Origin of the sequence: Pseudonocardia acidicola (genome assembly GCF_012911935.1) — a bacterium.
Taxonomy (GTDB): Bacteria; Actinomycetota; Actinomycetes; order Mycobacteriales; family Pseudonocardiaceae; genus Pseudonocardia; species Pseudonocardia acidicola.
Map to the genome: position 1 here is coordinate 1 of NZ_JAAXLA010000054.1, position 46,700 is coordinate 46,700.

General features: G+C 73.0%; 44 protein-coding genes and 1 pseudogene. 14 read left to right on the forward strand and 31 right to left on the reverse strand.

Going from position 1 to position 46,700, the window contains the following annotated elements; genetic code table 11:
* A partial coding sequence (locus HF526_RS23860; RefSeq protein WP_169383802.1) for a DUF4389 domain-containing protein occupies positions 1-750 on the reverse strand: 750 nt, incomplete at its 3' end.
* A gap of 304 nt (positions 751-1,054) precedes the next feature.
* Here HF526_RS23860 and HF526_RS23865 point away from each other — a divergent pair.
* Together HF526_RS23865 and HF526_RS23870 are read left to right on the forward strand one after the other, a co-directional pair.
* Complete coding sequence (locus HF526_RS23865) at positions 1,055-1,804, forward strand: sensor histidine kinase (protein WP_169383803.1); 750 nt, start codon at positions 1,055-1,057, stop codon at positions 1,802-1,804.
* A 97-nt stretch (positions 1,805-1,901) separates the two neighbouring features.
* Positions 1,902-2,888, forward strand: a complete 987-nt coding sequence (locus HF526_RS23870; protein WP_169383804.1) for an Acg family FMN-binding oxidoreductase — start codon at positions 1,902-1,904, stop codon at positions 2,886-2,888.
* A gap of 186 nt (positions 2,889-3,074) precedes the next feature.
* Here HF526_RS23870 and HF526_RS23875 read toward each other — a convergent pair whose 3' ends face one another.
* The 4 genes from HF526_RS23875 to HF526_RS23890 form a co-directional block, all read right to left on the reverse strand.
* A complete protein-coding gene (locus HF526_RS23875) occupies positions 3,075-4,076 on the reverse strand; it encodes a zinc-dependent alcohol dehydrogenase family protein (RefSeq protein ID WP_169383805.1) in 1,002 nt (333 codons plus the stop codon).
* Positions 4,077-4,157: 81 nt separating this feature from the next.
* On the reverse strand, positions 4,158-5,348 hold the full coding sequence (locus tag HF526_RS23880) for a site-2 protease family protein (RefSeq protein WP_169383806.1): 1,191 nt from the start codon (positions 5,346-5,348) through the stop codon (positions 4,158-4,160).
* Between the two features lie 75 nt (positions 5,349-5,423).
* On the reverse strand, positions 5,424-7,115 hold the full coding sequence (locus HF526_RS23885) for an ABC transporter permease (RefSeq protein ID WP_338051700.1): 1,692 nt from the start codon (positions 7,113-7,115) through the stop codon (positions 5,424-5,426).
* Positions 7,112-8,038 carry an ABC transporter ATP-binding protein gene (locus tag HF526_RS23890; protein ID WP_211177715.1) on the reverse strand — a complete coding sequence of 309 codons (927 nt, stop codon included), beginning with the start codon at positions 8,036-8,038 and terminating at the stop codon, positions 7,112-7,114. Before HF526_RS23890 ends, HF526_RS23885 begins: the two co-directional genes overlap by 4 nt.
* Positions 8,039-8,215: 177 nt before the next feature.
* On the opposite strand from HF526_RS23890, the gene HF526_RS23895 reads away from it, so the two are divergent.
* From HF526_RS23895 to HF526_RS23905, 3 genes are all read left to right on the forward strand, one after another.
* Positions 8,216-8,887, forward strand: a complete 672-nt coding sequence (locus HF526_RS23895; RefSeq protein WP_169383807.1) for a CBS domain-containing protein — start codon at positions 8,216-8,218, stop codon at positions 8,885-8,887.
* A gap of 76 nt (positions 8,888-8,963) precedes the next feature.
* Positions 8,964-10,685: an aa3-type cytochrome oxidase subunit I gene (ctaD, locus tag HF526_RS23900; RefSeq protein WP_169383808.1), complete on the forward strand. Its 1,722-nt coding sequence runs from the start codon at positions 8,964-8,966 to the stop codon at positions 10,683-10,685.
* Between the two features lie 91 nt (positions 10,686-10,776).
* On the forward strand, positions 10,777-11,247 hold the full coding sequence (locus HF526_RS23905; protein WP_169383809.1) for an Hsp20/alpha crystallin family protein: 471 nt from the start codon (positions 10,777-10,779) through the stop codon (positions 11,245-11,247).
* Positions 11,248-11,306: 59 nt separating this feature from the next.
* Here HF526_RS23905 and HF526_RS23910 read toward each other — a convergent pair whose 3' ends face one another.
* Complete coding sequence (locus tag HF526_RS23910; protein WP_338051701.1) at positions 11,307-12,047, reverse strand: sigma 54 modulation/S30EA ribosomal C-terminal domain-containing protein; 741 nt, start codon at positions 12,045-12,047, stop codon at positions 11,307-11,309.
* Between the two features lie 35 nt (positions 12,048-12,082).
* On the reverse strand, positions 12,083-13,159 hold the full coding sequence (locus tag HF526_RS23915; RefSeq protein ID WP_169383811.1) for an Acg family FMN-binding oxidoreductase: 1,077 nt from the start codon (positions 13,157-13,159) through the stop codon (positions 12,083-12,085).
* A 249-nt stretch (positions 13,160-13,408) separates the two neighbouring features.
* On the opposite strand from HF526_RS23915, the gene HF526_RS23920 reads away from it, so the two are divergent.
* Positions 13,409-13,912 carry a flavodoxin domain-containing protein gene (locus HF526_RS23920; protein ID WP_169383812.1) on the forward strand — a complete coding sequence of 168 codons (504 nt, stop codon included), beginning with the start codon at positions 13,409-13,411 and terminating at the stop codon, positions 13,910-13,912.
* Positions 13,913-13,975: 63 nt separating this feature from the next.
* Here the strand turns inward: HF526_RS23920 and HF526_RS23925 are convergent, their stop codons facing one another.
* Positions 13,976-15,310 carry an alpha/beta hydrolase gene (locus HF526_RS23925; protein ID WP_211177716.1) on the reverse strand — a complete coding sequence of 445 codons (1,335 nt, stop codon included), beginning with the start codon at positions 15,308-15,310 and terminating at the stop codon, positions 13,976-13,978.
* A 103-nt stretch (positions 15,311-15,413) separates the two neighbouring features.
* Positions 15,414-16,607 carry an MFS transporter gene (locus tag HF526_RS23930; protein WP_211177717.1) on the reverse strand — a complete coding sequence of 398 codons (1,194 nt, stop codon included), beginning with the start codon at positions 16,605-16,607 and terminating at the stop codon, positions 15,414-15,416.
* A gap of 369 nt (positions 16,608-16,976) precedes the next feature.
* Here HF526_RS23930 and ctaD (HF526_RS23935) point away from each other — a divergent pair, with 369 nt between their 5' ends.
* Together ctaD (HF526_RS23935) and icmF are read left to right on the forward strand one after the other, a co-directional pair.
* The gene (ctaD, locus tag HF526_RS23935) at positions 16,977-18,740 is read left to right on the forward strand and encodes an aa3-type cytochrome oxidase subunit I (protein ID WP_169383813.1); all 1,764 of its coding nucleotides are present in this window, start codon (positions 16,977-16,979) and stop codon (positions 18,738-18,740) included.
* A 182-nt stretch (positions 18,741-18,922) separates the two neighbouring features.
* Complete coding sequence (icmF, locus tag HF526_RS23940; protein ID WP_169383814.1) at positions 18,923-22,159, forward strand: fused isobutyryl-CoA mutase/GTPase IcmF; 3,237 nt, start codon at positions 18,923-18,925, stop codon at positions 22,157-22,159.
* Positions 22,160-22,193: 34 nt separating this feature from the next.
* Here the strand turns inward: icmF and HF526_RS23945 are convergent, their stop codons facing one another.
* The 4 genes from HF526_RS23945 to HF526_RS23960 are packed head-to-tail and all read right to left on the reverse strand — an operon-like array spanning position 22,194 to position 25,094.
* Complete coding sequence (locus tag HF526_RS23945; RefSeq protein WP_169383815.1) at positions 22,194-23,195, reverse strand: metallophosphoesterase family protein; 1,002 nt, start codon at positions 23,193-23,195, stop codon at positions 22,194-22,196.
* A 2-nt stretch (positions 23,196-23,197) separates the two neighbouring features.
* The gene (locus HF526_RS23950) at positions 23,198-23,623 is read right to left on the reverse strand and encodes an arsenate reductase ArsC (RefSeq protein ID WP_169383816.1); all 426 of its coding nucleotides are present in this window, start codon (positions 23,621-23,623) and stop codon (positions 23,198-23,200) included.
* Positions 23,620-24,720, reverse strand: a complete 1,101-nt coding sequence (arsB, locus tag HF526_RS23955; protein WP_169383817.1) for an ACR3 family arsenite efflux transporter — start codon at positions 24,718-24,720, stop codon at positions 23,620-23,622. The genes HF526_RS23950 and arsB overlap by 4 nt, the downstream gene beginning before the upstream one ends.
* A complete protein-coding gene (locus HF526_RS23960) occupies positions 24,717-25,094 on the reverse strand; it encodes an ArsR/SmtB family transcription factor (protein ID WP_239029083.1) in 378 nt (125 codons plus the stop codon). Before HF526_RS23960 ends, arsB begins: the two co-directional genes overlap by 4 nt.
* Before the next feature lie 77 nt (positions 25,095-25,171).
* On the opposite strand from HF526_RS23960, the gene HF526_RS23965 reads away from it, so the two are divergent.
* On the forward strand, positions 25,172-25,642 hold the full coding sequence (locus HF526_RS23965; protein ID WP_169383818.1) for an ArsI/CadI family heavy metal resistance metalloenzyme: 471 nt from the start codon (positions 25,172-25,174) through the stop codon (positions 25,640-25,642).
* Positions 25,643-25,672: 30 nt separating this feature from the next.
* On the opposite strand, the gene HF526_RS23970 is transcribed toward HF526_RS23965, so the two are convergent.
* From HF526_RS23970 to HF526_RS23980, 3 genes are all read right to left on the reverse strand, one after another.
* A complete protein-coding gene (locus HF526_RS23970; protein ID WP_169383819.1) occupies positions 25,673-26,080 on the reverse strand; it encodes an anti-sigma factor antagonist in 408 nt (135 codons plus the stop codon).
* Between the two features lie 165 nt (positions 26,081-26,245).
* The gene (locus HF526_RS23975) at positions 26,246-27,250 is read right to left on the reverse strand and encodes a TIGR03557 family F420-dependent LLM class oxidoreductase (RefSeq protein WP_169383820.1); all 1,005 of its coding nucleotides are present in this window, start codon (positions 27,248-27,250) and stop codon (positions 26,246-26,248) included.
* An 81-nt stretch (positions 27,251-27,331) separates the two neighbouring features.
* The gene (locus HF526_RS23980; RefSeq protein ID WP_169383821.1) at positions 27,332-27,652 is read right to left on the reverse strand and encodes a hypothetical protein; all 321 of its coding nucleotides are present in this window, start codon (positions 27,650-27,652) and stop codon (positions 27,332-27,334) included.
* A gap of 188 nt (positions 27,653-27,840) precedes the next feature.
* On the opposite strand from HF526_RS23980, the gene HF526_RS23985 reads away from it, so the two are divergent.
* The gene (locus HF526_RS23985) at positions 27,841-28,197 is read left to right on the forward strand and encodes an STAS domain-containing protein (protein ID WP_169383822.1); all 357 of its coding nucleotides are present in this window, start codon (positions 27,841-27,843) and stop codon (positions 28,195-28,197) included.
* On the opposite strand, the gene HF526_RS23990 is transcribed toward HF526_RS23985, so the two are convergent.
* From HF526_RS23990 to HF526_RS37525, 8 genes and pseudogenes are all read right to left on the reverse strand, one after another.
* Positions 28,194-28,799: a UdgX family uracil-DNA binding protein gene (locus HF526_RS23990; RefSeq protein WP_169383823.1), complete on the reverse strand. Its 606-nt coding sequence runs from the start codon at positions 28,797-28,799 to the stop codon at positions 28,194-28,196. The genes HF526_RS23985 and HF526_RS23990 overlap by 4 nt on opposite strands.
* 65 nt (positions 28,800-28,864) lie before the next feature.
* On the reverse strand, positions 28,865-29,299 hold the full coding sequence (locus HF526_RS23995) for a MarR family transcriptional regulator (RefSeq protein ID WP_338051702.1): 435 nt from the start codon (positions 29,297-29,299) through the stop codon (positions 28,865-28,867).
* A complete protein-coding gene (locus tag HF526_RS24000) occupies positions 29,296-30,741 on the reverse strand; it encodes an MFS transporter (protein ID WP_169383824.1) in 1,446 nt (481 codons plus the stop codon). The genes HF526_RS23995 and HF526_RS24000 overlap by 4 nt, the downstream gene beginning before the upstream one ends.
* Positions 30,742-30,800: 59 nt before the next feature.
* Positions 30,801-32,756 (reverse strand): ABC transporter ATP-binding protein, encoded by a 1,956-nt coding sequence (locus HF526_RS24005; protein WP_169383825.1) that lies wholly within the window; start codon positions 32,754-32,756, stop codon positions 30,801-30,803.
* 164 nt (positions 32,757-32,920) lie between these two features.
* The gene (locus HF526_RS24010; protein WP_169383826.1) at positions 32,921-33,724 is read right to left on the reverse strand and encodes an enoyl-CoA hydratase-related protein; all 804 of its coding nucleotides are present in this window, start codon (positions 33,722-33,724) and stop codon (positions 32,921-32,923) included.
* Between the two features lie 110 nt (positions 33,725-33,834).
* Positions 33,835-34,044 (reverse strand): helix-turn-helix domain-containing protein, encoded by a 210-nt coding sequence (locus HF526_RS24015; RefSeq protein ID WP_169383827.1) that lies wholly within the window; start codon positions 34,042-34,044, stop codon positions 33,835-33,837.
* 599 nt (positions 34,045-34,643) lie between these two features.
* On the reverse strand, positions 34,644-35,618 hold the full coding sequence (locus HF526_RS37520) for an ABC-F family ATP-binding cassette domain-containing protein (protein ID WP_420821650.1): 975 nt from the start codon (positions 35,616-35,618) through the stop codon (positions 34,644-34,646).
* A 75-nt stretch (positions 35,619-35,693) separates the two neighbouring features.
* A pseudogene (locus tag HF526_RS37525) lies at positions 35,694-36,245 on the reverse strand (ATP-binding cassette domain-containing protein); the annotation flags it as partial.
* 164 nt (positions 36,246-36,409) lie between these two features.
* Here HF526_RS37525 and HF526_RS24025 point away from each other — a divergent pair.
* The 4 genes from HF526_RS24025 (at position 36,410) to HF526_RS24040 (ending at position 40,101) form a co-directional block, all read left to right on the forward strand.
* Positions 36,410-37,201, forward strand: coding sequence for an SDR family oxidoreductase (locus tag HF526_RS24025; protein ID WP_169383829.1), 792 nt, complete (start codon positions 36,410-36,412; stop codon positions 37,199-37,201).
* A 41-nt stretch (positions 37,202-37,242) separates the two neighbouring features.
* The gene (locus tag HF526_RS24030; RefSeq protein WP_169383830.1) at positions 37,243-38,454 is read left to right on the forward strand and encodes a lycopene cyclase family protein; all 1,212 of its coding nucleotides are present in this window, start codon (positions 37,243-37,245) and stop codon (positions 38,452-38,454) included.
* Between the two features lie 113 nt (positions 38,455-38,567).
* On the forward strand, positions 38,568-39,017 hold the full coding sequence (locus tag HF526_RS24035) for a universal stress protein (protein WP_169383831.1): 450 nt from the start codon (positions 38,568-38,570) through the stop codon (positions 39,015-39,017).
* A 22-nt stretch (positions 39,018-39,039) separates the two neighbouring features.
* Entirely contained in the window at positions 39,040-40,101 is a 1,062-nt protein-coding gene (locus HF526_RS24040) for an adenylate/guanylate cyclase domain-containing protein (RefSeq protein ID WP_338051704.1), read from the forward strand.
* Positions 40,102-40,155: 54 nt separating this feature from the next.
* On the opposite strand, the gene HF526_RS24045 is transcribed toward HF526_RS24040, so the two are convergent.
* From HF526_RS24045 to HF526_RS24075, 7 genes are read right to left on the reverse strand one after another with little or no spacing between them, the layout of a single operon-like run.
* A complete protein-coding gene (locus tag HF526_RS24045; RefSeq protein ID WP_169383832.1) occupies positions 40,156-40,599 on the reverse strand; it encodes a metal-sulfur cluster assembly factor in 444 nt (147 codons plus the stop codon).
* Positions 40,596-41,063, reverse strand: coding sequence for a Fe-S cluster assembly sulfur transfer protein SufU (gene sufU / locus HF526_RS24050; protein WP_169383833.1), 468 nt, complete (start codon positions 41,061-41,063; stop codon positions 40,596-40,598). Before sufU ends, HF526_RS24045 begins: the two co-directional genes overlap by 4 nt.
* 1 nt (position 41,064) lies before the next feature.
* Positions 41,065-42,357: a SufS family cysteine desulfurase gene (locus HF526_RS24055; RefSeq protein WP_169383834.1), complete on the reverse strand. Its 1,293-nt coding sequence runs from the start codon at positions 42,355-42,357 to the stop codon at positions 41,065-41,067.
* The gene (sufC, locus tag HF526_RS24060) at positions 42,354-43,121 is read right to left on the reverse strand and encodes a Fe-S cluster assembly ATPase SufC (RefSeq protein WP_169383835.1); all 768 of its coding nucleotides are present in this window, start codon (positions 43,119-43,121) and stop codon (positions 42,354-42,356) included. Before sufC ends, HF526_RS24055 begins: the two co-directional genes overlap by 4 nt.
* Before the next feature lie 41 nt (positions 43,122-43,162).
* Positions 43,163-44,353, reverse strand: a complete 1,191-nt coding sequence (gene sufD / locus HF526_RS24065; RefSeq protein WP_169383836.1) for a Fe-S cluster assembly protein SufD — start codon at positions 44,351-44,353, stop codon at positions 43,163-43,165.
* Positions 44,350-45,777 (reverse strand): Fe-S cluster assembly protein SufB, encoded by a 1,428-nt coding sequence (sufB, locus tag HF526_RS24070; RefSeq protein ID WP_169383837.1) that lies wholly within the window; start codon positions 45,775-45,777, stop codon positions 44,350-44,352. The genes sufD and sufB overlap by 4 nt, the downstream gene beginning before the upstream one ends.
* Positions 45,774-46,544 carry a helix-turn-helix transcriptional regulator gene (locus tag HF526_RS24075; protein ID WP_169383838.1) on the reverse strand — a complete coding sequence of 257 codons (771 nt, stop codon included), beginning with the start codon at positions 46,542-46,544 and terminating at the stop codon, positions 45,774-45,776. The genes sufB and HF526_RS24075 overlap by 4 nt, the downstream gene beginning before the upstream one ends.
* Between the last annotated feature and the right edge of the window lie 156 nt (positions 46,545-46,700).

The following is a 46,700-nucleotide window of genomic DNA, read 5'->3' on the forward strand; positions in this document are numbered from 1 at the left end:
GAGACAGGTCGCCGGTGCGGCACCGGGCGGCGCCGCGGCGGCCCGCGCCGTGTCCCCGGGCAGCGGCGCCGGCGACACCGGGGCCGGCTCGGGGCCGCCCTGGTCGAGCCGGAAGGGCGGGTAGCTGTCGGTCATCAACGCCGTGTAGGCCGTGACCCGCAGCGCCCACCGGTCCATCCCGGTCACCAGGTCGAAGATCCCGCCCGGGTAGCGACCCGCGAACAGCAGCACGATCCCCGCGAACAGGACCAGCAGGCCGACGAGACCACCGGCGAAGCTCACCCCGGTCGTCGAGCTGGTGCCGCTCGCGGTCGTGACCCAGCCGCCGACGAAGAAGCCGAGCACGAGGTAGTGCGGGATCGCCAGCAACCACCACTTGACCAGCACCAGGCCGCGGTCGAGCCGCTCGGGGTAGTCGATGTCGAGCCGGGCCGGGTAGTCCTCGACGTCGGCCAGAGTGAACGGTGGATAGCGGTCGGTGCCCAGCGCGCCGTAGCCGTAGAAGGCCACTCGCCACGACCAGCGCAGCACACCGAGGTTGAGCCCGAAGATCCCGCGCGGGTAGTGCGCGGTGAACAGGATCGCGAAGAACGCGACGATCGTGAGCACGCCGAACGCCAGCCACAGGAAGGCCAGCACGATCAGGTGCGGGATCAGCAACAACCACTTGATCAGCCACAGGCCCCGGGACAGGTCGGGTTCCAGGCGACCCTGCACGCGGACGGGGTACGGCGGCGGGTTCGGCGTCATGGCGGTCAGCGTCCGCTCGGTCGGATCCGCACGACAGGGGCTCCCGGCCCGCTGCCGGCTCGCCGAACGTCACCTCCCCGCAGGTGAGGGGCCGACGCAGGGCAGGCCCGCCGGCTGCGGGTCCGCCGGCATCCGCGTCCGCTGCCGGCGCCCGCAGATTGACCGGGTCGACGGGCGCCCGCGGGTCGTAGGCTCGCCCGATGGCCGACGGCCCTGCCGGTCGCGCCGCCGGGTGCACGACCGTGCTCGTCGTCGACGACCCGTCGCGGTGCTCCCGCGGTGCGGGAGCCTGGAGGTGGTCCGGATGGCGGACATCGCGCCCCTGCCCCTGGCGGTCGTGTTCGACGACGGCCGGCAACACGGCACCCCCGAGCGGGCCGGGCCGCGTGCGCGCCGGCCCGTGACCGCGGAGTCCATGCTGCTCGCCGCGGTCGCCCACGACCTGTACCCCGCGCTCGGCGCGATCACCGGGCTGTCGGGCCTGCTCGCCGATCCCGGCGTCGGGGGCGACGACCGCGCGCGGGCGCTGGCCGACATCCGCGCCGCGTCGGACGTGATGATCGGGCAGTGCCGCGATCTCGCCGAGGTGGCGCGGCTGCTCCGGACCGGCGAACCGCCGCGCGGTGACCGGGCGGACGTCGCCGTGCTGGTCCGCGACGCGCTGGCCGGAACCGATGTCGGTGGCCGCCGGGTGCTGACCGACCTGCCCTCGTTCGAGGTCACGCTGTCCGGCCCGACGGTGCAGCGGATCGTCGCGAACCTGCTGCTCGACGCCGCCGGGCACACGCGGGCCGGCACCACGATCCGGGTGTGGGCCCGGCCGCGGCGGCCGGGGATGCTCCTCGGGGTCGAGGACGACGATCCGGCGCGGCGGGCCGTCGTCGCCCCGCCGGGCGCCGCCTCGGCGGACCCCACCGGCCCGGAGCACCCGGGGCTGGCCGCGCTGCTGGCAGGGCAGTTCGTCCGGGCGCACGGTGGCGAGATGCGGCAGGTGGCGCGGCACGGGGGCGGGACCTCGGTGGAGGTGCTGCTCACCGAACTCGTCGCCGCCTGATCGGGCTGCGCCCGGACGGCGGGCCGGCCCGAGCGACCTGCTGCTGCGGGACCAACGGCCGGTGGTGCGGACCGGCGACACGATCCACGCTCGCGTCATGATCGTGGAGACCGTCGACCGGGACACCGTGCGCGCGGCGCTCGAGCTCGCCTGCCGGGCCCCGTCGGTGCACAACTCGCAGCCGTGGCGCTGGCGTCTGGGCGAGTCCCGGGTGGACCTGTACGCCGACCTGCGCCGCTGGCTCCCCGCCACCGACCCGGACGGCCGGGACCTGCTGCTCAGCTGCGGCGCGGTGCTGCACCACCTGCGGTTGGCGCTCGGGTCGCTCGGCGTCGGCGCGCAGGTGCACCGGTTTCCCGATCCGGTGGAACCCGACCTGCTCGCGACCGTGGAGCTGAGCATGACGCCGACGGACCCCGACGAACCCGAGCTGGTCCTGGCGATGAACACCCGGCGGACCGACCGGCGCCGGTTCGGCGCGTGGCCGGTGCCCGCGACCCATCTCGACCGGCTGGTGGCACGGGCCGCCGAGCAGGGAGCCGTGCTGCGCGTGGTGTCCGACGCCGCCGTGCACCATGCCCTGGTCGCGGCGATCGCGCAGGCCGCCGAGCTGCAGGCCGCGGTGCCCGGGTACGAGACCGAGATCGGCGTGTGGAGCGGCGCCCGTGCCGCCTCGGACGGGGTGCCGGCGGGCGCGGTACCCCGGGACCCGACACGGTCCGAGGGGCCGCCGATGCGCCGGTTCGCCGATGCCGACCTCGACGAGCCGCGCGGCGACGAGCGGGACGCCGCGGCACTGCTGGTGCTCGGCACGTCGTCGGACGACCGGCTGTCCCAGCTGCGCGCCGGTGAGGCGATGAGCGCCGTGCTGCTGGAGGCGACGGCGCTGGAGCTGGCGAGCAGTCCGCTGAGCCAGCCGCTCGAGATCACGGGCACCCGTGAGCGGCTGGGTGCGGAGGTACTGCGCGGCACGCTGTCCCCGCAGCTCGTGTTCCGGGTGGGCTGGCCGCCGGCGATCGGCCCGGCCCCGGCCCGCACCCCGCGCCGGCCGCTCTACGAGCTGCTCGAGCCGATTCCCGGCTGAACGCACGGCGGGCGGGGCCTGCTCAGCCCGCCCACATCGGATCGGAACGCACCACCGGGATCGGGCACGGCGCGGACTGCGCCAGCAGCCGGCTGGTCGACCCGAGACGGCCGCCGCGACCGGGCGGCGCGGCGTGCAGCGTCACCGGGCGCCTCCGGAAGGGACGGGGCCGAAGGTCCCGAATCGCTAGCCCACGGTGAGGACCGCGGCCCCGGTGATGCGGTCGGCGGCCAGGTCGGCCAGCGCCTGGTCCGCCTCGGCCAGCGGGCGCGGCGACACGGTGGGCCGGATCTGCAGCGCGGCGGCGAGCCGGAGGAACTCCTCGCCGTCGGCGCGGGTGTTCGCGGTGACGCTGCGCAGCTGCCGCTCCCGGAACAGCTCGTCGGCATAGACCAGCCGGGGTATGTCGGACAGGTGGATCCCGGCGACCGCGAGCGTCCCGCCGGAGTCCAGCGCCCGCATCGCCACCGGGACCAGCTCGCCGACGGGTGCGAACAGCACCGCGGAGTCCAGCGGCTCGGGCGGGGCACCCGCGGCGGGGCCTGCCGACGCCGCGCCCAGCTCCAGGGCGAGCGCCCGGGCCGCGGCCGAGCGGGTGAGAACGTGCACCGTGGCGCCCTGCGCGATCGCGACCTGTGCGATGACGTGCGCCGACGCGCCGAAGCCGTACAGCCCCAGCCGCCCGCCCGGGGGCAGCTCGGCCCGGCGCAACGCCCGATAGCCGACGATCCCGGCGCACAGCAACGGAGCGGCGGTGACGTCGTCCACACCGTCGGGCAACCGGTAGGCGTAGGCCTCCGGGGCGAGGGTGTACTCGGCGTAACCACCATCGGCGTCCCAGCCCGTGAAGGTGGCGTCGGGGCACAGGTTCTCCCGCCCGGAGCGGCAGAACCGGCAGCTGCCGTCGGTGCCCCGAAGCCACGCCACCCCGATCCGGTCGCCGACGGCGAAGCGCTGCGCGCCGGGCCCGAGCGCGTCGACGACCCCGACGACCTCGTGCCCGGGCACGGTGCGGGGGCGGTGCGGCGGCAGGTCACCCTCGGCGAGGTGCAGGTCGGTGCGGCACACCCCGCAGGCCCGCACCCGGACCCGCACCTCCCCCGGGCCGGGCTCGGGATCGGGGAGCTCCGCAGCCACCAGGGGCTGGTCCTTCATCGGCCCCGGATGGTCGACCACCCACGCGCGCATCGGCCCTCCCACTCACGATCCGGCCACCCCGTCGACGGCGTCGACAGCGTAGGGCGACGGCGTCCACCCGGCCGGCGGTGCTCACCCGGCGCCGGTCGCCCCGGGGCCCGCCCGCCCGAGCGGAGGGGTGCCGTCCGGGCCCGGTCGCGGGCGCAGCGCCTGCACCTCGAGGGTCCGCATCAGGTCGGCCCGGGTGATCACCCCGACCAGCCGGTTCTGCTCGACGGCCACCGCGACGAGGTCGGTGGACGTGGACGGCGGCAGCGCGAGCAGCTGCTCCGCCGGCGCGTCGGGTCCGAGCAGGCGGGCCGCCGGCAGCGGACGCCCCGCGTCCTGCACGCGGGTCCGCAGCCGCGCATCGGCCCCGAGGCGGGCGAGATCGGTCAACGTCAGCTCACCGACCGGCCTGCCGTCGAAGTCGACGATCGGGAACCCGCGTTCGGCGGACCCGTGCCCGACGAGGTGCTCGACGAACGCCGCGACGGTCCACCAGCCGGGCGCCACCTGCGTGGCCGGGCGCATCACGTCACGCACCCGCAGCCCCGCCAGCCGTCCGCGCAGCGTCGCCGTGGACCGCTCCGCGACCGCCGACCGGGCGAGGAACCAGCCGACCACCGCGAGCCACAGCCCGTCCCAGCGGCCGCGCAGGAGCAGCACCACGCCCAGGACGGTCAAGCCGGACCCGAGCATCTGCCCGGCCAGCGTCGCCACCCGCCGGCCGCGTTCGCGGTCGCCGGTCAGCCGCCAGACCACCCCGTGCAGGACCCGGCCACCGTCCAGCGGCGAGGCGGGCAGCAGGTTGAACGCGCCGAGCAGCACGTTCATCACGGCGAGCCAGGACAGCCCGGCGAGGACGACCGCGGGCCAGTGCTGGTCGCGGCCGGCCAGCACGAGGCCCACCAGCGCCCCGCCGATCACGAGGCTGGTCAGCGGCCCGGCGACGGCGATCCCGGCTTGCGCGCCGGGCCGGGCAGGTTCGGACTCCATCTCCGACACGCCGCCGATGAGCCACAACGTCACCCGCCGGATCCGGATCCCGCACCGGCGCGCGACCACCACGTGCGCGAGCTCGTGCACCAGCACCGAGCCCATCAGCGCCGCCCCGGTGATGAGCCCGACCAGCCAGTACATCCCGGGATGCAGTCCCGGTGCCTGCGTGGGCAGCACCGTGAACGCCAGCAACTGGGCGATCAGGGCGACGACGAGCACTACCGACCAGTGCACCTCCACCGGCACCCCGGCGAACCGCCCGAGCCGAAGCGTCTGCCGCATCCGCGCACCTCCATCCCGCACTCGGCGCTCAGCCGTACGCCCGGGCGCCGCCCGGGTGCCGGACCACGGTGGCGCTCATGCGGCACCAGCGTCGCGGCGGCGCAGTCCCAGCAGCCCCAGGGCGGTCGACCCGGCCGCGACGGCGAGCAGCACCAGTAGCGGAGTCACGCTCCATGTTCCACCCGGTAGCCGCGGCAGGTGGGTGAACGGAGACAGGTCGAGCACCCACTGCGGCACCCGCAGCAGCGGGCCGATCTCCGCGATCAGCAGGAACGCCGTCAGTGCGGCCCACCCGGCCCCCACCCGGCGCGGCGCGAACCCGAACAGCGCGACGACCAGCCCGCCCAGCACCCAGGCGGCCGGGAGCTGCGCGAGCGCGCCCCCGACGAGGGCGGCCACCTGACGCGCGTCGCCGACGGCGATCCCGTAGGCCACCCCGGCGCCGAGCCCGGCCAGCGCCAGCAGTACCGCGCTTCCCAGCGCGGCGCAGGAAAGGTGGCCGGCGGCCCACCGGATGCGGCCGACGCCGGTGGCGAGCACCGATTCGGCGCGCCCCGTGCACTCCTCGGTGTACAGGTGCCGGGTGGCCTGCACCATGTACACCGCGGCCAGCATCCCGATCAGGGAGAGCTCGGCGGCCAGGAACGCGTCGGACAAGGCCTGCCGCCCGCCCAGCCGCATGATCAGATCCTGGGCCTGCGGGCTGTCCAGCATCCCCCCGGCCCCGGTCGCGACGTTGCCCAGCAGCGCGCCGAGCAGCAGCAGACCGGACGCCCAGGCGATCAACCCACCGCGCTGCAAACGCCAGGCCAGTGCGAACGGACTGCGCAGGCCGGGGGCGCCCCGGGCCGGGCCGGTCCGGTCGGGCAGCAGCCCGGCGTCGAGGTCGCGGTGCCCCGCCAGCCGGAACGCGAGCCCGGCCAGCAGCACGCCGGCCGCCGACGACGCGGCGAACACCCACCACCGGTCGCCGGCGAACGGCCGGACCTGCTGGCTCCAGCCGATGGGCGAGACCCAGGACAGCCAGGACGGGCCGCGGGCGCCGGCCGCGTCCCCGACGGCGCGCACCGCGAACGCCAGCCCGAGGGCGGCCGCGGACAGGCCGTTGGCCCCCCGGGCGCTGCGCGCCAGCTGCGCGGTAACGGCGCCGACGGCGGCGAACGCGATCCCCGCGGCCGCCCAGGCCAGCCCGAACGCGAGCGACCCGGCCACCGGGAGCCCGACGGCCATCAGGGCGACTGCGGTGATCAGGCCCAGTACGACGGCGGCACCGACCCCGACGAGCAGCGCGGCGGCCAGCACGGCGTGCCGGCCGACCGCTCCTGCGGCGAGCAACTCGAGCCGGCCCGCCTCCTCCTCGGTGCGGGTGTGCCGGACGACGGTGAGCATGGTCAGCACCGCGACCATCGCCGCCCCCCACGCCCCGAGCTTCCACAGCGCCAGCGCGCCCAGCGAGGCCGGATCGAACACCGGGCCGTAGATCGCCAGGAGCGACGGGGTCCCGTTGATCGCCAGCGCGGCGGCCACCCGGGACTCGACCGTGGGATACAGCGCGGCGGTCGCGGCGGCCGCCCCGGCCGCCGAGACCACGAACACGGTGATCCAGGCGGGCAGCAGCACGTGGTCGCGGCGCAGCGCCAGCCGTACCAGCGTGCCGGTCCCGGTGAGCGGGCCCCGCCCGGCGGCCGCGATCACCGGCCGCGGCCGGGCGGGCGACGCGGGCTGCCCGGTAGGTCCGGGTTCGGCCGCGACGACCGGCCCGCTCACAGCGCGCCGGTCCCGGCGCCGGCGACAGTGCCCTCGTCGCGGTAGTGCCGCAGGAACAGCTCCTCCAGCGTCGGCGGCCGGCTGGTCAGGCTGCGCACGCCGGCTCGGGTCAGCAGCGCCAACAGCTCGTCGAGGCCGCTGCCGTCGACGTCGCAGTGCACCCGGTTGCCCCGAACCTCGACGTGATGCACACCGGGCACGTCGTCCAGGTGCGGCACCTCGGTGGCCAGTTCCGCGGTCACCGCCGTCCGGGCGAGGTGACGCATCTCCTCGAGCGTTCCGGAGTCGACGCTGTGCCCGTGGCGGATGATGCTGACCCGGTCGCACAGCGCCTCGACCTCGCTGAGGATGTGGCTGGACAGCACGACGGTGCGCCCGGACCGGCGCTCCCGCTCGATGCAGCGCCGGAACTCCGCCTCCATCAACGGGTCCAGCCCGGCGGTCGGCTCGTCGAGCAACAGCAGCTCCACGTCGGAGGCCAGCGCCGCGATCAGCGCCACCTTCTGCCGGTTGCCCTTGGAATAGGTGCGGGCACGCCGCGTCGGGTCGAGCTCGAAGCGCTCCAGCAACTCGGCCCGCCGCTGCGGGTCGAGGCCACCGCGCAGCCGGCCGAGCAGGTCGATGATCTCGCCGCCGGTGAGCGTGGGCCACAGCGCGACCTCGCCGGGCACGTAGGCCAGCCGCCGGTGCAGGGTGACGGCGTCGCGCCACGGGTCGCCGCCGAGCACCTGCACCGTTCCGGCGTCGGCGCGGTACAGGCCGAGCAGGATGCGCAGCGTCGTCGTCTTGCCCGACCCATTGGGGCCGAGGAAGCCGTGTACCTCGCCGGTCTTGATCTCGAGGTCGAGACCGTCGAGCGCCCGGGTCGCGCCGAACGTCTTGACCAGACCGGACACCCGGATTGCGCGCGTCAGCGGCATCATGGGCCCGAGGCTAGGAATCTCCCCGGCCGGGCATGCAGAGGCCGAAGGCCCTCCACCGGTGGGCCGTTGCGACGGTCCGGACGGCCCACCCGGACCCGACACCCGGCCCTGGTGAGGCGCCGCCGCGACGCCGACCCTCGCCGGTGTGAACACCACCCCGACCACCGGGCGGATCCGATGCGACACCTGACCGTGCAGGACGTGATGACGCGCGACGTGCTCACCGCGCGCCCGGCGATGCCGCTCAAGGAGGTCGCCAGGGTCCTCAGTGAGCACCGCATCAGTGCCTTGCCCGTGCTGGACGTCGACGACCGGCTCGTCGGCGTGGTGTCCGAGCGCGACCTGCTCGCCAAGCACAGCGGTCAGCCGCCACACACGGCGCACTGGTGGCAGCCCCGGCAGGCTCATGACGAGGTGCGGCGAGCCGCGGGCGACACCGCGGGCGCGGTGATGAGCAGCCCGCCGGTCACCGTCGAACCGGATGCGATGCTGGCCCGGGCGGCGCGGCTGATGACCGAGCACGAGGTGAAACGGCTGCCCGTCGTCGACGCGCGCGGCACGCTCGTCGGCATCGTCGCCCGCCACGACCTGCTCGCCGCGTTCCTGCGTACCGACGGCGAGATCCGCGACGAGATCCGCACCGAGGTGTTCGCCCGCCAGCTGTGGGCCGACCCGGCCGGCGTCGAGGTCACGGTGGACGAGGGGCTGGTCACCCTGACCGGCACGGTTGACACCCGCAGCACCGCCGAACTGGCGGAGCGGCTCGTCCGCCGGGTGGACGGGGTCATCGACGTGGTCAGCTCGCTGGGCTACCGGATCGACGACAGCCCGACCACGCGGCGCCGCTGACCGTCGGGGACGAAGGTCCCTACCGGCCCCGGCACGTGTGCCCTAGCGTCGCGCCGTTACCGGCGAGGGAGGCGCGATGACGGCCACGGTCCCGAAGGTGACCCCGCAGGTCATCACCAGCCGCCCGTACCCCGTCCGGCACGCCGCCAAGGGGACCGTGCTGCTGCGGTACCTGCGCACCACCGATCACAAGGAGATCGGGATCCTCTACGTCATCGCGTCGCTGTTGTTCTTCCTGACCGGCGGCCTGATGGCGATGCTGATGCGCGCCGAACTGGCCCGTCCGGGCCTGCAGTTCCTGTCCACCGAGCAGTACAACCAGCTGTTCACCATGCACGGCACGATCATGCTGCTCCTCTACGCGACGCCGATGGCCTTCGCCTTCGCCAATCTGGTGCTGCCGCTGCAGATCGGTGCCCCCGACGTCGCGTTCCCCCGGCTGAACGCGCTCTCGTTCTGGCTGTTCCTGTTCGGCGGGCTGATCGTCATGAGCGGGTTTCTGACCCCCGGTGGCGCGGCGGACTTCGGCTGGTTCGCCTACAGCCCGCTGAACGACGCGATGCACTCCCCCGGTGTCGGGGGAAATCTGTGGATCACCGGGCTGACGCTGAGCGGTGTCGGCACCATCCTCAGTGCCGTCAACTTCATCACCACGGTGGTCTGCCTGCGCGCGCCGGGGATGACGATGTTCCGGATGCCGCTGTTCACCTGGACGCTGTTCGTGACGAGCATCCTGGTGCTGATGGCCTTCCCGGTGCTCGCCGCCGCGCTGCTGTGCCTGCTGGGCGACCGGCTGCTGGGTGCGCACGCCTTCGACCCGGCCAACGGCGGCGCGATCCTCTGGCAGCACCTGTTCTGGTTCTTCGGCCACCCCGAGGTCTACATCGTCGCGCTGCCCTTCTTCGGCATCATCTCCGAGATCGTCCCGGTGTTCAGCCGCAAACCGCTGTTCGGCTACAAGGGCCTCGTGTTCGCGACCATCGCCATCGCGGTGTTGTCGATGGCGGTGTGGGCGCACCACATGTTCGCCACCGGCGCGGTCCTGCTGGCCTTCTTCTCGCTCACCACGTTCCTCATCGCGGTGCCCACCGGCATCAAGTTCGTGAACTGGATCGGCACCATGTGGCGCGGGAAACTCACCTTCGAGACACCGATGCTGTTCGCGATCGGGTTCCTGATCACGTTCCTGCTCGGCGGGCTCACCGGGATCCTGCTGGCCTCCCCGCCGCTGGACTTCCAGGTCTCCGACTCCTACTTCGTGGTCGCGCACTTCCACTACGTGCTGTTCGGCACCATCGTGTTCGCCACCTACGGCGGGATCTACTTCTGGTTCCCGAAGGTGACCGGCCGGATGATGGACGAGACCCTCGGAAAGATCCACTTCTGGACCACGTTCGTCGGCTTCCACCTGACGTTCCTGGTGCAGCACTGGCTGGGCGCGGAGGGCATGCCCCGCCGGTACGCGGACTACCTGCCCACCGACGGGTTCACCACGCTCAACACCGTCTCCTCGATCGGCGCTTTCCTGCTCGGCGCGTCGGTGCTGCCGTTCCTGTGGAACATCGCCCACAGCTACCGCTACGGCCGGGTCGTGACCGTCGACGACCCCTGGGGGTACGGCAACTCGCTGGAATGGGCCACCTCCTGTCCCCCGCCGCGGCACAACTTCACCGAACTGCCGCGCATCCGCTCCGAACGGCCGGCCTTCGACCTGCACTACCCGCACCTCGTCGCGCGGGCTCGTGCGGAGGCCCATACGAGTCGCAGGTCAGGCCGGGTGCCCCTGCGACAAGGGTGACGAAGGGCCCTGTGAGAGCGACACGGGGCGGCGCAGCCTCGTCGTCACGGGGGGTCGGGACGCGGCCCCGTGACGACGAGAGGTGAACGAGATGTCGAGCATCGAGCGGCGCGATCGGATGGAGCCGGCCGGCTTGTTCGACCGGATGGACCGGTTCTTCGACGACTGGATGCAGGCCACACCCGCGCGCCGGATGTTCCCGTTCGCGCTCTGGCCCGGTGAGGACATCCTGCGGGTGGACGAGTACCGCGAGGGAGACACCCTGGTCATCCGGGCCGACCTGCCCGGCATCGACCCGGACAAGGACGTCACCGTCTCGGTGAGCGACGGGGTGCTGCGCATCGACGCGCAGCGCTCCCACGAGGAGAAGGTCGAGAAGCGCGGGTACCGGCGCCAGGAACTGCGCTACGGCAGCTTCCACCGCGCGCTCACCCTGCCCGAGGGGGTCACCGACGCCGACGTCTGCGCGACGTACACCAACGGCGTCCTGGAGATCCGGATCCCGATGCCCGAGGCTCCCGCACCCGCGGAACCGAAGAAGATCGCGATCTCGAAGAGCTGACCCCGGCACAGCACGACCGGCCCGCCGAACACGGGCGGGCCGTTCGTGGCGCCCGGACCTCAACCGGCCGGTGCGATGACTCCGTACCGGCCGTCGTAGCGACGGTAGAGCAGGTGGCCGCGGTGGCTGTCCTCGTCCCGGTAGAACAGGAACGGCAGGCCGCTCAGGCCGAGCCGGTCGATCGCCTGCTCGGTCGTGAGCGGCGGTGCGGGATGCCCACTGATCGACACGGTGGCCGTGTGCGGGGCCACCTGGTCCGGCTGCGGGTGCAGCTGCGCCAGCCGGGGGCCGGCGACGTCGCGGTAGAGCACACTGTCCTGCCCGCTGCCCGCCTCGGTGAACAGGTGGAAGTCGTAGTCGCACCCCTCCATCTCGGCCAGCGCCTCGTCCACCGAGCACGTCGCGAGGCGGTAGGACTTGCGCCGCGACACCCGGGCCCCGGGCCCCTGCTGGGTGCCGGGGGCATCGCGGCCCTCGCCTCGGCTGTGCCGGTAGCGGTCCGTGTGCGCCTGTTCGAGCCGGCGCCGCAGCCGGGCGGCCAGCAGGTCGGCGGCCTCGGCGGCGGTGCCGGCGGTGACCTGCACCCGCAGCAGCCGGCCGCCCAGATCGACGTTGGCCTGGGCGACCATCGGATGTGTGACGGCCGGGTCGGGTAGTCGGGTGAGCCGGATCCGGACGCCGAGCACCGGCTCGGGGGCCGGCCGCAGCAGCGCCACGATCGTGCGCTGCAGATAGCCGAGCGCCCCGACCGGTAGCTCCCCGTGCCCGGAGGTCTCGACCACCGGTACGTCGGCCCTCACGCCACGAACTCCCATCGGTTCTCCCCTCCGGCACGTCATGAATCCCGCAGCGGGTCGATCACGAACGCGTCGGGGGCACGCCGCGGGCTGCCGGCAGCGCGCCCCGAGGCCCAGCCCAGTCGGATCAGCAGTTGCGGGGTCCCGGTCAGGCCCAGCCGGACACGGAGCCGCTCGCGCAGCCCCGGGACGTCCAGCACGGTGCCGATGACCGACCCGGCCAGCCCGGCCGCGGTGGCCGTGAGCAGCACGTCCTGGGTGCTGCGGCCGGTCTGCACCGCGTCCGTCCGGGTGTCCTGGTCGGTCCCGACGACGATCAGCACCCGGCCGCTCAGGGCTGCGGTGAGCTCGCCCGGTTCCGCGACCGGCATCGGGTCGGCGAACAGGCCCGGTAGCGGCTGCCCGGGGCCCGCCGGGGTGCGGCGGGGGACGCCGTCGTGCTCGGCGGCGCCCGGGGTGCGCACCCAGCGGGCGAGCTCCGCGCGGGCCTCCTCGTCGGCGGCGAGCCGGCTCGCACCGTCCGCGAGCACCTCGGCGAGGGCGGCGAGCCGGCCGGGGCGGTCGATCCGCCGGACGTGCACGCCGGGCCGCGCGCCGACGGCGAGCAGCCGCCGCAGGGTCTGCGCCGCGACCGGACGCCGGGTGTAGGGCCCGCGGTGGCAATGCCGGTGCGCGACCGCGGCGTAGCGCTCCTCGGTCGCCCGGGTGGGCGCCTCCAGCCCGACCGCCCGCACCGTCGCCACGTGCCAGGGCTGCCGGCCGTCGGGCAGCAGGGTGATCCCGGGCCGGTAACCCAGGTGCCGCATCGCCAACTCGAGATTCGTGACCGCCGCCCCGCAGGACACCAGCAGGCCGCGGGCGCCGGGATCGAGCCGGTCGAGGCGGCGCCGCGGGTCCGCGTACAGCTCCACCCGGCCGGGCAGCATCCGCAGCGACCACGGTTGGGTGTTCAGGATCGAGGGAGCGGCCCGGACCGCCGCGACGAGCACCCCGTGCTGCGGACCGCTCCATCCCACCGGCGGCCAGCGCCGCTGCCCGCCGGGGGCGATCAGCTGCCCCGACACCACGTCACTCAGCGGGCGGGCGCCGCGGGTACCGGCACCCGGCCCGAACACCTCGCAGTCCCGGCCGTCCGCGCCGTCCCGCCTGTCAGTGCCATGTCCGTCCTCGACCCGTCGGCACACACCTGCGGGGCAGCCTCCGACGCGGGCACCGCCGGACGGCACCGGCGGAGGGCCCCGGCCGCGGGGGCCGATGGTCCCTGGCCGTGGTCCGCCGCGGGCGGGACCTGCGGCCCTGTTCGGTGGCGGCCCCACCGGGCGAGCCTGAGCCGGTCAGCGGCCGCGTCCGGCGAGGAGGACCCGATGAGCGACGTGCTGGTGGCCTACGCGACGAGGTCGGGCGCGACCGCGGAGATCGCGGAGGCGATCGCCACCGAGCTGCGCGCGTGCGGGCTGGACACCGACGTGCGCGCGGCCGGGTCGGTCCACGACCTCGACGGGTACCGCGCGGTCGTGCTGGGCAGCGCGCTGTACCTGCGCCGGTGGCGCCCGGACGCGGTCCGTTTCCTGCGCCGGCACGTCGCGGCGCTGAGCGATCGCCGGGTGTGGCTGTTCCATTCCGGCCCGTGCGGCCGCGACCGCGACGCCCCGCAGCCCGAGCCCGCGGTGGTGCGCCGCCGGCGCCGGTCGCTGGACTGCGACCCGCCCGTCACGTTCGGCGGCAAGCTCGATCCGGCCACCGCCCGCGGCTTCTTCGCCCGCCGGATGGCGACCGGCGAGCTGGCCGGCGACTTCCGGGACTGGACCAGGATCCGCGCCTGGGCCCGCGGGATCGCCGCCGAGCTCGGGGCCCGTGTCGACCGCTGACCCGGCCCCGCCACCTCGAGCCGAGGTCCGCGGAGAGCGCGGCAGCTGCTCACCCCGGGGCGGTCAGGGATCGACCAGGCCCATCCGCGCCGCGAGCCGTGGCAGCGCGGTCTCCAAGGCCCCGGTGGCGACATCCCACGAGTGCCGGCCGGGCAGCGTGAGCAGCTCCACCTGCATGCCGGCGCGCCGCACGGCGGCGACCACCCGCGCGGCCTGCGGCCCGTAGACGTCGTCGTCCCGGCCGACCGCGACGATGCCCGTGCTGTCGGGGAACCTCGACCCGGCCAGGATGTCCAGCGGGTTGACCGCGCGGAACCGCGTGTCGTCACCGCCGTAGGTCGCCGCCACCGTCTTCGCACGACCGCCCAGCGACGGCTCGTCCTGCCCGGAGATGTCGAGGAAGGTCGGATACACCAGCGGGCGGCGCACCGCGAGCTGCAACGCGCACGTGCCGCCGTAGGAGAAGCCGCCGATCGCCCGGTGCCGCGGGTCCGGATCCGCCTGCAGGTGCGCGGCCACCCAGGCCGGCACGTCATCGGCCAGGTAGGTCTCCGCGTTGCCCAGCCGGGAGTCCAGGCACAGCGGGTTGGCCAGCGACGACCCCGTCGCGTCCGGCATCACGACGATCGGCGCGAGACCGGCGTGCCGGGCCGCGAAGCGGTCCAGCACCCCGGCCATCCGCCCGGCGAGCAGCCAGTCCTGCGGGACACCGGGCTGGCCGGCGACCAGCACGAGCACCGGCAGCAGCGGCCGCGGCGAGACCAGGTAGGCCGGCGGCAGGTACACCGACGCGGGCCGGGCCGCAAACCCCGACACCGGGGCCGGGATGTCGACCAGCGCCACCTTCCCGGTCGGAGGCATCCCCGGCGGCGGCCGCCACACCCGCGACACCGGTTCCCCCGGGCCGGGGGTGACGACGGGGCCGTTGCGGGCGACGGCCCCGAGGTCGATCTCGTTGGCCGCCGGGACACCGAGCACCGCGCCCAGGGTCGGCCGGTACTCGTACACCGCGTTGATCTTCACACCGACCACGGCGAGCACCAGCAGTACGGCGGGCACGGTGGCGGCGCGCCGCCACCACGGCGCCGACCACCAGTTGGCCACGGCCAGCACGATCGCGAGCAGCATGACCGCGGCCCAGACCAGGATCCGGATCGGCAGCGCGTCGGGGAACGGCTGCCAGATCGCCAGCACGGCGTCGGCCGCCGCGACGGCGAGCAGCGCGCCGCCGACGCAGGCCGGCACCACCCACCGCCACCAGCGGCGGCCGCGCCGGACGAGCAGGAACGCCATCGCCAGCGCGCCCAGCACGGTGATGGTCGTGGGCACCGGGCCGAAGACCAGCGACGACTCCAGCAGCCAGGTCGCGACCGGACTCCCCTTCCCCGTGGCGGACAACGGCGGCGCCGAGGGTAGCGACCGGCCGCGGCGGACCTGATCCCGGTCGCAGGAGTCCGGCGCGGCGCCGGGGCAATCTACACCCCGGTGCGCGGCGTCGGGTTCATCGCGGCGATCCCGACGTCACCGAGCGGGACGATCCCGCGCCGGCTGTTGCCGGAGGCCGGCGCGCCGACAGCGCCCCCGCCACGGTGAGCAGACCGATCGAGCCGAGGACCGCCAGCAGCGGGACCGTCCAGCCGCCGGTGGCCTCGTGCACGGTGCCGATGACGGTGGGTCCGGCTGCGGCCACCGCGTAGCCGCCACCCTGGACCAGCGCGGACATGCTGCGGTTCTCGGCGAGGCTGCGCGCCCGCAACACGATCATCGAGAAGATCACGGTGATCCCGCCGCCCTGCGCGGCCCCGCCGAGCCCGCACCACAGCGGCCACCACTGCGGGGCCAGCAGCAGCCCCAGCGGCAGCGCGGACCAGCCCGCACACACCACCAGCAGGACCGGGCGCGGCGGCCACAGCCGCAGCAGCGCCGGCACGCCGAAGGCCCCCACGACCGCCGCCACCTGGAAGACCGACGAGCTCAATCCGGCGGCGCTGCCGCTGAGCCCGCGCTCGTCGCGCAGCAGCAGCGGCAGCCAGGCCGTCACCCCGTAGTAGGCGAAGGCCTGCCCGGCGAACGCGGCCGTCAGCCCCCACACGACGGGGCGGCGCCACCACACGGGATGCCGGTCGGACTCGGGGTCGGCGTCGGCCGCGGCCTGTGCGGGGCCCCCGCGCGGGCGGCCCCGGGTGGCGCCCCACCAGACGAGGGCGGCGGCCACCACCAGCACACCCCAGGAGACCAGGGCCGCTCGCCAGCCCACCGCGGCGGCGATCGGCACGGTCAGCGACAGGGTGAGCATGGATCCGACGTTGAGCGCCGCGGTGTAGGTGCCGAGCACGGCGCCCGCGCGATGCGACAGATCGCGCCCGATCACCACCGGAACGGCCACGTTGCCGACGGTGATCGCGATGCCGATGATCAGGGTGCCGGCCAGCGCGGCCGGCACCCCGTCGACGGAGCGCACCACGATGCCGGCGAGCAGGGCGGCCAGCGCGATCAGTACCCCGCGCTCGAGCCCGGCACGGGCGAGCAGCCACGCCGCCAGCGGCGTCGCCACCCCGAAACACAGCACCGGCAGACTGGTCAGCAGGCCGGCGGTACCGGCGCCGATCCGCAGGTCGGCGGTGATCGCGTCGAGTACCGGGGACACCGCGACGATCGGCCCGCGCAGGTTGATCGCGAGCAGGACGATGCCCACGACGAGCAGAGTCGCGGAGGCCGGGGGCAGATCGTGACGTGTGCGCGGGCCGGTCACCGGGTGCCGGCGCCGGGCAGGGGCCGCTCCGTCGGGACCGGCACCAGCCGGGTCGTCACGCGGCCAGGTGTCGGACCAAGTATCACCGCCTCATCCTTCTCACCTGCTACGGCGTGGCGCAGCCCGCGGTGAGCAACGTCGCGGTGAGGTACGTCGCTCCGGCCGCCCGGCGCAGCTGCGGCGGCGCGCCTGCACGGGGCGCCGCGAAGGCCCGATCAAGCACGTTCACCCCGGACCGGGCATCCGACGTTCGAAGCGGGTGGGAGCGGGTACGCCGCAGCCCACCACCGTCCCGCCCCGCAGGAGCAGCCCATGACCACCGTGCGGCCCGCGCCCGTTCCCACGCGTCCGTACCCGGCGCGCCGCGCCCCGAAGGGCAGCCGGCTGCTGAAGATGGTGCGCACCACGGACCCCAAGGACATCGCGATCCTGTACCTGGTCACGTCGTTCGGCTTCTTCCTGCTCGGTGGCGCCATGGCGCTGCTGATGCGCGCCGAACTGGCCCGTCCGGGGCAGCAGTTCCTGTCCAACGAGCAGTACAACCAGCTGTTCACCATGCACGGCACGATCATGCTGCTGCTGTACGCGACGCCGATCCTGTTCGGGTTCGCGAACTACATCGTGCCGCTGCAGATCGGCGCCCCGGACGTGGCGTTCCCGCGGCTGAACGCCTTCTCCTACTGGCTGTTCCTGTTCGGCGGGCTGATCGTCATGAGCGGGTTCCTCACCGCAGGCGGCGCCGCCGACTTCGGGTGGTTCGCCTACAGCCCGCTGCACGACGCCATGCACTCGCCGGGGCCCGGCGGAGACCTGTGGGCGATGGGCCTCATCCTGTCCGGGCTGGGCACCATCCTGGGTGCGGTCAACTTCATCACCACGGTGGTCTGCCTGCGCGCGCCGGGGATGACGATGTTCCGGGTACCGCTGTTCACCTGGACGGTGTTCGTGACGGCGATCCTCATCCTCATCGCGTTCCCGGTGCTCACCGCCGGACTGTTCGGGATGGAGGCCGACCGGCACCTCGGCGCGCACGCCTTCGACCCGGCCAACGGCGGCGCGATCCTCTGGCAGCACCTGTTCTGGTTCTTCGGCCACCCCGAGGTCTACATCGTCGCGCTGCCCTTCTTCGGCATCATCTCCGAGATCATCCCGGTGTTCAGCCGCAAACCGCTGTTCGGCTACAAGGGCCTCGTGTTCGCGACCATCGCCATCGCGATGCTGTCCGGGGCGGTGTGGGCGCACCACATGTACGCCACCGGCGCGGTCCTGCTGGCCTTCTTCTCCTTCACCACCTTCCTCATCGCGGTGCCCACCGGCATCAAGTTCGTCAACTGGATCGGCACCATGTGGAAGGGGAAGCTGAGCTTCGAGACAGCGATGCTGTTCGCGTTGGGCTTCCTGATCACGTTCCTGCTCGGCGGTATGACCGGCGTGATGCTGGCCTCCCCGCCCCTGGACTTCCACATGTCCGACTCGTACTTCGTCGTCGCCCACTTCCACTACGTGCTGTTCGGCACCATCGTGTTCGCCACCTACGGCGGGATCTACTTCTGGTTCCCGAAGATGACCGGCCGGATGATGGACGAGACCCTCGGAAAGATCCACTTCTGGACCACGTTCGTCGGCTTCCACACCACCTTCCTGGTACAGCACTGGCTGGGCAACCAAGGCATGCCCCGCCGCTACGTGGACTACCTGCCCACCGACGGGTTCACCACGCTCAACACGATCTCGTCCATCGGCGCGTTCATCCTCGGCGCGTCGGTGCTGCCGTTCCTGTGGAACATCGCCCACAGCTACCGCTACGGCCGGGTCGTGACCGTCGACGACCCCTGGGGGTACGGCAACTCGCTGGAATGGGCCACCTCCTGCCCGCCGCCGCGGCACAACTTCACCGAACTGCCGCGCATCCGCTCCGAACGGCCCGCCTTCGACCTGCACCACCCCGACCTCGCGGCCCGCTGGCGGGCCGAGGCCCACGTCGGCGTGCAGGGCCGTCCCGAACCCGCGCTGTCCGAGGTCGGCGCGAAGACACTCGCCGAGGAGGAGCACCCGCCGGACCCGCGCGACCACTGACCGGCCGGCACGGATCGGCGTCGCCGACGTGATCTGTGCCGCACGCCACCCGTTCCGCGGCTTGCACACTTAGTAGGACGTCCGACTATATTTACTTGGACGTCCTACGGTTCATGGGAGTGATCCGAACCTCCGACCAGGGCGCCGCCGATGACTCGGTGCGACGAGAAGAGGTGCGCAGAATGGCCGAGCTGCACGTGCCCGCCCATCCGGTCCGGTTCGTCACCGCGGCGAGCCTGTTCGACGGCCACGACGCCGCGATCAACATCATGCGACGGATCCTGCAGAAGCAGGGCGCCGAGGTCATCCACCTCGGGCACAACCGCTCGGTCGACGAGGTCGTCGCCGCGGCCGTCCAGGAGGACGCGCACGGCGTCGCCATCAGCTCCTACCAGGGCGGGCACGTCGAGTACTTCACCTACCTGGTCGAGCTGCTGCGCGAGCGCGGCGCCGGCCACGTCAAGGTCTACGGCGGCGGGGGCGGGGTCATCGTGCCCGCGGAGATCGAGCTGCTGCACTCCCGCGGCGTCGCGCGCCTGTTCTCCCCCGAGGACGGCCAGCGCCTCGGGCTGCCGGGGATGATCAACATCATGATCCGGGAGTGCGACGTCGACCTCGCCGCCACCCCGCCGGACTCCTACGACGGCCTGTTCGCCGGAGAGCACCGCACGCTGGCTCGCGCGCTCACCCTGGCCGAGGCCGGACGGTTGCCCGACGAGGTCCGCGAGCGCATCGCGAAGGCCACCGAGCAGCGCCCGGTGCCCGTACTGGGCATCACCGGCACCGGCGGTTCCGGCAAGTCCTCGCTGACCGACGAGCTGGTCCGCCGCTTCCGGCTGGACCAGGAGGACAAGCTGCGCATCGCGGTGCTCGCCGTCGACCCGACCCGGCGCCGGGGCGGCGGAGCACTGCTCGGCGACCGGATCCGGATGAACAGCCTGACCGGCGAGCAGGTGTTCTTCCGCTCGATGGCCACCCGCGGCGCCGACGGCCAGCTCCCCGAGCAGCTCGGCGACGCCATCGCGGTGCTCAAGGCCGCCGGGTTCGACCTGGTCGTCGTGGAGACCCCGGGCATCGGCCAGGGCGACGCCGGCATCGTGCCGTTCGTCGACCGCTCGCTGTACGTGATGACGCCGGAGTTCGGCGCCGCGTCGCAGCTCGAGAAGATCGACATGCTGGACTTCGCCGACGTCGTCGCGATCAACAAGTTCGAGCGCCGCGGTGCCGAGGACGCCCGCCGCGACGTGGCGCGGCAACTCATCCGCAACCGGGACGAGTTCGGCGCCGCCTGGGAGGACATGCCGGTCTTCGGCACCAGCGCCGCGACGTTCAACGACGACGGCGTCACCGCGCTCTACCGGCACCTCACCGGGCTGCTCGGCGAGAACGGCCTGACCGTGCACGAGGGCCGGCTGCCCACGACCGAGCGCAAGACCTCCAGCGAGCACGCCGCGATCATCCCGCCGCAGAAGAGCCGGTATCTCGCCGACATCGCCGCGACCGTCCGCGGCTACCACGAGCAGACCGCGAAGCAGGCCGACGCCGCCCGCGAACGCCAGCACCTGCGCACCGCCAAGGCCGCGCTGCAGAAGGCCGGCGCCGAGGCCGGCGGCATCGACGCCGTGCTGGAGTCCGCGGAGAAGGCCCTCGACCCGCAGGCCGCCGCGCTGCTCGACGAGTGGCCCCAGGTCGTCGAGGACTACTCCGGCGACGAACTGGTCGTGCGGGTCCGCGACAAGGAGCTGCGCACCACGCTCACCCGCGAGACCCTGTCCGGCAGCCGGGTCCGCCGGGTCGCGCTGCCGAGGTTCACCGAGGACCCGGAGCTGCTGCGGTTCCTGCGCCGGGAGAACCTGCCGGGCAGGTTCCCGTTCACCGCCGGGGTGTTCGCGTTCAAGCGCGAGGGCGAGGACCCGGCCCGCATGTTCGCCGGTGAGGGCGACGCGTTCCGCACCAACAGGCGGTTCCGGTACCTGTCCGCCGACTCCGAGGCCAAGCGGCTGTCGACCGCGTTCGACTCGGTGACGCTCTACGGCCGCGACCCCGACACCCGCCCCGACGTCTACGGCAAGGTCGGCACCTCGGGTGTCTCGATCGCGACGCTCGAGGACATGAAGGTGCTCTACGACGGGTTCGACCTGACCTCCCCGACCACCTCGGTCTCCATGACGATCAACGGCCCGGCGCCGACGATCCTGGCGTTCTACCTCAACACCGCGATCGACCAGCAGGTGGACAAGTTCGAGGCCGAGCACGGCCGTGCGCCGTCGGCCGAGGAGCGCGCGGAGCTCGCCGCCTTCGCCCTGGCCAACGTGCGCGGCACGGTGCAGGCCGACATCCTCAAGGAGGACCAGGGCCAGAACACCTGCATCTTCTCCACCGAGTTCTCGCTGCGGATGATGGCCGACATCCAGGAGTGGTTCATCCAGCACAAGGTGCGGAACTTCTACTCGGTGTCGATCTCCGGCTACCACATCGCCGAGGCCGGGGCGAACCCCATCAGCCAGCTCGCCTTCACCCTGGCCAACGGGTTCACCTACGTCGAGAGCTACCTCGCGCGCGGGATGGACATCGACGACTTCGCGCCGAACCTGTCGTTCTTCTTCTCCAACGGCATGGACGCCGAGTACTCGGTGATCGGCCGGGTGGCGCGGCGGATCTGGGCCGTGGCGATGCGCGAGCGCTACGGCGCGAACGAGCGCTCGCAGAAGCTGAAGTACCACGTACAGACCTCCGGCCGGTCGCTGCACGCGCAGGAGATGAACTTCAACGACATCCGCACGACGCTGCAGGCGCTGTGCGCGCTCTACGACAACGCGAACTCGCTGCACACCAACGCTTACGACGAGGCGATCACGACGCCGACCGAGTCCTCGGTGCGCCGGGCGATGGCCATCCAGCTGATCATCAACCGCGAGTGGGGCCTGTCGATGAACGAGAACCCGCTGCAGGGCTCGTTCATCATCGACGAGCTGACCGACCTGGTCGAGGAAGCGGTGCTCTCCGAGTTCGACGCGATCGCCGAGCGCGGCGGCGTGCTGGGTGCGATGGAGACCGGCTACCAGCGCGGCAAGATCCAGGACGAGTCGATGCTCTACGAGCACCGCAAGCACGACGGCACGCTGCCGATCATCGGGGTAAACAGGTTCACCAGGCCCGACACCGACGACGACGAGCCGTTCGAGATCGAGCTGGCCCGGGCGACCGAGGACGAGAAGAAGTCCCAGCTCGACCGGCTGGCCGACTTCCAGGCCCGGCACGCCGATTCCGCGCAGGTCGCGATCCGCCGGTTGCAGGACGCGGCCACCGGCGACGGCAACGTCTTCGCCGAGCTGATGAGCGCGGCGCGGGTCTGCTCGCTCGGCCAGCTCACCGAGGCGTTCTTCGAGGTCGGCGGCCAGTACCGGCGCAACATGTAGCCGGCGCCGTGGTGGCCTGCCACGTCGGCGGTGTTCAGCTACCGGTGAGCCGGACACCGCCGCGCGCGGCATGCTGCATCCGCAGCCAGGTGCCGTCGGTGATCCGGGAGTGATACGCCCGGTGGCCTGCGGTGCCGGGTGGCCAGGTGGCGAGGAACTCCGCCGCCCACCGTCCGGTGTCGTAGCGGACCGGCAGGGCGTCGAACCGCAGCCCGTCCAGCTCGATGCCGTAGAGGCTGTCCGCAGGTGTCCCGGAGTCGGCGGAGAGCCGGGTGATGACCCCGTGGCGGCGGCCGGTGAAGTTCGGCAGCCCGGCGGACCCGTTGTTCGCAACCAGGTACCGGCGACCGTCGCGCTCGACGTCCTGGGCATGCGGCAGCCCGGTGTGGGTGCAGCAGACGACCTCGACGTCGGCGCGGGTGAACCAGGCGAGGACCTGCTCGCTGCCGGTGGGGACGCCGGACCAGCCGGTCCGCGCCCGGACGTCCGGGTCGCCCGGTTCCACGGCTTCCAGGGCGAGCTTCCACCCGGCGAGGGATTCGAGGTCTCCGTGCACGATCCCGACCCGGCGCCCGCCGACGGTGGCGGTCAGATGACGGGGCAGCGCGGCGAGCCGGGCCGGCTGCTCGGGAAAGCCTGCGACGGTGCCGCGGAGCCGCTCGACCACGGCGTTGGAGTCGGCCACCACGTGGTCGCCGATGTAGTCGGGGTAGTCGCAGCCACAGCCCAGGTTCGCCTCGGCCGCAGTCAGGGCGTACTCGATGTTGCCCAGCGTCGCCCGGCAGGCGAGCACCCCCTCGGTGATCGCGGCGAACGCCGGGGGGTCGGCGTCGAGGTAGTGGAAGTCCCCGTTGAACACGATCTCCGGCGGTACCGGCTCCGCGGCCGCGCGTTCGACGACCGCGTCCAGGGCACCGGTGTTGCCGTACAGTCCGCCGACCACGTACAGCGTGACGGCCTCGAACGCCGCCGGCCCGGCGAGGTCCTCGGGCCGGTAGCGGTAGGCCGGCGGGCAACTGCGCCCCGGACCGGACACGGCTACGTCGTCCCGGCCGCGACCAGCTCGGCCAGCAGGGCACGGACCCGGGCCTCGATGTCGTCACGGATCGGGCGCACCCCGGCGACGTCCGTGCCGGCCGGGTCGGCCAGCTCCCAGTCCAGGTAGCGCTTGCCGGGGAAGACCGGGCAGGCGTCCCCGCAGCCCATGGTGACGACCACGTCCGCGGCCTGCACGGCGTCGGTGGTGAGCCGCTTCGGGAACTCGGCCGACAGGTCGATGCCGATCTCGTCCATGGCCGCCCGGACGGCCGGGTTGATCTCGTCGGCGGGCGCGGAGCCCGCCGAGGTGACGCGCACGGCCCCGTTCGCGTGGTGCTGCAGCAACGCCGCCGCCATCTGGGAGCGGCCGGCGTTGTGCACGCAGACGAACAGCACCTCGGGGACGGCGGTGGGGTTGTCGGTCATGGGGCTTCTCCGGTGAGGGGGCGGCGCGTCCAGCGGCGGCGGGCGGCGAGGGAGACGTAGACCAGCGCGACGAGGACCGGGACCTCGATCAACGGGCCGACGACCCCGGCCAGGGCCTGCCCGGAGGCGACCCCGAAGGTCGCGATGGCGACCGCGATGGCGAGCTCGAAGTTGTTGCCGGCCGCGGTGAACGCCAGCGTGGTGCTGCGCTCGTAGCTCAGCCCGATCGCCTTGCCGAGTGCGTTCGACCCGGCCCACATGATCGCGAAATAGGCGAGCAGCGGCAGCGCGATGCGGGCGACGTCGACCGGCCGGCTGGTGATCGCGTCGCCCTGCAGGGCGAACAGGACGACGATGGTGAACAGCAGCCCGTAGAGCGCGAACGGGCCGACCCGCGGCAGGAACCGGGCCTCGTACCAGTCCCTCCCCTTGGCCCGCTCGCCGAGCCGGCGCGACAGGTACCCGGCGACCAGCGGCACCCCCAGGAAGATCAGCACGGAGCGGGCGATGTCCCAGGAGGACACCGTGAGGTCGGCCTGCGGCAGCCCCAGCCAGCCGGGCAGCACATCCAGGTAGAACCAGCCCAGCCCGGCGAACGCGATCACCTGGAACACCGAGTTGAGCGCGACGAGCACGGCGGCGGCCTCGCGGTCCCCGCAGGCCAGGTCGTTCCAGATGATCACCATGGCGATGCAGCGGGCCAACCCGACGATGATCAGGCCGGTGCGGTATTCGGGCAGGTCGGGCAGCATCAGCCAGGCCAGCGCGAACATCAGCGCCGGGCCCAGCACCCAGTTCAGCACCAGCGACGAGACCAGCAGCCGCCGGTCCCCGGTCACCGTGTCCAGCCGGTCGTAGCGGACCCTGGCCAGCACCGGGTACATCATGATCAGCAGGCCGAGCGCGATCGGCAGCGAGACGCCGTCGACCGAGACGGCATCCAGCGCCGGGCCGATCCCGGGGATCCAGCGTCCGGCGAGTAGCCCGGCGACCATCGCAGCGATGATCCACACCGGCAGGAACCGGTCCAGGGTCGCCAGCTTCGCGACGACCCCGGGTGCGCCGGCATCGGCGACGGTCAGGTTCTCCGTGCTCACCCCGCCACCACCGGCGTCTCGCCGGGCACCAGCACCGCCGAGAGCCGGCGCAGCGCATCCGGGTCCACCCGGTAGTACACCCAGGTCCCGCGCCGCTCCCCGGAGATCAGCCCGGCCTCGCGCAGCACCTTCAGATGATGACTGATCGTCGGCCCGGTCAGGTCGAAGACGCCGCTCAGCTCGCAGACGCAGGCCTCGCCGCCGGAGTGCGAGGCGATCAACGACAGCAGCCGCAGCCGAACCGGGTCGCCCATCGCCTTGAACAACCGCGCCAGCTCGCCGGCCTGCTCCGCCGACAGCGGCTCCCGGGCCAGTGGCGAGCTGCACCCCGCCGTGCCGGTCGGCTCGACGAGCATCCGCCCTTGATTCGACATGCTTCTACCTTGACATCGACCGATCCAAGGCACAACCTCTGTATCGACAGTTGTCGAAACAAGAGGAGTGAGTGGTCATGTCCCGGGTCCAGCTGGCGCTGCGCGTGTCCGATCTCGACGCCTCCATCGCCTTCTACCGGTCGCTGTTCGGGGTGGAGCCGGCCAAGCGCCGTCCCGGCTACGCCAACTTCGCCATCGCCGAGCCCCCGCTCAAGCTGGTGCTGATCGAGGGCGAGGCGGACCGGCCGACGGTGCTCGACCACCTCGGCGTCGAGGTCGCGACCACCGAGGAGGTCGGCGCCGCCACCACCCGGCTGTCCGAACTGGGCCTGCTCACCCAGGTCGAGAACGACACCACCTGCTGCTACGCACTGCAGGACAAGGTCTGGGTGCACGGGCCCGGCGCCGAGCCCTGGGAGGTCTACACCGTCAAGGCCGACGCCGCCGACGCCACCGGCATCCATCCGCTCGGCCGGCTCGATTCCGGCGAGTGCATCTGCGGTGCACCCGCCACCACCGGCGGCGATCAGCTCCCGGCCTGCTGCTGAACCACCCGGCCGTACCCCCGCCGATCCCTGCTAGCGCTTCCGCAGGCGCTCGGCGTACACCAGGCTCGCCACCAGCTCCTCGGTGCTCGCCGCGACGATCGGCAGCACCTCGGCCAGCCCGGTCAGCGCGAGGACGCGGGCGACACCCGGGGTGTCGGCGCTGGTCAGATAGAGCGTGACACCGGCCGCGCACGCCGCCTTCCGCACATCGAGCAGTCCACGCAGGCCGCTCGAGGCCAGGAACGTGATGTCGCGCAGATCGACGACGACATGCTCGTGGAAGCGCAGCTGGAACTGGACGCGTTCGACCAGCAACGGGGCGCTGACCAGGTCGAGCTCACCGGCCGGCCGGACCACGACCACCGCCGGGGCCGGGCTGTGGAGCCTGATCTCCAGCGCTGCATCGGTCGGGCGCTCCAGCATGGACGAGTCGCTCACGGCGTCTCCTCGGGATCACCGGACCCGGGGCACCCGGCCGGCAGAGCGGGCGCACTCGGGATGCGCAAGCCGCGATGCTGCCTGCTCAACAGGCGACCTGTGTGTGCAAGCGTGGCTCACCGGGGCGATCTCGGCAACTCGGAGTGGTCCGGCGCAGGCATCGGGTCAGCGCAGGACGGGGATGGAGGGGTCGGTGCTGGCGCCGTACTCCTGGCGCAGCGCCGGCAGCAGTTCGTCGCGGGCGAACTCCAGGAAGGCCGGTTGGGTGTCACCACCTACCTGGGCCAGCGCGATGTGGGAGAAGCCCGCGTCGACGAACGGGCGCACCGCCTCCACGTGCGCCGCCACGTCCGGGCCACACGGGATGTTCTCGGCCACGTCCGAGGGCCGGACGAATCGGGTGGCGGCCGCGAAGCCCGCCGGCCCCGGCAGCTCCGCGTTGACCTTCCAGCCCCCGGCGAACCAGCGGAACAACTCGTGCGCGCGCTTCACGGCGGCATCGCGGTCCGGGCCCCAGCTGATGGGCTGCTGTCCGATCACCGGTACCGAGGCCGCCGCCGCACCCTCGAAGCGGCGGCGCAGCTCCGCGTCCGGCTGGACGGCGACCATCGCGTCGGCGAGGGGCCCGAACAGGTCGGCGGACTGGTTGCCCGACACCGCGACCGCGATCGGCACCCCGCCCTCGGGGCAGTCCCACAGCTTGGCCGAGTCGACCCGGTAGTGGTCGCCCTCGAGGTCGGCGTAGCCCCCGGCCAGCAGTGCGCGGATGATCGCGATGGCCTCACCGAGCATCTCGTGCCGGACGTTGACCGGCGGCCACCCCTCCCCGATGACGTGCTCGTTGAGGTTCTCCCCCGCGCCCACCCCGAGGGTGAAGCGGCCGTCGGCCAGCAGGGCCACCGTCGCCGCCTTCTGCGCGACCACCGCCGGGTGGTAGCGCATCGTCGGACAGGTCACGTAGGTCATCAGGCCGACGCGAGCGGTGGCCGACGCGACCGCGCCCAGCACGCTCCAGCAGTACGGCGAGTGCCCCATCTCGTCGAGCCACGGGAAGTAGTGGTCGCTGATCACCTCGAAGTCGAAACCGGCTTCCTCGGCGGCCACCCCGTCGGCCACCAGCTCCTTCGGACCGCGCTGCTCACACAGCAGCGTGTAACCGAACGCCGTCATCTCGTGTCCTCCCCGATCGCGGTGGGTTCCCCTTCGCCCCTCGCTACCCCCTGCAGCGGCGATCGACACCTCGGTTCCGGATCAGCCGGTGGGGTGCCCCAGCAGCTCGTCGAGACCGGTGACGCCGAGCACCGTGCGGGCCGGGCAGCCGGCGGCGGCGACGAGCCGCAGCCGCATCTGCGTGGTGAGCTCGCGCAGCAGCCCGACCCCCGCGCCGGCCAGCTGCGACACCGCCGACACGTCGAGGGTGGGCCGGCCGACGCCGGCGTCGGCGAGCTCGGCGTGCACCTCGACGGCCGGGCCCACGGCGGTGTGGGCCACGGCGGGCGGCGGGCCGCCGGTCCCCAGGGGGCGCGCGGGCGACACCGCGACGAAGCGCGCCCGCCCCCGCCCGGTCGACACCATGGCACACGGCAGGTCCCGGTGCCGGGTCGTCGCAGGCGGGACCGGTGGGTGCCGGTCGGTGCTGAACCATCCGGTGGTCGTGCGGACGTACCACGGCAGGGTAGCGTCGACGGGCTCGCGAACCGCCCACCCGGGAGCCCCACATCGACCTCGACCCCGCCGCGCCCGGACCGCTCGCCGTCGAGGTGAGCCGGCACCCGTGCGGCGCGACCCGCTGCGGGGTCCGAGGAGAGGTCGACATCAGCACCGAGGACGTGCTGCGGACCGCCGTGGAGCGGGCGCTGGCGACGCAGCCGGCGGTCATCGTCGACCTCACCGAGGTCACGTTCCTGGCCTCGGCCGGGGTGCGGGTCCTGCTCGACGCCGGGGAGCGGTCGCGCCCCGACCAGTTCCTCGCGGTGGTGACCGGGCCGGCGACGCAGACGGTCGTGCGGCTGTGCGGGCTCGCCGACCTGGCGTTCTGCTTTCCCGACCTCGACACCGCGGCGGCGGCCTACCGCCGGGCGCGGGCCGCGCATCCCGGGCCCGCCGTACCCGGCTAACGCACCCGGCCCGCCAGCACCGTCAGGTCGCGGACCAGTGCGTCGAACGCCTCGTGGCGCTGCTCACGGGGGGTGCGCAGCACGGCGGAGGGATGCACCGTCGGGACCAGCTCGTAGCCCTCCCATTCCAGGACCTCGCCGCGGTGTTCCGTGATGCGGAACGAGCGGCCCAGCAACGCCTGCGCGGCGGTCGCGCCCAGCAGGCCGAGCACGTCGGGCCGCACCACCCGCAGCTCCGCGTCGAGCCACGGACGGCAGGCCCGGATCTCAGCGGCGCGCGGCGCGCGGTGGATGCGCCGCGCGCCCCGCTGCTCGAACGCGAAGTGCTTGACGACGTTGGTCAGGTAGACGTCCGCGCGACGGATCCCCGCCTGCTCCAGCGCCCGGTCCAGCAGCCGCCCCGCGGGCCCGACGAACGGCCGGCCCTCCTCGTCCTCCCGGTCACCGGGCTGCTCGCCGATCAGCATCAGCTGGGCATCGCTCGGCCCCTCCCCGAAGACGGTCCGGGTGGCGTGCCGGTACAGGTCGCATGCCGTGCAGTGCCCCGCGGCGCGCCGCAGCTCGTCCAGGTCGGTGGCCTCGGTGGCGGCGTCCGTGCCCATCGGTCCTCCTCGATCGCCCGCCCACGACCTTCCCCGCGGCGGTCGCGGCCAACCCCGAACGCGGGTCAGCCGGAGGCCAGACCGGCGAGTATGCGGTCCAGCTCGGCGAGGTCGGCGGCGCACAGGCTGCGCAGCGCCTGCGGCGGACGGCCGAGGATCCGTTCGGCCACCGCCGCCGCGTCGGCGCCCGCCGAGGTGGCCGTGACGACCTTGCACCGGCGGTCGCCGGGATGAGCCATGCGGCGCACCAGGCCGCGCCGCTCCAGGTCGTCGACCACCACCGTGACGTACGGCGGGTCGGTGTTGAGCCGATCGGCGAGCTCGCGCATCGTCATCGGTTCGGCGACCACCTGTCGCAGCGCCTTGGCCCGGATGAAGCTCATCCCGAGCGTCTCGGAGACCTCCCGGCGGCGGTCGTGCTGGTCGAGCACCAGCGCCCGCATCCGCTGCCACACCCGCGTGGCAGCGGTGTCGGGCGCCGTGTCGTGGACCCCGGTCACGACGCGACCACCGTGGCCGGCGCCGGCGAGGACCGGAAGTGCTCGGCCGTCCGCGCGGCGGTCCGCCGTGCCCACCGGCCGGTGGTGACGACGCCGAGCACGACCACGATCAGCCCGCAGCCGACGACGATGCCCCAGCCGATCCGGCTGGCCTCGGCGAGCCCGGTGCGCAGCGACCCGACGACGTGCGAGGTCACCGTGGATCCGACGATGGCGACACCGAGCGCGGAGCCGACCTGCCGGCTGGTCGAGGCCACCGCTGCGGCCACCCCGGCCTGCGCCGCCGGCATCCCGGACACGGCGGTGTTGGTGATCGGGGCGTTGACCATCCCGAACCCGGCGCCGAACACCAGGTAGGCGAGCATCAGGAAGCCGATCGACGAGTCGTTGGTCAGGCCGAGCAGCAGGACACCGCCCAGCGCGATCCCGGCCCCGCCGAGCAGCAGCGGGATCCGCGGGCCGTAGGACCCGACGATCCGGCCGGACAGCGGTGGCAGCACCGCCGTCATCGCGGCCATGGGCAGGGTGAGCAGCCCGGCCTGCAGCGGGGTGAAGCCGCGGGCGCTCTGCAGGTACAGCGCGTTGAGGAACAGGAACCCGGCCAGCGCGGCGAACGCGGAGATCGCGATCACGGTGGCTCCGGTGAACGGCGCGCTGGAGAAGAACCGGGGGTCCAGCAGCGGCTCCCGGCGCCGGGACTCGACGCCGACCAGCGCCACCGCGGCGGCCACGGCCGTCACGAAGCAGCCGACGATCAACGGTGAGCCCCAGCCCTTGCCGGGCCCCTCGATGATGCCGTAGGTGAGTCCGGCCAGCGCGACCATCACCAGCAACTGCCCGGCGGGGTCGAGCCGGCGAGGGTGCGACGCCTTCGACTCGGGCACGAACCGCGCGGCCAGCAGCACCGCGGCGATCCCGACCGGCACGTTGATCCAGAAGATCGACCGCCAGCCCACCGAATCGACCAGCGCGCCGCCCAGCACCGGGCCCAGCGCCATGCTCAGACCGATCACCCCGCCCCACACGCCGATTGCCCGGGCGCGCTCCCGGGGCTCGGTGAACGTGTTCGTGATGATCGACATGGCCACCGGGTTGAGCATCGACCCGCCGATCGCCTGCAGCACCCGGAACCCGATCAGCGAGCCGACGTCCGGGGCCACGCTGCAGAGCAGGGAGCCGATGCTGAACAGCACGAGTCCGGTCTGGAAGACCCGGCGCCTGCCGATCCGGTCGGCGGTCGACCCGGCCAGCATCAGCAGGCCGGCCAGCGTGAGGGTGTAGGCGTCGATCGTCCACTGCAGGTTCGACACCGAGGCGTGCAGGTCGCGCTGGATCGCCGGCAGGGCCAGGTTCACGATCGTGTTGTCGAGCCCGACGATGAACAGGCTCGTACAGCAGATCGCCAGGACCAGCAGCCGATGGCGGCGGTCGAGCTCAGGCATCGTCGTCTCGCACAGATCGTTGTAGCGCCATAACAGTTAGCACACTACAACTACCTGACCTAACCGACGAGGTGATTCTCCCGATGCCGCACCGTGCAGCCCTCGATGCCACAGGCCACGGCGTCGGCGTCGGCGTCCGCGTCCTGCGCGGTGAACTGGGTGTGGTGCAGCGTCGCGTACCGCCCGGCCGCAGCCAGCAGTTCGGCATGCGTGCCGCGCTCCACGACCCGGCCCTGCTCGATCACGGCGATCTGGTCCGCGGCCCGGATGGTCGACAGCCGGTGCGCGATGACGATCGCCGTGCGCCCGTCGAGGGCCTCGGTCAGCGCGGCCTGCACCGCGACCTCGGACTCGGAGTCCAGGTGCGCGGTGGCCTCGTCGAGGATCACCACCCGCGGCTTGGCCAGCAGCAGCCGGGCAATGGTCAGCCGCTGCCTCTCGCCGCCGGAGAGCCGGTAGCCGCGCTCCCCCACCACGGTGTCGAGCCCGTCGGGCAGAGCGGCGATCAGGCCGGCGAGCCGGGCCCGCTCCAGAGCGGCGTGCAGTTCCTCGTCGGCCGCCTCGGGAGCGGCGTAGCGCAGGTTCGCGCGGATCGTGTCGTGGAACAGGTGCCCGTCCTGGGTGACCACGCCGACCGCGCCGCGGATGGCCGCGAAGGACAGGTCGCGCACGTCGATCCCGGACAGCTCCACCGCACCGGCGTCGACGTCGTAGAGCCGCGGCACGAGCGAGGCGATCGTGGACTTGCCGGCTCCGGACGAGCCGACCAGGGCGAGCAGTTGCCCCCCGCCGACCTCCAGGTCGACGCCGTGCAGCACCTCCTCGCCGGAGCGGCCGTCGAGCACCGCGACCTCCTCCAGGGAGGCCAGCGAGACCCGCTCGGCACTGGGGTAGGCGAATCGGACATCGCGCAGCCGCACGGTCACCGGCCCGTCGGGCAGCTCCCGCGCGTCCGGCCTCTCGGTGATCATGGGCCTCAGGTCGAGCACCTCGAAGACGCGCTCGAAGGACACCAGCGCGGTCATCACGTCGACCCGGGCGTTGGCCAGCGCGGTCATCGGCGTGTAGAGCCGGGTGAGCAGCAGGGCGAGCGTGACGACGGTCCCGGGCGCGATCCGGCCGGTGACGGCCAGGTAGCCGCCCAGGCCGTAGACCAGGGCCTGGGCCAGCGCGGAGACCAGCGAGAGCGCGGTGACGAAGACCCGTGAGACCATCGCGGTCCGGATCCCGATGTCGCGGACCCGCTCGGCGCGCTCACCGAACTCGCCCGCCTCGTCCTCGGGGCGCCCGAACAGCTTCACCAGGGTGGCCCCCGGGGCGGAGAACCGCTCGGTCATCTGGGTGCTCATCGCGGCGTTGAGGTTCGCCGACTCGCGGCGCAGGTCCGCGATGGTCCGGCCCATCCGGCGGGCGGGGAGCACGAAGATCGGGAGCAGCACCAGGGCGAGAATCGTGACCTGCCAGGCCAGCCCGATCATCACGCCGAGCGCGAGCGCGAGCTGGATCACGTTGCCGAGCAGGCTGGCCAGTGTCGAGGTGATCGCCGACTGGGCGCCGATCACGTCGTTGTTCAGCCGGCTGACCAGAGCCCCCGTGCGGGTCCGGGTGAAGAACGCGATGGGCATGGTCTGCACGTGCTCGAACACCGCACGGCGCAGGTCGACGATCAGGCTCTCGCCGATGCGCGCGGAGTACCAGCGCGTCACCAGCCCGATCGCCGCGTCGAGCACGGCCAGCGCCGCGATCCCGGTCGCCAGCCCGATCACCGTCGCCGCCGCCACCGCCGCCGCTCCCGCGTGCCCGCCGGCGACGATCGCGTTGACGACCCGGCCGGCCAGCACCGGGGTGAGCACCCCGATGACCGCCGATGCGGTGGTGAACAGCAGGAAGGCCAGCAGACCGCGCCGATACGGGCGGGCGAACGTCCAGATCCGGCGGACGGTGCCCTTGGCGACCTTGCGGGGCGCGTCCGCTCCGCGGGCGACCCCTCTCATCAACCGCCAGCTGTTGTCCATCGCCGGCCTCCCTCGTGATTACAGCGTTGCAACCAGGGGACAACGCCAATGGACGGGCACCTCTTCCCACCCACCATCGACGATGCGGGCCGGGCGCGGGCGGCGCCAGTCGGGCGATCGTGCCGGAACACGACGTCCGCGTGGGCGCCGCCCGCGGCGGGTGCTCAGCCCGCGCCGGCCGCCAGCGACTTCAGCCGGCGCAGCTGCGCGGCCCGCTCCGCGGCGAGCGCGTCCGCCGCGTCGATGCCGGCGGCCACCCCGGCGAGCAGCCCGAGAGTCTCCCGGGCGGCGCCCGGCGACGCGGAGGTCAGCGCAGCGACGAGGGCGTCCACAGTGGCGTCGAGGTCGGCGCGCGGCACCGCCTGCTGGGCGAGCCCGATCGCGACGGCCTCCTCGGCGCCGACCCGGCGACCGGTCAGGCAGATGTCCACGGCGCGGGCGTACCCGACGGCCTGCACGAGCGGGTGGGTACCACCCAGGTCCGGAACGATGCCCAGGCTCGGCTCGGCCATGCAGAACTGCACGTCGTCGGCCACGATCCGCAGGTCACAGGCCAGCGCGAGCTGGAATCCGCCGCCGATCGCGTGACCCTGCACGGCCGCGACCGTCACCCGGTCCGGGTCACGCAGCCAGGAGAAGCCGGCCTGGAAGCTCGCGATGGCGGCGTCCGCCTCCGCGTCGGGCATCTGGGCCAGTTGCAGGATCCCCGGCATGCCGTCGACCTCGGGCGCGGTGAACAACCGGCGGTCGAGCCCGGCCGAGAAGGCCCGGCCGGCACCCCGGACCACGACGACGCGCACGTCGTCGGGCAGCGACTCACCGATGGTGCGCAACGCGTCCCAGGTGATCGGCGTCTGGGCGTTCAGCACGTCGGGCCGCGAAAGCGTGATCGTCGCGCGAACGCCGTCGACATCGAACTCCAGTCCACCCCGCAGCAACAGCTCCGGGTCCACAACCGCTGCGCCCACTCCGGCCCATCCTTCCGCCTCCGACGGGCCTCGTCCCGAGCGCCCGGCGAGCGCACGCTACCCCGCGGCCACCCGCCCGGGCGGGCTCGGGGCCGGAGCGAGTTCGGCGGCTACTTCTTCTTCGAGCGCGTGGCCCCGCCACGGCCGCGCAGGGTCACGCCGGTCTCGCTCAGGACCCGGTGCACGAACCCGTAGGACCGCCCCGTCTGCTCGGCGAGAGCCCGGATGCTGGCCCCCTTCTCGTACTTCTTGCGCAGATCGGTGGCGAGTTTGTCACGCTGGGTGCCGGTGATCCGGGCGCCCTTCTTCAGGTCGGCCACGTCTGTTGACCTCCAATGCCCCACCGCGGAGGACCGCGGACCGGAGCCGGTCGGCTCATCGGTGCGGCAATGATCGACCACGCGCCGCCGTGTCGCCAGGAGATCGACTCAATGATCGGTGAACGGTTCGGCCGAACGGATCACTCGCACGAGTGATCATGGTCGCACGGTGTATCGCGGATGGTCATTCGGCGGCCACCTCGCTGTCACCGGCCGTGGATCTCCATCCCCACAACGGAACCGCCGCGTCGCCGTCGGTAGGTCGTTCGGCCCCGACTTGTACGCGTTCGGGTCCGCACGAACCGCAACGGGCCGCCACGGTCGCCGACCCCGAGGCCGCAGCCGTACAGCTCGCGGCCACCGGCTCCGCACCGACGATCACCGCGGCGGAGCCGTCCGAGACGGCCCGAAATGTCGGACCCCGCACCTACCGTCCTCCCGATCGCCGCCGCGGAACGCGTCCCGGCGTCAGGCATCTGCTCGCCCTGGCCTGGATCTCGGCCGGGCTCGTCGCCGTACCCGGCGCAGGGGACGTGGAGTGGTGTCCCCGGCTCAGCGCGCCGGACGGCACCGCACCGTGAGACCGGTCGCCGGCGGCCTCAGGCGAGCTGCACGAGCTCCAGGTAGTCGGCCGACCAGAGGTCCTCGGTGCCGTCGGGCAGCACGATCACCTTGTCCGGGTGCAACGCCTCGACCGCGCCCGGGTCGTGCGTCACGAGCACCACGGCCCCGGTGAACCGGCGCAACGCGTCGAGCACCTGCTCCCGACTCGCCGGGTCCAGGTTGTTGGTGGGCTCGTCGAGCAGCAGCACGTTCGCCGCGCTGGAGACCAGCCCGGCCAGCGCGAGCCGCGTCCGCTCCCCGCCGGAGAGCGTGCCGGCCGGCTGCTGCAGCTGGTCGCCGGTGAACATGAAGGATCCGAGCAGGGTGCGAAGCTGTTGCTCCGGGGTGTCCGGGGAGGCGTGCCGCACGTTCTCCCAGACGCTCGCGTCGAAGTCGAGGGTGTCGTGTTCCTGGGCGTAGTAGCCCACGCGCAGCCCGTGCCCGGGCACGACCTGGCCGGCATCGGGATGCTCGGTACCGGCCAGCATCCGCAGCAGCGTCGTCTTCCCGGCGCCGTTGAGCCCGAGCACGACGACCTTGGAACCGCGGTCCACCGCGAGGTCGACACCGGTGAACACCTCGAGCGAGCCGAACGCCTTGCTCAGTCCCTCGGCCGTCATCGGGGTCTTGCCGCACGGCGCCGGGTCCGGGAAGCGGATCTTGGCCACCCGGTCGGCCTTACGGGTCGGCTCCAGGCCGGCGAGCAACTCGTCGGCGCGCCGGGCCATGTTCTTCGCCGCGACGGCCTTGGTCGCCTTGGCGCCCATCTTCAGTGCCTGGGTGTGCAGCACCGCCGCCTTCTTCTCGGCGTTGGCCCGCTCCCGGCGGCGGCGCTTCTCGTCGGTCGCGCGCGCCTCCTGGTAGCGCTTCCAGTTCATGTTGTAGGCGTCGACCTCACCGCGGGTGGCGTCGAGGAACCACACCTTGTTCACCACGTCTGCCAGCAGGTCGGTGTCGTGGCTGATCACCACGAGACCGCCCTCGTGGGACGACAGGAACGAGCGCAGCCAGGTGATCGAGTCGGCGTCGAGGTGGTTGGTGGGCTCGTCGAGCAGCAGCGTCGTGGCGCTCGGCGCGCCCCCGCCGCCACCGTCGGAGGCCGCGAACAGGATCCGGGCGAGCTCGACCCGGCGGCGCTGCCCACCGGACAGCGTGGAGATCGGCTGGCCGAGCACCCGGTCGGGCAGGCCGAGGTGGGCGCAGATCCGGGCGGCCTCGCTCTCCGCGGCGTACCCGCCGAGCGCGGAGAACCGCTCCTCGATGCGGCCGTACTCGCGGACGGCCTTCTCGTTCTGCGCGCCGTCGACGAGCTCGGCCATCTCGTTCTGCGCCTTCTCCATCTTGCGCAGCAGCTCGTCGAGCCCCCGGGCGGACAGCACCCGGTCCTTCGCGGTGACGCTCAGGTCGCCCTCACGGGGGTCCTGGGGCAGGTAGCCGACGGGGCTGTTCGCGCTCACCGTCCCGGCGTACGGGACGCCCTCCCCGGCCAGCACCCGCATCGAGGTGGTCTTACCGGCGCCGTTGCGCCCGACCAGCCCGATCCGGTCGCCCGGCTGGACGCGCAAGGTGGCTCCGGACAGCAGGATCCGTGACCCGGCCCGCAGCTCCAGGTCGGTGGCGGTGATCACGAGAGAGACTCCAGAAGGTCCGGACGGTAGGAGACAGGTAGACATCGGCACGGCCGAGCGGCCGCTACCCGATCCGGATCACAGCTCCAGCTTACCGGCCGGTGCGAAACGATTTCCGAAGTAGGGTCGCGCCCATGACCGACATCACGACCTCTGGGGATCTCGCCGGCCGGGCCGCCCTCGTCACGGGCGCCAGCCTCGGAATCGGCTACGCGATCGCCGCCGAACTGCTGCGCCGCGGCGCCTCGGTGACCATCACCGGGCGCAAGCCCGAGCAGCTGGCCACCGCCGTCGACACGCTCGTCGCCGACGCGGCCGGCGGGGACAAGGGCCGCGTGCTGGGCATTGCGGGCAACGCGGGCTCCGCGCAGTCGCGTGAGGAGGCGGTGACGCGCACCGTCGAGGCCTTCGGCAGCCTCGACATCCTGATCAACAACGCCGGCATCAACCCCGTCTACGGGCCGCTGATGAACGCCGACCTCGACGCCGTCCGCAAGATCTTCGACGTCAACGTCGTGGCCGCGCTGGGTTTCGTGCAGCTCGCCCACAAGGCCTGGATGGGCGAGCACGGCGGCTCGGTGGTCAACATCGCGTCGGTGGGCGGGCTGCGTTCCACCGGTGTGATCGCCGCCTACGGCGCGTCGAAGGCGGCGCTGATCCGGCTCACCGAGGAACTCGCCGCCGAGCTCGGCCCGGCGATCCGGGTCAATGCCGTGGCCCCGGCCGTGGTGAAGACCAAGTTCGCGACCGCGCTCTACGAGGCCGACGAGGAGGGGGTCGCCGCGGCGTACCCGCTCAAGCGCCTCGGCGAGCCCGAGGACGTCGCGTCGGTCGTCGGGTTCCTGGTGTCCGACGCGGCGGGCTGGGTCACCGGCGAGACCGTCCGGATCGACGGCGGCGCGCTCGCCAGCGGCAAGCTCGGCTGAGCCGGCGCGCGGGCCGCGCCGGGAACAGGTAGAACTGGCCGGTGCCGACCGACGACGTGCTGGTGGTCGGCGGCGGTCCGGCCGGACGGGCGATCGCCGCCGAGTGCGGCCGCCGCGGGTTGCGCACCGCGCTGCTCGACCCGGCGCCGGACCGGCCGTGGCGGGCCACCTACGCCGCGTGGTCGGGCGAGCTGCCGCCGGGCTTCCCGGCCGGGCTGGTGGCCGCCCGCGCGCACGGCCGCGCCATCGCGCTGACCGAGCAGCGGCTGGGCTGGGAGTACGCGGTGCTCGACGTGCCCGCCCTGCGCCGGCACCTCGATGCCGAGCTCGACCGGGCCGGTGTCGAGGTGCGGGCCGGTCGGGCCACGGGCAGCCCCGACCCGCACGGCGTCGCCCTGGCCGGCGGCGGCCGGGCCCGGGCCCGGCTGGTGGTGGACGCCGGCGGGCACCACCAGCCGCTGCGTCCCCGGTCCCGGCTCGCCCGACCGGCCGCCGAGCAGACCGCGTACGGGCTGGTCGTGCCGCAGGATCTGGCCGCCCCGTTCGTCGGGCCCAGCGAGGCACTGTTCATGGACTGGCGTCGTGACCACGGCGAGCCGGGCTGGCCCACCTTCCTCTACGCGGTGCCCCTGGGCGGCGGCGCCGTGCTGCTGGAGGAGACCTCGCTGGCCCGCCGCCCCGGGCTGCCGCTGCCGGTGTTGCGGCGCCGGCTGCTGGCCCGGCTGGCCCGGCACGGCGTCTCCCCCGGTACCGACGCCCGCGCCGAACGGGTGCGCTTCCCGGTGGACGGCGCCCGGCACCGCCACGACACCGCCGTCGCCTTCGGGTCGGCGGCACCGCTCGTGCACCCGGCCACCGGGTTCAGCGTGGCCGCCGCCCTGACCCTGGCCCCGCGGGTCGCCGAGGCGCTGGCCCGGGGGTTGCCGACCGCGCCGGGCGCCGCCCGCACCGCCGCCCGCGACGTCGTGTGGCCCCGGGCCGCCCGCGCCGTGCACGTGCTGCGCCGTCGCGGCCTGGAGGCGCTGCTGCGGATGCCGCCGGACCGGGTGCCCGCGTTCTTCGAGGTGTTCTTCGGCCTGCCGCCGCGGCACCGCTGGGCCTACCTGACCGGGCGCGACGACCTGACCGGCACCGTCGCCGCGATGAACGCGCTGTTCGGCCGCTCCGGGTGGGCGCTGCGCGGGCGGCTCGTCGGGCCGGCGCTGCTGCCCCCGGCCCCCGGCCTGGACGCCCCGGCGACCCGGGCCGGGTGACTACCGCGGTGCCGGGTGCGCGGCCGTGAGCTACAAGCGGTAACTTGCCCTTCACTGAAGGTCACCGCACTGGACGTCATTACCGAGAACGTCGTCACCGCCGGAGGCTCCCCATGTCCGCCTACAACACGATCGTCGTCGGCACCGACGGCTCGACCACCTCGTTCGCCGCGGTCGAGCGGGCCGCGGCCGTGGCCCGGGACAGCGACGCACAGCTGATCATCGTCTCCGCCTTCACCCCGGCCAGCCGCGACGAGACCGTCGAGGCCGAGGACGCGCTCAAGGACGAGGCCTACCTGGTCCGCGGCTGGACCCCGGCCGAGGAGGCGCTGCGCTCCGCCGAGGACAAGGCCGTCGCCGTCGGCGCCAAGAAGATCAAGACGCAGGCGGTGGACGGCGCGCCGGTCGACGTGCTGCGGGGCGCCGTCACCGAGCACGGCGCCGACCTGCTCGTCGTCGGCAACCGGGGGCTGAACACCCTCAGCGGCCGGCTGCTCGGATCGGTCCCCTCGGACGTGGCCCGCCGGGCCGGTGTGGACGTCCTCATCGTCCACACCACCTGACACCCGCCTCGCGACCACGCCGGTGAGTGCCGACCCACCGAACTGGCTCGACGCGCTCGACGAGCTGCTGGACGCCGCCAACCGCGGCGAGGTCCGGCGGCTCGACGAGTCGCTGCCACTCGCCGCCGCGCTCGAGGAGATCGTGCTCGGCGCCCCGCGGCGCTACACCCGGCCCGAGGTCATCGAGCGCGCCAGCCTGGACCTCGAGGAGGGCCGGCGGCTCTGGCGGTCGCTGGGCTTCCCCGAGGTGGGCGACAGCGACGTGCTGTTCACCGAGCGCGACATCGAGGCGGCCCGGCTGATGTCGCAGCTCACCGAGGTCGGGATCCTCGCCCCGGACGTCCGGGAGGCGGTCGCCCGGGCTGTCGCACAGGCCATGTCCAGGCTCGCCGAGTGGCAGGTCGGCATGCTCACGCAACTCGTCGCCGACCAGGCCGACGGGGTATCACCGCAACAGTCGCTCGAGCTGGCCTCGGCGATACTGCCCACGCTCGAGACGCTGCAGACCTACATCTGGCGCCGGCATCTCGCCGCCACCGTCTCCCGGGTGGTCGTCGGGCGCGACGCGGACGACACCTGGCCGCTCACCGTCGGGTTCGCCGACATGGTCGGCTTCACCCGCACGACACGCCGGCGCTCCACCACCGAGCTCAGCGAGATGATCGAGCGGTTCGGGTCCAGCACCACCGACGTGATCGCCGAGGGCCGCGGGCGGATCATCAAGACCGTCGGCGATGAGGTGCTGTTCGTGGCCGACGACATCGCCGACGCCGCCGCCATCGCGCTGGCCCTGCAGGACCGGGTGCGGGCCGAACCCTCGCTGCCCGCGCTGCGCATCGGCCTGGCTGCCGGCGACGTGCTCGTCCGGTTCGGCGACGTCTACGGCGAGGTGGTCAACATCGCCGCCCGGCTCACCACCCACGCCCGGCCCGACTCGGTGCTGGTCGACCGCGCGGTCGCCACCGCGCTCGCCGACGACCCGCGGTTCCAGATCCGGCAGCTGCGCCCGCTGAACGTGCGCGGCTACCGGCACCTGCAGCCCTTCCTGCTGCGCCGCGGCGAGCACCCGGGCTCCCCGACCTGACGCGATCCGCCTGCCCCCACCCCCGCCGACACCACGAATCGGGGCCGGGTGGGCTCAGACCCGGAAGCCGAGGGCGCGCAGCTGTTCGCGTCCGTCCTCGGTGATCTTCTCGGGGCCCCACGGCGGCATCCACACCCAGTTGATCTTGATGTCGTTCACCAGGCCACCGCCGGGACCCGTGGTGAGCGCCGCCCGCGCCTGCTCCTCGATGACGTCGGTCAGCGGGCAGGCCGCCGAGGTCAGCGTCATGTCGATGACCGCGGTGCCCGACTCCACGGCGAGGCCGTAGACCAGGCCGAGGTCCACGACGTTGATCCCCAGCTCGGGGTCGACCACGTCGCGCATGGCCTCCTCGATGTCGTCGATCGAGGGGTCCTCAGCCCGCTGGGCCGGCGGCTCGGGCATGCCGGCAGCGCCGCGCACGACCTCCTCGGTGGCCGTCGGGTTCTCGGGGCCGGCGCTCGAGCCCGCAACCCACTCTTCGGCGGTCTCGCTCATCGGTCCACTCCCTTCTCTGCTTCGTCGCTGCCGACCCGGACGAGCGCGTCCTTGAACGCCATCCAGCCGAGCAGCGCGCATTTCACCCGCGCCGGGTACTTGGCCACCCCGGCGAAGGCCACACCATCGCCGAGCACGTCCTCGTCCGGCTCGACCTTGCCACGGCCCTGTGCCATCTCCTGGAAGGCCGCGAGCACCCGCATCGACTCCTCGACGGACTGACCGACCACCAGGTCGGTCATCACCGAGGTCGCGGCCTGGCTGATCGAGCAGCCGAGCGTCTCGTAGGAGACGTCCTCGACCTTCTCCCCCGAGGCATCCAGCTTCACCCGCAGGGTGACCTCGTCACCGCACGTCGGGTTGATCTGGTGCGACTCCGCGTCGAACGGCTCCCGCAGACCGGCCCGGTGCGGCGACCGGTAGTGGTCCAGGATGATCTCCTGGTACATCTGCTCGAGCTGCATCTCAGGCGACTCCGAAGAACTCACGCGCGGCCCGCACGCCGTCGGCGAGCTGAGCCACCTCGTCCGGGGTGTTGTAGACGTGGAACGACGCGCGCACGGTGGCGGCCACGCCGAACCGGCGGTGCAGCGGCCACGCGCAGTGATGCCCCACCCGGACCGCGATCCCACGGTCGTCGAGCACCTGGCCGACGTCGTGCGCGTGCACCCCGTTGACCACGAACGACACCGCGCCGCCCCGGTCGGCCAGCGAGTCCGGTCCGATGATCCGCACGCCCGGGATCTCGCGCAGCCCGTCGAGCGCGACCTTGGTCAGCTCCAGCTCATGGGCGTGCACCCGGTCCATGCCGATCTCGTTCAGGTAATCCACCGCGGCGGCGAGCCCGACGGCCTGCGAGGTCATCGGCACGCCCGCCTCGAACCGCTGCGGCGGCGGGGCGTAGGTCGAGCCCTCCAGCCGCACCAGCTCGATCATCGACCCGCCGGTGAGGAACGGCGGCATCGCGTCGAGCAGCTCGGCCTTGCCGTAGAGCACACCGACGCCGGACGGGCCCAGCATCTTGTGCCCGGAGAACACCGCGAAGTCGACGTCCAGCGACGTCAGGTGCACCGGCATGTGCGGCACCGACTGGCACGCGTCGAGCACCACCAGGGCGCCGACGGCGCGGGCCCGGCGGACCAGCTCCGCCACCGGCGCCACGGTGCCCAGCACGTTGGACTGGTGCGCGAACGCGACGACCTTGGTCCGGTCGGTCAGCTCGATCGAGTCGAGGTCGAGCCGGCCCTCCTCGGTCACCGAGTACCAGCGCAGGGTCGCCCCGGTGCGCCGGCACAGCTCCTGCCACGGCACCAGGTTCGCGTGGTGCTCCAGCTCGGTGATGACGATCTCGTCGCCGGGGCCGAGCGCGAACCGCGCGGAGTCGGCCCCGAGGCCGGTCCGGATGCTGGAGTTGCCCATCGCGTAGGCGATCAGGTTGATGCCCTCGGTGGCGTTCTTGACGAACACCATCTCGCCCGGGTCGGCCCCGACGAACGCGGCGATCCGCGCCCGGGCCGACTCGTAGGCGTCGGTGGCCTCCTCGGCGAGCTGGTGCGCGCCGCGGTGCACCGCCGCGTTGTGCTGCTCGAGGAACGACCGCTCGGCGTCGAGCACCTGGCGGGGCCGCTGCGCGGTGGCCCCGGAGTCCAGGTACACCAGCGGACGGCCGCCGCGCACGGTGCGCGACAGGATCGGGAAGTCCGCGCGGAGCTTCGCGAGATCCAGGCCCGTGCCGGTGCGGGCCTGCACGGCGGTCACGACGCGACCTCGGCTCCCGCCCCGTACTTCACGTAGCCGTGCTCCTCCAGCTCGTGCGCGAGGTCGGCACCGCCGGACTCGACGATGCGGCCGCCGGCGAACACGTGCACGACATCCGGGGTGATGTGCTTGAGGATGCGCGTGTAGTGCGTGATCAGCAGGACGCCGACGTCACCGGAGGCCTTGTAGCGGTTGACCCCCTCGGAGACGACCCGCAGCGCGTCGACGTCGAGACCGGAGTCGGTCTCGTCGAGGACGGCGATCTTCGGCCTGAGCAGCGAGAGCTGCAGCACCTCGTGGCGCTTCTTCTCACCGCCGGAGAAGCCCTCGTTGACGCTGCGGTCGGCGAACGCCTGGTCGATCTCGAGGTCGTCCATCGCGGACTTGACCTCCTTGACCCAGGTGCGCAGCTTCGGCGCCTCGCCGCGCACCGCGGTGGCCGCGCTGCGCAGGAAGTTCGCCATCGACACGCCGGGGACCTCGACCGGGTACTGCATGGCCAGGAACAGGCCGGCCCGGGCGCGCTCGTCGACGGTCATCGCGAGGACGTCCTCACCGTCGAGCAGGACCTGGCCGCCGGTGATCTCGTACTTCGGGTGCCCCGCGATCGCGTAGGCCAGGGTGGACTTGCCGGACCCGTTCGGGCCCATGATCGCGTGGGTCTCGCCGCCGCGGACGGTCAGGTCGACGCCGCGCAGGATCTCCTTGGCGCCGCCCTCGGCCGCGACCGAGACGTGCAGGTCCTTGATCTCCAAGGTGGACATGTGTGTCAGAACTCCGTGGTCTGTGGTGGGTGCGGAACGGCTCAGACGCCGGTGATGCTCAGCTCGGCCTCGATCGCGGCTTCGAGGCGCTCGCGCAGCTCGGGCAGGGCGATCTTGTTGAGGATCTCGCCGAAGAACCCGCGGACCACCAGCCGCCGCGCCACGTCCTCGGGGATGCCGCGGCTCTGCAGGTAGAACAACTGCTCGTCGTCGAACCGGCCGGTGGCGCTGGCGTGACCGGCGCCGGCGATCTCGCCGGTCTCGATCTCCAGGTTCGGCACCGAGTCGGCGCGGGCGTGCTGGGTGAGCACCAGGTTGCGGTTGAACTCGAAGGTCTCGGTGTTCTCCGCGGCGGCGCGGATCAGCACGTCGCCGATCCACACCGTGTGCGCGTCGGTGGTCCCGGCCTTGCCCTGCAGGGCGTTCTTGTAGAGCACGTTGCTCGTGCAGTTCGGGACCGAGTGGTCCACCAGCAGCCGCTGCTCGAGGTGCTGGCCGGCGTCGGCGAAGCCCAGGCCGACCAGCTCGGCGTCGCCGCCGGGACCGCGGTAGGACACGACCGGGCTGATCCGCACCAGGTCGCCGCCCAGGGCCACCGAGGTGACCCGCAGGGTGGCGTCACGGCCGACGGACAGGTGCTGGGCGCCCACGTGCACGGCGTCGTCGGCCCACTCCTCGGTGACCACGACGGTCAGCCGGGAGCCGTCGCCCAGCACGATCTCGAGGTTGTCGGCCAGCGCGCCCGAGCCGCGGTGCTCCAGCACCACGGTCGCCTCGGTGTGGGGCGTGGTGCGCAGCTGCAGGTGGGACGCGGCGGTGGCGTCGGCGCCAGGCCCGGTGACGGTGATCGTCACCGGCTCGGGGGCGCCGTCCAGGGTGACGACGGTGGCCTCGCGGAACGCCGACCACGCGGCGGCGGCGATGCGGTCGGCCGGGGTGCCGGCCTCGCCGATCCGCGCGTCGTCACGGCCCACCGTCTCCACGGTGACGCCCTCGGCGGCACCGGTGACCTCGAGGGTCACCGTGCCGTCGAGTGCCGCGGTGCCGTCGTGCAGTCCGCGCAGCCGCTTCATCGGGGTGAAGCGCCAGTTCTCCTCGCGGCCGCCCGGGACCTCGAAGGCCTCCACGTCGTACGAGGTGAACCGCTCGCCCGCCGAGGCGGCCGGCACCTCGCCGGAACCCTTCTTGGCCCCGGCCAGCTCCGGGGCCAGCCCGGAAACAACGTCGGTCATCCGACCGAACCCTCCATCTGCAGCTCGATGAGTCGGTTCAGCTCCAGCGCGTACTCCATGGGCAGCTCGCGCGCGATGGGCTCGACGAACCCGCGCACGACCATGGCCATGGCCTCGTCCTCGGTCAGGCCGCGCGACATCAGGTAGAACAGCTGGTCGTCGCTGACCTTGGACACCGTGGCCTCGTGCCCCATCGACACGTCGTCGGTGCGCACGTCCACGTACGGATAGGTGTCGCTGCGGCTGATCGTGTCGACCAGCAGCGCATCGCACTTCACCGTCGAGCGCGAGTTGTGCGCCCGCGCGTTGACCTGCACCAGACCGCGGTAGGAGGTCCGGCCGCCGCCGCGCGCCACCGACTTCGAGATGATCGTCGACGACGTGTTCGGCGCCATGTGCACCATCTTCGCGCCGGCGTCCTGGTGCTGGCCCTCGCCCGCGAACGCGATCGAGAGCACCTCGCCCTTGGCGTGCTCGCCCATGAGGAACACGGCCGGGTACTTCATCGTGACCTTGGAGCCGAGGTTGCCGTCGACCCACTCCATGGTCGCGCCCTCTTCGGCCTTGGCCCGCTTGGTGACCAGGTTGTAGACGTTGTTCGACCAGTTCTGGATCGTGGTGTAGCGGCAGCGGCCGCCCTTCTTGACCACGATCTCGACGACGGCCGAGTGCAGCGAGTCCGACTTGTAGATCGGCGCCGTGCAGCCCTCGACGTAGTGCACGTAGGCACCCTCGTCGACGATGATCAGCGTCCGCTCGAACTGGCCCATGTTCTCGGTGTTGATCCGGAAGTAGGCCTGCAGCGGGATGTCGACGTGCACGCCCGGCGGCACGTAGATGAACGACCCGCCCGACCACACGGCCGAGTTGAGCGCGGAGAACTTGTTGTCCCCGGAGGGGATCACCGAGCCGAAGTACTCCCTGAACAGCTCCGGGTGCTCACGCAGGCCGGTGTCGGTGTCCAGGAAGATGACGCCCTGCGCCTCCAGGTCCTCGCGGATCTGGTGGTAGACGACCTCGGACTCGTACTGCGCGGCGACACCGGCGACCAGGCGGGCCTTCTCGGCCTCCGGGATGCCCAGCTTGTCGTAGGTGTTCTTGATGTCCGCGGGCAGGTCGTCCCAGGACGCGGCCTGCTTCTCGGTGGACCGCACGAAGTACTTGATGTTGTCGAAGTCGATCCCGGAGAGGTCGGAACCCCACCGCGGCATCGGCTTGCGCTCGAACAGGTTGAGCGCCTTGAGCCGGAAGTCGAGCATCCACTGCGGCTCGTTCTTCAGCGCGGAGATGTCGGCGACGACGTCGGCGGACAAGCCGCGACGTGCAGCTGCACCGGCGGCGTCCGAGTCGGCCCAGCCGAACTCGTAGCGGCCGAGCGTCGCGAGCGTCTCCTCCTGGGTGAGTGCCTCAGGAGCGGTCGTCATTCGGACTGCCTCCCTCTCGGGACTGTGGTGGTCGTTTCGAACCGCCGGAAGAGTTCGGGCCCATCCAGCGGGACGTGTGTGGTGCACGCGGAGTCCCCGCGTGCGATGGTGGCCAGCCGCTGCACGTGCGTGCCCAGCAGCTCGGCGAAGGCTCGGGTCTCGGCCTCGCAGAGCTCCGGGAACTCCGCGGCGACGTGCGCCACCGGGCAGTGGTGCTGACACAGCTGCACGCCGTGGCCGGCCTCCCGGGCCTGCGCAGCGTAGCCGCGGTCGGTGAGCACCTCGGCCAGGGCGTCGGCTCGCGCATCGGGGGTCTCGGCGGCGGCGATCCGCTCGGCCTCCGGGGCCAGCAGCTCGGCGACCCGGCTCCGGGCGAACGCGATGACCGCGTCCTCCCCTGCGGTCTGCGCGATGTAGCGCAGCGCGGCGGTGGCCAGATCGTCGTAGCCGTGACCGAAACGCATCCGGCCGGCGTCGGTGAGCAGGTACTGCCTGGCCGGCCGGCCGCGGCCGCGCGGGCCGCGCCGGGACGCCTGCCGGGCCTGCGCCTCACCGTCGGCGATCAGCGCGTCGAGGTGGCGGCGCACCGCGGCCGCGGAGAGCTCCAGCTCGGCGGCCACCGCCGCGGCGGTCACCGGGCCCTGCTCCAGCAACAGCCGGGCCACGGCGAACCGCGTGCCGCCGTCGGCGGACGACGGCACGGGATCGACGCCGTGCACGGAAGGTGCACGGTCCTCGACCACGTCGCTGCGTCCAGCTGTTTTCACAACACCAGTGTTGCGTATATTGCCGACATCGGCAAAGGCGGCCTCCCTCCGGGTGAGCGGCGTCACGGCCCCCACCGGTCGCTACGCTGCGCTTATGGCTGCACCGGGGCTCGATCCGTCAGGGGTCGGCCCTGGACTCACCTCAGGGCGCCCCGC

Excerpts from the sequence above, each read along its gene's own strand:
- HF526_RS23865 (WP_169383803.1), top strand. The coding sequence starts at position 1,055 with ATGGCGGACATCGCGCCCCTGCCCCTGGCGGTCGTGTTCGACGACGGC.
- HF526_RS23870 (WP_169383804.1), top strand. The coding sequence starts at position 1,902 with ATGATCGTGGAGACCGTCGACCGGGACACCGTGCGCGCGGCGCTCGAG.
- HF526_RS23875 (WP_169383805.1), bottom strand. The coding sequence starts at position 4,076 with ATGCGCGCGTGGGTGGTCGACCATCCGGGGCCGATGAAGGACCAGCCC.
- HF526_RS23880 (WP_169383806.1), bottom strand. The coding sequence starts at position 5,348 with ATGCGGCAGACGCTTCGGCTCGGGCGGTTCGCCGGGGTGCCGGTGGAG.
- HF526_RS23890 (WP_211177715.1), bottom strand. The coding sequence starts at position 8,038 with ATGATGCCGCTGACGCGCGCAATCCGGGTGTCCGGTCTGGTCAAGACG.
- HF526_RS23895 (WP_169383807.1), top strand. The coding sequence starts at position 8,216 with ATGCGACACCTGACCGTGCAGGACGTGATGACGCGCGACGTGCTCACC.
- ctaD (WP_169383808.1), top strand. The coding sequence starts at position 8,964 with ATGACGGCCACGGTCCCGAAGGTGACCCCGCAGGTCATCACCAGCCGC.
- HF526_RS23905 (WP_169383809.1), top strand. The coding sequence starts at position 10,777 with ATGTCGAGCATCGAGCGGCGCGATCGGATGGAGCCGGCCGGCTTGTTC.
- HF526_RS23920 (WP_169383812.1), top strand. The coding sequence starts at position 13,409 with ATGAGCGACGTGCTGGTGGCCTACGCGACGAGGTCGGGCGCGACCGCG.
- ctaD (WP_169383813.1), top strand. The coding sequence starts at position 16,977 with ATGACCACCGTGCGGCCCGCGCCCGTTCCCACGCGTCCGTACCCGGCG.
- icmF (WP_169383814.1), top strand. The coding sequence starts at position 18,923 with ATGGCCGAGCTGCACGTGCCCGCCCATCCGGTCCGGTTCGTCACCGCG.
- HF526_RS23950 (WP_169383816.1), bottom strand. The coding sequence starts at position 23,623 with ATGACCGACAACCCCACCGCCGTCCCCGAGGTGCTGTTCGTCTGCGTG.
- HF526_RS23960 (WP_239029083.1), bottom strand. The coding sequence starts at position 25,094 with ATGTCGAATCAAGGGCGGATGCTCGTCGAGCCGACCGGCACGGCGGGG.
- HF526_RS23965 (WP_169383818.1), top strand. The coding sequence starts at position 25,172 with ATGTCCCGGGTCCAGCTGGCGCTGCGCGTGTCCGATCTCGACGCCTCC.
- HF526_RS23975 (WP_169383820.1), bottom strand. The coding sequence starts at position 27,250 with ATGACGGCGTTCGGTTACACGCTGCTGTGTGAGCAGCGCGGTCCGAAG.
- HF526_RS23990 (WP_169383823.1), bottom strand. The coding sequence starts at position 28,799 with ATGGGCACGGACGCCGCCACCGAGGCCACCGACCTGGACGAGCTGCGG.
- HF526_RS24000 (WP_169383824.1), bottom strand. The coding sequence starts at position 30,741 with ATGCCTGAGCTCGACCGCCGCCATCGGCTGCTGGTCCTGGCGATCTGC.
- HF526_RS24005 (WP_169383825.1), bottom strand. The coding sequence starts at position 32,756 with ATGGACAACAGCTGGCGGTTGATGAGAGGGGTCGCCCGCGGAGCGGAC.
- HF526_RS24025 (WP_169383829.1), top strand. The coding sequence starts at position 36,410 with ATGACCGACATCACGACCTCTGGGGATCTCGCCGGCCGGGCCGCCCTC.
- HF526_RS24035 (WP_169383831.1), top strand. The coding sequence starts at position 38,568 with ATGTCCGCCTACAACACGATCGTCGTCGGCACCGACGGCTCGACCACC.
- HF526_RS24045 (WP_169383832.1), bottom strand. The coding sequence starts at position 40,599 with ATGAGCGAGACCGCCGAAGAGTGGGTTGCGGGCTCGAGCGCCGGCCCC.
- sufU (WP_169383833.1), bottom strand. The coding sequence starts at position 41,063 with ATGCAGCTCGAGCAGATGTACCAGGAGATCATCCTGGACCACTACCGG.
- sufC (WP_169383835.1), bottom strand. The coding sequence starts at position 43,121 with ATGTCCACCTTGGAGATCAAGGACCTGCACGTCTCGGTCGCGGCCGAG.
- sufD (WP_169383836.1), bottom strand. The coding sequence starts at position 44,353 with ATGACCGACGTTGTTTCCGGGCTGGCCCCGGAGCTGGCCGGGGCCAAG.
- sufB (WP_169383837.1), bottom strand. The coding sequence starts at position 45,777 with ATGACGACCGCTCCTGAGGCACTCACCCAGGAGGAGACGCTCGCGACG.